The organism is Microlunatus spumicola (genome assembly GCF_039536445.1).
Lineage (GTDB): Bacteria > Actinomycetota > Actinomycetes > Propionibacteriales > Propionibacteriaceae > Microlunatus > Microlunatus spumicola.
Map to the genome: position 1 here is coordinate 529,380 of NZ_BAAAYR010000002.1, position 57,671 is coordinate 587,050.

Here is a 57,671-nt window from a genome sequence, read left to right on the forward strand (position 1 = left end):
CGGCCCGACGTCGTCAGGCGGTGGTGATCAGGTGTTGTCGTTGCTCTCGACGAACGTCCCGTTCAGACCGGACGGGTAGAACCCGCCCTTGCTGACCTTCTCGGGCGTGAGGTAGACGATGTTCAGCACGTCACCCGTGGTCCGGCCGTAGACGAGGCCGTTCTCGTCCGTCGGGACGATGTTGGCGGTCTTGTCGACGCGGACCTTCTGGTCGTCGTCGGACGAGCCGTCGACGGCGTCGCGGAGGTTGGAGATCTTGCGCGTCTCCGTCCACAGCTCCTTGCGGTAGAGCGCTGACCGGACGATGCCGGCGTGGTACGCCTCGACCGCGAGGATCCCGGCGGCCGCACCGAGGTAGGTCTTGTTGTTGATCAGCGGGGCCGCGCCCTTGTAGGCCGTGACGCCGACGTCCTCGAAGATGAACGCGGCGAGCAGGAAGTTGTTCTCGTTCGCGAACGGGTCGAACGTCTGCTTCGAGCTGATCAGGTCCGCCGCACGCGCGGCGTTGGTGAAGCTGGTCTTGAGGTCGATGTCGGGCATCGACACCTTGGCGCCGCCGAGCGCCGAGCGCAGGAACGTGACGTGGGCGATCTCGTCGTTCGCGATCTCCTCGGCGTAGTCCTTGATCGCGTCGGTCTTGAACTTGACCTTCTTGCCCCCGGTCACCTTGCCCTGGGGGGTCGTACCGTCCAACAGGCTGTTGTCGAGGCCCTTCCCGTAGTAGGCGTACGAGTAGAACTGCGCCTCGAGGTACTCCAGGTTGAGCGCGAAGTTGAGGACCGCGGCGTCGCTGATCTGCTCGTCGGTCGGGTCGCCCGGGGCGGCCGACGCGGACTGGACGTTGGCACCGGACAGGGCGACGGCCCCGACGGTCCCGAGGCCGGCGACGCCGGCGGCACGCAGGAACGAACGACGGTCCTGCTCGTTCTCGGCGCTGCGGCTGATCATGTCGGCCACGAGCTTCTTTCCGAACATCTTGCTCCTTCACCAGGGTGGTGCTCCGGGGGTCACCCCAGCGATGCCCTCCCGTCCGCGGAGCGCGGGTTCGGGTGGCCTCGGAGACGTTCGTCGACGCCCCCGTGCTCGCCGAACCGCGTACCGCTGAGATCGCGAGCAGGCCGGGCGCCGACCCGGGCGTTGCGCGTCGCCGGGTCGGTGGAGAAGACCGCTCACGACCTCTTCGCTGCGGCCCCTCCGACGGTTTGGGTCCCGGCCGAAGAATTTTGGGAGACGCAGGTCCGGCGACGAGCTCGCACTGACGCGGGGTCCGGGTCCCAGGAGTTTCACGTAAACGTGGGACTCCGGTACTGACCACGGCAGATCTGCCGTGCAGAGCACGGGTCTTTCACGTAAACGTGAAAGTCCTGAGGTTCCTGGGGCTCGCCGAGCGCTCGACCAGGAGGGCGTACGTGGTGCGGGAAGCAGGACGCGCCAGCCCCCGGGCCGCGCTGGAGAGCAGCGTGGTCGGGAGTCGGCGCGTTCGACGTGCGAGGCGGGCGGAACCGGTCCGGGTGACGCCGGGGCGTCAGGCCGGACCGGTCCCGGTCAGCCCGTCAAGGCAGGCGGAGCGATCAGCTGGCGCCGTTGTTGTTGTTGCTCGTGCGGATCGGGCCGTTGACGCCGGCCGGGAAGAACCCGCCCTTGCTCGTCTGGGCCGGGGTGAGGTAGACGACGTTCAGCACGTTGGCCGCGGAACGGCTGTACGCGATGCTGTTCGAGTCCGTCGGCACGATGTTGGCGTGCGAGCCGGACTTGATGCTCTGGTCGTCGTCGGAGGAGCCGTCGACCGCGTCGCGGACGTTGGAGATCTTCCGGACCTCGGTGAACAGACCCTTGCGGTAGAGCGCCGAACGGACGATGCCCGCGTGGTACGCCTCGACCGCGAGGATGCCGGCAGCGGCCTCCAGGTAGGTCTTGTTCGTGATCAGCGGAGCCGCGCCCTTGTAGGCCGTGACGCCGACGTCCTCGAAGATGAACGCCCCCAGCAGGAAGTTGTTCTCGTTCGCGAACGGGTCGAACGTCTGGTTGTTCTTGATCAGGCCGGCCGCACGCGCTGCCGCGGTGAAGCTGGTCTTGAGGTCGATCGCGGGCTGCGACACCTGCTTGCCGTCGAGCGCGCTACGCAGGAACTTCACGTGGTTGCGCTCGTCCATGGCGATCTCGCGGGCGTACTCCTTGATGGCCTTGGTCTTGAACTTGACCTTGCGGCCGCCCGTGACCTTGCCCTGCGTGCCGGAGCCCGTCAGGTCGCCGGAGTCGAGGCCCTCGCCCCAGTAGGCGTACGAGTAGAACTGCGCCTCGAGGTACTCCAGGTTGAGCGCGAAGTTCAGGACCGCGCGGTCCGTCGAGTCGCTGGTCTCGTCCGCGAACGCGGACTCGGTGCCGGCACCGGACAGGGCGACGGCCCCGACGGTCCCGAGGCCGGCGACGCCGGCGGCACGCAGGAACGAACGACGGTCGTGCTCGTTCTCCGCGCTGCGGCTGATCATGTCAGCCACGACTTTCTTTCCGAACATCATGCTCCTTCGCAGGTGGTGCTCCGAGAGTCACCTCAGCGATGCCCTCCCGCCCGCGGAGCGCGGTACGGGTGGCCACGGAGACGCACAACGGCCCTAGAGCCCCCGAGCACGTACCGCTGAAGTCACGAACGGGCTGGGCACCGACCGGGCGTTGCGCGACGCCGGGGTGATGGAGAGACCGCTCACAGGCCTCTTCGGCGCCGTGACCCCGAGGGTTTGGGCAGATCTCAGTGAATCTTCGGGGTGGTCCCCGGCGCGCGTCCGCCCTGGTCAGGAGCCGAATTACGGTGCTCTCCGGAACTTTGCCGGACCACGAGCTCGTACGTCGTCACGACCTCCTGGCCCGCCCCGTCGGGGTCGAGCATCCGGGCCGCCAGGGTGTCCAGGCAGCCCGTCGCGATCTGCTCCTTGTCGGGGGCGATCGTCGTCAGGGTCGGCACGCTGAACCGGCCGTCCTCGATGTCGTCGAAGCCGACGATCGCGACGTCCTCGGGCACCCGGAGGCCGCGGTCGGCGAGCGCGCGGATCGCCCCGAGCGCCAGCTCGTCGGTGAAGCAGAAGACCGCGTCGGGCACGACCGGCCGGTCGAGCAGCGACTCCATCGCGACGACGCCGTCGGCGCGGTGCAGCGCCCGGACCGCGACCTCCAGCCGCGGGTCCGGCGTACGCCCGGCCGCGCGCAGCGCCTGGTGGTAGCCCTCGAGCCGCTGCCGGCCCGTGTCGTTGGTGAGGTGCGGCTGCGTGCCCACGGCGGCGATCCGCTGCCGCCCGACGGCGACCAGGTGGGCCGTCGCGTCCCGGGCGGCGGCCACGTTGTCGAAGCCGACGTGGTCCAGGGCCGAGCGTCCGCTGCGCTCCCCGAGCAGGACCAGCGGCACCGTGTCCGTGCGGGCGAGCTCGGCCACGTCGAGCGACCAGGGGCTGACGATCATGCCGTCCACGCCGAAGGTCGAGCCGCCGAGCAGGCGCCGCTCGCGTTCCGGGTCGCCCTCGGTCTGGTCGATCAGCACGGTCAGGCCCCGGGTCTCGGCGAGCCGGACGATGACGGAGGCCAGCTGGCTGAAGTAGGGCGAGTGCACCTCCGGCACGACCAGCCCGATCGCGCCCGTACGCCCCCGACGCAGCTGACGGGCCGCCAGGTTCGGCCGGTAGCCGAGCTCGGCGATGGCCGCCTGCACCGCCGCGCGGGTCGCCGGCGCCACGTGCGGGAAGTCGTTGACCACGTTGGAGACGGTGCGCACCGAGACGCCCGCGCGGGCGGCGACGCTGCGCAGGCTGGCGGTCATGCCCCCACCTTTCCAGAACACGTCCGTCTCGGCTCTTGCAACGTTGCATGCAACGTGGCAACAATGAGGGCCCGAGCTGAACCGATCCCACCCGGAGGCCCACATGAGCACCGTCGCCCAGACCCCCACCGACCTCGACGTCGACCAGGCCGAGATCCGCCGCGCGATCTACGAGGAGGGCATCATCGGCCGGAAGGGCGCCTTCAGCCGGGAGTGGGTGGCGGCGCTGTCCGAGGACGTCGACGCCGCCTTCGACGAGGCGCTGTCGCGTCCGGGCGGTGCGGTCGGTCGCGGTCCCAACCGCTACTACGTCGAGATCCACCCGCAGGCGCTGCGCGGCTTCGTCGACATCGCCACCCACCCGTGGATCACCGCGGCGACCGAGGCCGTCCTCGGCCCGGACTACCTCATCACCGAGGTCGGCTTCGACGTCCCCGGCCACGGCGCGATGAACCAGCCCTGGCACCGCGACTTCCCGATGCCCGACGCCGCGCGCGGCGAGCACCGGCTGACCTCGCTGCACTTCAACATCACGGCCGTGGACACCGAGGACGACATGGGGCCGTTCGAGATCGCGCCCGGCACGCAGTGGGACGACGGCGAGGAGTTCCACCACGGGATGTTCCCGCCGAAGTCGCTCTACCCCCGCTACGAGGAGCGCGCGGTCCGCCGCTTCCCGCAGATGGGCGACATCTCCGCCCGTACGGCGCTGACGCTGCACCGCGGGACGAAGCACGCCTCGCTCAAGCGCCGCCCCGTGCTGGTGATCGGCATGGACGGCCCGGACGGCACCAACTTCGAGCGCCACGACATGGCCGTCACGAAGGACTTCTGGGCCGCGCTGCCCGAGTCCGTACGCCGCCACCTCGCCTGCCCGGTGGTCGACGAGCTGGCCCCGATCTACCAGAAGCACACCATCGAGGGCCTGGTGATGGGCGAGGCCTGAGCCTCACCCACCCGGGTCCCGCCCCGAGCGTGCCGAGCGCGCTCGTCCGGACCGCCCGCCCTCGTCTGACCTCCACCCCCCGCGAAGTCAGGCGGGGGCCGGGCTCGGCGCGGGCAACGCCTCGAGCGAGCGGGCGCCGGGCAGGACCATCGTGAACTCCGCCCCACCCTGCGCCGAGCGTCCCGCCCGGATCACGCCGCCGTGCTGGCGGACCACCTGGGCGACGATCGACAGCCCGAGCCCGGTGCCCGGCGTCGTCCGGGCGGTGTCGGCGCGGAAGAAGCGGTCGAACACGCGCGGCAGGTCCTCCTCGGCGATGCCGGGCCCCTCGTCGGCGACCCGCAGCCGGTTGCCCTCGAGCTGGACGCGGACCGTGCCGCCGGGCGGGCTCCACTTCACCGCGTTGTCGAGCAGGTTGGTGACGGCCCGCTCGAGGGCGTCGGGCACCCCGACCACGTAGAAGGGGTCGAGCTCGACGTCGAAGTCGAGCCCGGGGCCCCGGCGTCGGGCCCGCTCGAGCGCCGACGTGACCACGTGGCGGAAGTCGAGCGGCTCCGGCGTGGCCTCGCGGTCGTCGCGGGCGAGCTGGACCAGGTCGCCGATCAGCTTGGCGAACTCCGTCAGCTGACCCTGCACGTCGGTGAGGATCGTCAGCCGGTCGCCCTCGCGCAGCATGCCGCTCCGGGCGTCCATGAGCAGCAGGTCGATGTTCGTCCGGAGGCTGGTCAGCGGCGTCCGCAGCTCGTGGCCCGCGTCGGCGATCAGGCGGCGCTGGCGCTCACGGGAGGCGGCGAGCGAACCGACCATGTCGTTGAAGGACCGGGCCAGCGCGGCCACGTCGGCGGCGCCGGAGACGCGGACGGGGCGCAGGTCCTTGGTCACCGCGATCTGCTCGACGGCCCCCGACAGCTGCCGTACGGGGCGCAGGCTCGAGCGCGCCACGGCCGTGCCCGCCGCCGCGGCGATGGCGATGCCGACGAGGCCGATGATCCCGACCACGAGCAGCAGCGAGCCCAGCACCCCGTCGGTCGCCTGGAGCGGCCGGCCGACCACGAGGGCGACGCCGGGGAGGTTCGCGATGGGGACGGTGACGATCCGGAAGCGCGTGCCGTCGGTCGTCCGGCCCGAGCGGGCGGCGTGGCCGAAGTGCAGGCGGGCGGTCGCGAGCTCGTCGGGCCCGAGGACGAGGTGCTCGCGCTCGTCGGGGACGTAGTAGATCTTGCCGTCGGCCTGGATCGCCGCGACGCTGATGTTGCCGGCGCGCAGGGCGCGCTCGGTCAGGCCCCCGAGGTTGGTGATGTCCTGCGCGGCGGGCACGGACAGGCTGGTCGCGACGTCGACGAGCTCGCTGTCCAGGCTGGCGTAGAGGGACTCCCGCACGGTCATCCAGCCGGCCAGGCTCGACAGCGCCACGGCGAGCGCGACGGCCGCCGTGGTCAGGTAGCCGACCCGGCGCTGCAGCGGGAGCAGGCCGAGCCAGCTGCGGAGCCGCTCGGCCACCGACCCCCGACCGGTCCCGTCGGCCGCGTCCGACCCCGGGGCGGGACGGGCCTCCTGCGCGCGCACGGTCCGGTCTACGGGGGGGTCTCGCGCAGCACGTAGCCCACGCCGCGCACCGTGTGGATGAGCCGCGGCTCCCCGTCCACCTCGGTCTTGCGCCGCAGGTAGCCGATGTAGACCTCGAGCGAGTTCGCCGTGGTCGGGAAGTCGAAGCCCCAGACCTCGTTGAGCAGCCAGCTGCGCTCGAGCACCCGGCGCGGGTGCTGCATGAACGCCTCGAGCAGGGCGAACTCGGTGCGGGTCAGGCTGATCTGGCGGGCCCCGCGCAGCACCTCGCGGGTCTGGGTGTTGAGCACCAGGTCGCCGAAGCTCAGGCTCTGCGTGGAGGGGTCGTTCGAGTCCGCGGTGGTGCCGGAACGACGGACCAGCGCGCGCAGCCGGGCGAGCAGCTCGTCCAGCGCGAAGGGCTTGGCCATGTAGTCGTCGCCGCCGGCGTCCAGCCCGTCGACGCGGTCACCGACGGCGTCGCGGGCGGTCAGGACGAGGATCGGCACGTCGTTGCCGGCGGAGCGGAGCATGCGCGTGGTCTCGAGGCCGTCGAGCCGCGGCATCATCACGTCCATGATCACGGCGTCCGGGCGGTGGGCCGCCAGCTTGGCGAGGGCCTCGACGCCGTCCTCGGCCGTGCTGATCTCGTAGTCGTTGTACTCCAGGGAGCGCGCGAGCGAGTCGCGTACGGCTTGGTCGTCGTCGACGACGAGGATGTGCATAGCCAAAGTCTCTCAGAGTTCTTCGTCGCGGCGTGGAAGAACTCCCTCGCGCGGGCGTGTCAGATTCATGATCAGCGCGTGCATGGGCCCCGGGTCCATCCGGTCGGTGAACAGCGCGGTCTGCTGCATGTGGTCGTGGGCCGCCATCAGCAGGTCCAGCGCTAGCTCGAGCGGCACCGTGAACTCGAGCCCGGCTTACGTCAGGGCGTCGGTCACCAGCGCCTCGACCTGGGCGCGGCAGGCGTCGGCGAACGCCTGGTAGGGCTCGCGGAGGCCGGGCACGCGCGCGGCGTAGAGCAGCAGCTCGCGCTGGGCCAGGAGGTTCGTGCGGTCCGAGCGGCCGCCGCCGCTGAGCCGCCCCAGCACCTGGGAGACCGTGTCGGTCGCCAGCAGCCGGGCGCCGCGGGCCTTGAGCTCGGTGACCGCCTCCTCGGCGGCGGCGTACTCCTCCGCGATGCCCTGCTCGATGAGGGCGAGGACGAGCGCGTCCTTGTCGGCGAAGTTGGAGTAGAAGGCGCCGCGGGTGAAGCCGGCGGCCTCGCAGATCTCCTCGACGCTGGAGCCGATCACGCCACGTTCGGCGAACACGGCGACGGCGGCGGTCATCAGGCGGGTGCGGGTGCGGGTGCGGCGGGCCGAGAACGGGCCCGCGGGCAGGAGGGAGGTCGGCGTCGCTGCCGCCCCCACGGCAGGCCCGACCTCGCGGAGGGACGTCATGGACGTCACCTTAGCGCTTGTTGCATACAGGTCTGTATCGGATACAGTCATGTATCGAGATGTCGTCCTTCCTCTACGGTCTCGGTCGCTCCGCGTACCGCCACCGCCTCCGTGTCGTGCTGGCCTGGCTGGCTGTCCTCGTCGTCCTGGGCGCGGCCTCGGCGGCCGTCAGCAAGGGGTTCGACGAGAACTTCTCGCTCCCGGGCACCGAGTCGCAGACCGCGCTCGACTCCCTGAAGCGCACCTTCCCGCAGGCGGGCGGCACGACCGCCCAGGTCGTCGTCGTCCCCCGGGAGGGCGAGTCGGTCCGCTCGACCGAAGCGAAGAAGGCGATCAACGCCAGCGCGAAGCGGTTCGACAAGGTCCCGCAGGTCGACTCGGTCTCCGGGCCGTTCGACAAGTACGCCAAGGGCCAGGTCGCCGACGACCGCAGCGCCGCGATCATCACCGTGACCTTCGCGGTGCCGCAGGTCGACATCACGCCGGCCACCCTCGCCGAGATGCAGCAGCAGGGGGCCGAGCTCCAGGCCGCCCTGCCGGGGTCGCAGGTCTCCGTCGGCGGCGACGCGTACGGCGGCAGCACCCCCGGCGTCAGCCCGTCCGAGGGCGTGGGCGTGCTGGTGGCCCTGATCGTGCTCTGGCTGACCCTCGGCTCGCTCCGCGCCGCGGGCATGCCGCTGCTGACCGCGCTGCTCGGCGTCGGGCTCACGATCGCGCTGATCTTCGGCGCGACCGGCTTCGCGACCGTCTCGTCGACCACCCCGCTGCTCGCGCTCATGCTCGGCCTGGCCGTCGGCATCGACTACGCGCTGTTCATCACGTCGCGACATCGGGACCAGCTCGGCCAGGGCATGGACCCCGAGGAGTCGGTCGCGCGCGCGGTGGCGACCGCGGGTTCCGCGGTCGTCTTCGCCGGGATGACCGTCATGATCGCGCTGGTCGGCCTGTCGGTCGCCGGCATCCCCTTCCTGTCGATCATGGGCGTCGCCGCCGCGGTCGGCGTCGCCATCGCCGTCCTCATCGCGCTCACCCTGCTGCCCGCGCTGCTCGGGTTCTTCGGCGCCAAGCTGCGCCCGAAGCAGAAGGACGCGGCGAAGAAGGAGAAGAAGCACCAGCAGGTCGAGGGGGCCACGACGCCGGCCCGGGCTGCGCGTCAGCCCCGCGCGCCCCGGGTCGGTCTGGCCCGCCGGTGGGTCCGGCTCGTCACCAAGGTCCCGGTCCTCACCGTCGTGCTGGTCCTGGTGGCCCTGGGCACGATGGCCTACCCCGCCAAGGACCTACGCATCGCCCTGCCCAGCAACGCGACCGCGGCCCCGGGCTCGCCCGTGCGCGTGACGTACGACCTGGTGGCGGAGCACTTCGGGCAGGGCTACAACGGCCCGCTCATCGTCACGGCCACGATCGTCGGCTCCGACGACCCGCTCGGCGTGATGGACGGGATGGCCGACGAGCTCCGCGACCTGCCGGGCGTCGCCAGCGTGCCGCTGGCCACGCCGAACGAGGACGCCGACACCGGCATCATCCAGGTCATCCCCGACGGGGCGCCGGACAGCGAGGCCACCAAGCAGCTCGTCCTCGACATCCGGGCGCTCGAGCCGCACTTCCAGCAGGAGTACGGCGTGGCGACCGCCGTCACCGGCTTCACCGCGGTCGGGATCGACATCTCCGACCGTCTCGGAGCGGCGCTCGTCCCGTTCGGGATCCTCGTCGTCGGGCTGTCGCTGGTGCTGCTGACCATGGTGTTCCGCTCGGTCGCGGTCCCGGTCAAGGCGACCGTCGGCTTCCTGCTGAGCGTGGGGGCCGCGTTCGGAGCGACGGCGATGGTCTTCGAGTACGGCTGGCTCGGCTCGGTCTTCAACGTCGAGCAGACCGCCCCGGTGATCAGCTTCCTGCCGATCCTGCTGATGGGCATCCTCTTCGGCCTGGCCATGGACTACGAGGTCTTCCTCGTCTCGCGGATGCGCGAGGAGTACGTGCACCAGGTCGCGCGGGCCGGTTCCCCGTCGAAGGCGATCGCGCGGGCCGCGGTCGAGAACGGCTTCGTCGCCTCCTCCCGGGTCGTCGTGGCCGCCGCCGTGATCATGCTGTCGGTGTTCGGGGCGTTCGTGCCCGAGGGCGACGGACCGATCAAGACGATCGGCTTCGGGCTGGCGGTCGGCGTCTTCGTGGACGCGTTCGTCGTCCGGATGACGCTCGTCCCCGCGGTGCTCACCCTGCTGGGCACGAAGGCCTGGTGGCTGCCGCGCTGGATCGACCGGCGGCTGCCGTCCTTCGACGTGGAGGGCGAGGGCCTGGCCCACCAGGTCTCGCTCGAGCAGTGGCCGTCGCCGGACGACCCGCACCTGGTCGTCGCGGAGGGCCTGCGGGTCGGCGACTTCGCCGACGTCGCCCCGTCGGTGCTCCCGGGCGAGGTGCTCGTCGTCGAGGGGCCGACGGCCGCCGAGGCGACCGCGCTGCTGCTGATGCTGTCCGGGCGGATGCGGCTGCGCGAGCCCGCCGAGGGCGCGACGGTCCGGGCCCGCACAGCCGGCTTCGTGCTGCCCGAGCAGGCCGGACGGGTCCGTCGCCGGACGGCGTACGTGGACTGCTCCGCCTCGACCGACCTCTCCCGGGAGCTCGCCGAGGTGGCCCGCGCGAAGCCCGACGTGCTGTTCCTGGACCGGCTCGACGTGCTGACCGACCCGGGCGCGGACCCGGACGCCCGCGCGGCCCTGGCCCGCACGTTCGACGCGGTCGCCGCCGAGGGGACCGCGGCCGCCGTGGTGGCCGTCGCCGACCGCACCACCCTCGAGACCCTGCTGCGCGGCCCGAGCCGCGTCCTGGACCTGCGGCCGCGCTCCGCGCTCGCGCCGTCCCAGGCCTGAACCTCTCTGTGCTCGTACGACCTCTCCTGGAGGAGAACCCCGCATGATCACGCTCGAACGTGCCGACGGCAGCCGCCGGGTCGGTCTCTGGTCGCTGGTCGGGCTGCTGCTCGTCCCGCTGGTGCTGGCCGGCGGCTTCCTCGCGACCACGTGGAAGTCGACCGACCGCCTCGACCGCGTGCAGGCGGCCGTCGTCAACCTCGACGAGCCGGTCAAGATCGACAAGCAGACCGTCCCGCTCGGACGCCAGCTCGCCGGCGGCCTGGTGAACGGGGGGACTGCCGAGGACAAGAAGAGTGACGACAAGAGCACGACGAACTTCGCCTGGGTCCTCACCGACGCCGACGACGCGAGCAGCGGGCTCGGCTCGGGCCGCTACGCCGCCGTCGTCACCATCCCGAAGGACTTCTCCGCCAACGCGACCTCGTACAGCGACCAGAGCGGCGACACCGCCCAGCAGGCCGTGATCGACGTGCAGACCTCCGCGGTCAGCGGCGTCTCCGACCCGGTCGTCGGCCAGGCGATCACCGCCGCCGCGACCCGGGCGCTCAACAGCGAGCTCACCGAGCAGTTCGTCAAGAACGTCTTCGTCGGCTTCAACGACACCCAGAAGCAGTTCACCAAGGTCGCCGACGCCGCCGGCCAGCTCGACGACGGCACCCGCCAGCTCGCCGACGGCCTCGGCCAGACGTCCACCGGCACGAAGCAGCTCTCCGACGGGCTGGACCAGCTCGACGCCGGCGGGCCCCAGCTCGCCAGCGGGACCAAGGAGCTCGCCAAGGGGCTCGACCAGTACGCCGACGGCGTCGGCACCCTGGCCGACCAGACCTCGGCGCTGCCCAAGGGCGGACGGCAGATCGCGGACGGCGTCGCCGGGATCGAGACCGGGCTGAAGACCTACCAGAAGGCGCTGCGCCAGCAGGCCGACACGGTCGGCGCGGTGAAGCAGCCCACACCGCCCAGCCAGGAGTCGCTCGGCAAGGCCATCGCCGCGGCGACCCCGGCGGGCTCGCTGCCGACCTGTGCCCAGATCGACGACACCCTCTCCGAGGCCCAGTGCGCGAAGGTCGAGGCCGTCCTCTCGGCCACCGTCACCGCGACCGGCGAGCAGGCCACCACGACCGCGCTCACGGTCGCGGGCCAGCAGTTCGGGGACTACGCGAAGTCGCTCGCGACGTACGCGGGTTCGCAGGGTGCGGCCAGTGCGCTCGACGGTGCGGCCGCCGGGCTGAGCACGAAGGACAAGAAGACCGGGCAGAGCATCCTGTCCGGCACCGGTCAGCTCGCGGACGGCGCGGACCAGCTGGCCGACGGGCTCACGCCGCTGGCGGCGGGCATCAAGCAGCTGGACAAGGGCGCGTCCCAGCTGGCGTCCGGCGCGGGTGACCTCAGCACCGGGGTCACGCAGTACACCGGCGGGGTGCACGGCGTCGCCACCGGCGCCGAGCAGCTGAGCACCGGGCTGGTCCAGCTCTCGTCGGGCGCGGACAAGCTGGCGGACGGCACGAAGCAGCTCGCCGACGGGCTCGACAAGGGCGCGAAGGCGATCCCGACGTACGACAAGACGGCGCGCGAGCGGCTCTCGACCGTCGTGGCGACCCCGGTGACGACGCCCGAGGTGACCTCGGTCTTCTCGAACGTCGCGACGACCACGCTGCTGGCCGTGCTCGCGCTGTGGGTCGGCGGGCTGGCGAGCTTCCTCGTGCTGCGCGCGGTCTCGGCGAAGGCGCTCTCGTCCATGCGGTCGTCCGTGCGCCTGACGCTGGAGAGCCTGCTGCCGGCCGCCGTCGTGGCCGTCGTCCAGGCCGTGATCCTCACCGTCCTGCTGACCACGCTGCTCGACCTGGGTGGGGTCTCCACGGCCCGGATGCTCGGGCTCGCGCTGCTCGCCGGGCTCGTCTTCGCCGCGCTCAACCAGGCGCTGGTGGCGTGGTTCGGCGGGGTGGGGCGGTTCGTCTCCGTGGTGCTCGTCGTCCTGACCGCCGCGGCCGCCATCACCTCCGCGGTGCCCGAGGTGTTCGACTCGATCACGCCGCTGCTGCCGCTCACCCCGGCCCTCGAGGGCATGCGGGCCGTCGCCGCGGGCGCCGGGAGCGGGGGAGGCTCGGCCGCGCTGCTGGTCGCCTGGCTCGTCGTCGGCCTCGCGGCGGCCGTCCTGGCCACCGCCCGGAGGCGGATGGTCCACGCCCCCGCGCTCGTGGTGTCCCCGGCCCGCTAGGTCCTCGGCGGTACGCCCCCTGAGCCTGTCGAAGGGCCCCGGACGGGTTGGCGCTGCTCACGTACGCCGACCTCTTCGAGGCCCTTCGACAAGCTCAGGGAGCGTGCTCGGTCTTCCGCTCCCAGCTCAGCGCAGGGCGCGGACGCTCTCCTCGAGCTCGGCGAGCGCGTCGGCGAGGGTGACCTTGGGCGTCCAGCCCCAGGCGCGGGCGCGGTCGGTGCGGACCTGACCGGTCCAGGCCGGCCCGTCCTCCCAGACGGCCTCGACGCCGAGGGCGCGGGTGACGGTGCCGAGGTAGTCGCGGAGCGTCGCCGGCTCGCCGGCCACGTCGACCGCCGTGCAGCCGCCGCCCACCGGGCCCACCTCGGGGTCGGCGGCCAGGGGGACGTTCCCGAGGGCCAGGTCGGCCACGAGGCTCGCCAGGTCGTCGACGTGCACCCAGCGGAACGTGCGGCGCGCGACCTCGTGCCGCGCCTGCTCGTCGTCGCGGACGTCGGTCGGGCGCAGCGTGTTCCACACCGAGGTCTCGCCGGCCCCGAGGATCGCCGGCGGGCGCACCAGCACCCGCGTGATCCCGTCGACCTCGCCGAGCGCCGCGTCGGTGTCGCGCTTGGTGACGGCGTAGTCGCCCGCGTCGTCCCCGACCAGCGGCGAGGACTCGTCGATGTCGACCGCCCCGTCCGGCTGCCCGTAGACCGCGCAGGTCGACAGGTGGACGAAGCGCAGGACGCCCGCGTCCCGGGCCGCCCGGGCCAGCCGGCTCGTGTCCTCGACGCCGACCTTGTGCTGCGTCGCGAGGTCCGAGCCCATCGGGTGGACGGTCGTGACGACCGCCTCCGCCCCCTCGGTCACCCGGGCGGCGAGCGCCGGGTCGGCGAAGTCACCGACGTGCTCCTCGAGCCCGTCCAGCTGCGGGGCCGTCCCCGCGCGTCGGACCACCGCCCGTACGGCCGCGCCCTGCTCGGTCAGGACCTCGCAGACCCGCCTGCCGACGAGACCGTTCGCACCGGTGACCACGACCACGGGGCGCTGCCCCACCTCTGACGTCATGGTGGTCACCCTGCCACCCGCGTCCGGCGGGCTGCGGCGCCGGAGGACGCCGACCTCTGCGAGGCCCTTCGACAGGCTCAGGGAGCGTCAGCGGGAACGCCCCCTGAGCTTGTCGAAGGGCCCGGGACGGGTCGGCTCAGAGCTGGAGGCGCCGCACCTCCTCGAGGACGCCGGGCATGGCGGCCTCGACGGCGGCGAGGGTGTCCTCGAACCCCTCGGGCCCGCCGTACCAGGGGTCGGGCAGGCCGGACCCGTCCGGTGCGTCGGGGTCGTAGTCGCTGAGCAGGGTCAGGTTGTCCGCGTCCGGCGCCATCCGCAGCATCCTGTCGACGTGGATCGTCTCCGCAGCGATCACCAGGTCGGCGCCCTCGATCTCGTCGGGGGTGATCTGGTGCGCCGAGTGGTCGTCGGCCCGGTAGCCGTGCTCGGCGAGCACCCGGCGGGCCCGGGGGTCGATCGGCGCCCCGATCTCCTCGCGGCTCGTCGCCGCGCTGCTGAACTGCACGTCGGTGTACCCGGCGTCGGCGGCGTACTTCTCGGCGACCCGCTCGGCCATCGGCGAGCGGCAGATGTTGCCCCAGCAGACGAAGACGACCTTCACGGGCCGGACGTCCTGGCCCTGCCGGCTCGCAGGCGTCACGCGCGCGCGCCGCGGAGCCGACGCGGCGGCTGGTTGGGGTCGGGCAGGAACGCGTTGAGGACGAAGCTCACGACCGACACGATGACCGACCCCAGCAGCGCGGTCCAGAAGCCGTCGACGTACCAGCCGACCCCGATCCGCGTCGCGACCCACGACGTGAGCAGCAGCATCAGCGCGTTGATCACCAGCAGGAACAGCCCGAGCGTCAGCAGCACGATGCAGGCGGTCACCGCGGTGAAGACCGGCTTCACGACCGCGTTGACGATGCCGAAGATCAGCGCCACGACCAGCAGCACGAGGACCTTGTCGCCGGTGCCCGCCGCCGTCAGCTGGATGCCGGACAGGAGCCAGGTCGCGACCGCGAGGGCGGCCGCGTTCGCGACGAGGCGCAGAACGAATCTCATACCGCCAGTGTTCTCCTCCTCGCGCCCGCCGTACGCCTGACGCTCCGGTCTTCCTCCTCGGGACGGACGACGGAAGAACGTTGTCGCCCGTCCCTCGTCGTCCAGACCGGACCGGGCTCCCGGCTGCCCGACGCTCGGAGGGGGGTGGCAGGGTCGGGTGATGCACATCGTGGTCACGGGAGGTTCCGGCAAGCTCGGCGGGGCGGTGGTGGAGCGGCTGCTCGCCAGCGGCCACCAGGTCACCAACGTGGACCAGCGGCCCGCCCCCGGGTCGGGCGCGCGGTTCCTGCGGGTCGACCTCACCGACTACGGGCAGGTGGTCGAGGCCCTCACCGGGATCGACGACGCGTACGACGCGGTGGACGCCGTCGTGCACCTGGCGGCCGTGCCGGCGCCGGGGCTGATCCCCAACGCGGCGACGTTCGCGAACAACGTGCCGTCGACGTTCCACGTCTTCCAGGCCGCCAGGCTCGCGGGCATCCGGAAGGTCGTCTGGGCCTCGAGCGAGACGGTGCTGGGCCTGCCCTTCGAGCTGCCGCCGGCGTACGTGCCGGTCGACGAGGCGGTCGCCGAGCCGAACTCGACCTACTCGCTCGGCAAGCTCGTCGAGGAGACCATGGCGGCGCAGTTCTGCCGCTGGGACCCGGACCTGTCGATGGTCGGGCTGCGCTTCTCGAACGTGATGCTCGTCGAGGACTACGCCGACTTCGCGGCCTACACGGCCGACCAGCGGCGGTTCAACCTGTGGTCCTACATCGACGCCCGGGACGCCGCGCAGGCGGTCGAGCTCGCGCTGGCGTACGAGCCGCACGGGGTCGAGGTCTTCGTCATCGCCTCGCCCGACGTCGTGCCGCACGTCCCGGTGGAGCAGCTGCTGGCGGACCGTTTCGGCGAGGTGCGGCACACGCGCGAGCTCGGGGAGTTCGAGTCGCCGCTCAGCATCGACAAGGCCCGCGCGCTGCTCGGCTACGACCCGCAGCACAGCTGGCGCGACCACGTCTGAGCCCCGCCGTCCGCGCCTCCCCCGGACGGGCGCTCCGCGACCGCGCGGCCCCGTGGGGTAGGCAGGGGACATGGACTACGGACGACTCGGCACCACCGGCCTCGAGGTCTCACCCATCTGCCTCGGCCTGATGACCTACGGCGACCCCGCTCGCGGCAACCACAGCTGGACGCTCCCGGAGGACCAGGCGCGGCCGTTCTACGTCAAGGCGGTCGAGGCGGGCATCAACTTCTTCGACACGGCCGACGCGTACTCCGACGGGTCGAGCGAGGAGATCACCGGACGGGCGCTGCGCGAGCTGATCCCCCGCGAGGACCTGGTGCTGGCGACGAAGGTCTACAACCCGATGCGACCGGGGCGGCCCAACGGCCACGGTCTGTCGCGCAAGGCGATCATGACCGGCATCGACGCGTCGCTCACCCGCCTGGGGATGGACTACGTCGACCTCTACCAGATCCACCGCTGGGACTACGCCACCCCGATCGAGGAGACGATGGAGGCGCTGCACGACGTCGTCCGGTCGGGCAAGGTGCGGTACATCGGCGCGTCGTCGATGTACGCCTGGCAGTTCCAGAAGGCGCAGAACGTGGCCACGGCCCACGGGTGGACGCGCTTCGTGACGATGCAGGACCACTACAACCTCCTCGCCCGCGAGGAGGAGCGCGAGATGCTGCCCTACTGCGTGGACTCCGGCGTCGGGGTCATCCCGTGGAGCCCGCTCGCGCGCGGCAAGCTCACCCGACCCTGGGACTCGGAGACGAACCGTTCCGAGACCGACGAGTTCGGCAAGAGCCTCTACTCGGACGGCGACGCGGCGATCGTGCAGGCCGTCCTCGACGTGGCGTCCGAGCGCGGCGTGGCCCCGGCGAGCGTCGCCCTCGCCTGGGTGATGCGGCACCCCGCGGTGACGGCCCCGATCGTCGGTGCCTCGAAGCCCGGCCACCTCGACGACGCCCTCGCCGCCCTGGACGTCGTCCTCACCGACGACGAGGTCGCCCGCCTGGAGGCCCCCTACACCCCGCGCTCCAACACCGGCTTCGCCTGAGCGGCGGACGCCTCTCCCCGACGTCGCACCTCTTGTCGCTCGCTGCACCCGGCCTGCCCGGTGCATGGAGCGGCGGAGGGTGCGAGGTCCGGTTCCGAGGGTGAGCCGGCGGGCTCACGGCATCGGGCGTCCGTAGGCGAACGCGTTGCGGATCCGACGCTCCAGCGTGGCCGCGTCCTCGAGGTCGTCCCAGACCCACCGGACGACCAGCCAGCCCAGGCGCCGGAGCTGGTCCTCGCGCTGCTTCTCGGACCACAGCACGTCGACGGGGTCCCGGTCCTCGTCGGGATCGAGCGTGCGGCCGTACTTGACCCTGCCGTCGAACTCGCCGATCACGCCGAGCGAGGGCCAGGCGAAGTCGACCCGGGCGACGAACCCGCCGACCTCGTTGCGGATGACCAGCTGCGGTTCGGGTGCCGGTAGCCCGCGCTCGGCCATGACCACCCGGCTGACCGACTCGCCCGCGCTCTCGGCCCGCGCGTCCAGCAGCCTCAACGCACGTCGGGCGGCGCCGACACCGTGACGTCCCGCAGCGAGCCCGACCGCCTCCTGCAGCACCTCCAGGCTCACGCCGGAGCGGAGGATCGCGTCGCCCGCGGCCACGCTCGTCCGGGTCGGCAGGGTGCGGGCGAGGTCGACGAACGTCCGGGGAAGGGTCGTGACCGCGACGTCCTCGACGGTCGTCACCTCCTGCTCCAGCAGGCGTGCCCCGTGCACCTGGACCCACCGGCGCGTCCGGCCACCGCCCTCGCGGTCCCTCGTCAGGTGCACCTTCGACAGGTCGGCGTACGGGACGGGCAGGTCGTGCTGCACCGCCGCCGACACGTGGCTGACGACCGCACCGGGACCCGCCTGCGCGACGGTGGCCTCGACGAGGCGGCGGTGCGCCGTCGCCCGGTCAGGTCGGGCCCCGGCGGCGACGTACGCGCCGCGCCGCACCGGGACGATCGACCCGCTCCTGCTCAGGCGCCGGATCTCGTCCGCGGCGAAGCCTTCTCGTACGAGCTGGGCGTGCGTCCTGATCTCCGACATCCCGCCAGCCGATCACGGCCCAGCACCCCCTGAACCGGCCGCGAGTCCGATCTGTGGACAACTTCTTCGCCGCTCGACGGGTGCGCCTCGGCGTCCCCGGCTGCCGCCGCAGACCCCGGACCCCCTGTCGGCCTTCGCACCGTGTCGGCCCGGTGCGAGAACCACCAGGGGGTGCGAAGAGCGGCAGGGGGTGCGAGGGATCCCCGACGTACGGGCCGAGGTCGGGGTCCGCGTCAGACGAGAGCGGGCGCGAAGCGGGCCGGGGTGAACGGCGCCAGCAGCGCCGGCTGCTCCCCCGACAGGACCTGGCGGGCGAGCAGCTCGCCGAGGATCAGGCCGAGCGTCGCTCCGCTGTGGGTGAAGACGACGTGGGCGCCGGGGACGCCGGGGAGGGCGCCGACGACGGGTTCGCCGTCCGCCGGGATGGGCTTGTGGCCGATGCCCACGGACGCCGGCCGCAGGACGGGATGCCCGGCCAGCAGCCGTGAACCCTCCGCCAGCAGCTCGGCCACCACGTCGTCCGGTGCGCTCCAGCCGTCCGCCTCGTCGCCGACGATGCTGCTCGTCACCCAGTCGGCGTCGACGCAGAGGGTGCCGCCGGGGGCGGGCCGGACCGCCGCGCGCGGGGTGTTCAGCGCGGGGCGGAGCGCCGTCGCCACGGGCCCGGTCCGCACCAGCAGCGCGAGCGGCGTGGCCTCGGGGATGACCACGCCCAGCTCGGCCGCCGCCTGCGGGACGCCGGCGCCGGTGGCGAGGACGGCCGCGTCGACCGACCACCGCCGGTGCACCGTACGGACCCCCGTCACGCCGTCGTCGCCGACCTCCAACGTCGCGGCCCCGGCTCCGGTGACGACCTCGCCGCCGTACGCCCGCAGCTCCTCGACCAGCACGGCCACCAGCGAGGGCAGGTCGACCCAGCCCTCGCCCGGGTTCCAGATGGCGCCCTCCGGAGCCACGGCCGCCGCGTCGATGGCCGGGAAGCGTCCGGCCACCTGGGCCCGGGTGAGCAGGACGCTGTCGTAGCCGATGGCGCTCTCGTGGGCATGGGTCGCCAGGAGGGCCTCGCCCTCGCCCGGTGCGTTCCAGGTGACGCCGCCGTCGAAGCGGAGCCAGTCGGCGTCCCGGTGGTGCGTCGACAGGGTGCGGTAGCGGTCGATGCCCGCCATCCGCAGCCGGTGGTAGGCGTCGGAGCGTCGGCCGGAGGAGTTCAGCCAGGACAACGACCGGCCGGACGCGCTGCTGGTCAGCGGGCCGTCGCTGACCAGCACCACCGACGCCCCGGCCCGGGCCAGGTGCGTCGCGACTGAGACGCCCAGGACACCGCCGCCGACGACACCGACGCGCATCGCGGCGCTCACGCCCGGCCCCGCTCGAACTCCGCGGACGCACCGTCCGCCACGCCGGTCACGGCCCAGCGCTCGAACGCCGGGCGCGCCGAGGCGCCGGCCATCTCGACCCGGAGCCCCTCGACCTCGTGGTACGTGTAGCGGTAGCGGCCGTCCTCGTCCAGGCCGCCCGCGTGCGGCGGGTAGCCCGCCGCCGTGAGCCGCGCGCTCTCGCCCTCGACGTCGTCGACCCAGAAGCCGAGGTGGTGGAAGGCCATCGGCTGACCGTCGGAATGCCAGACCTTCGAGCCGGCCACGTTCTCGGTGACCTCGACGTACGGCGGGCCCTGCCGCGAGACCGTGAAGCGGCCCTCGCTGTGCTCGACCTCGTCGCCGTCGTCGAGGCGGACGTGGATGGGCCAGCCGGAGATCGGCTCGGCGAAGGTCAGGCCGAACAGCTCGTTCAGCACGCGGCAGGCCTGGTCGAGGTCCTCGACCTGGATGCCCAGGTGGGCGTCGCGGAGATCCATGCGGGGAGAAGGTCCTTGTCTCGTGGGGTGGGGAGCGCGGGGTGGTGCGGTCAAGCGGAGGGGTTCAGAGGACCTCGGCCAGGAAGGCCTGCAGCCGGGGGCTCTGCGGGTCGTCGAAGATCGCCTCGGGGCGACCCTGCTCGACGATCACGCCGCGGTCCATGAAGATCACCCGGTCGGCGACGCTGCGGGCGAACCCCATCTCGTGGGTGACGACGACCATGGTCATCCCGCGCCGGGCGAGGTCGGCCATCAGCCGCAGGACGCCCTTGACCAGCTCGGGGTCGAGCGCGCTGGTGGCCTCGTCGAACAGCATCGCCTCGGGCTGCATGGCCAGCGCCCGGGCGATGGCGACCCGCTGCTGCTGGCCGCCGGAGAGGCGTACGGGGCGGTAGTCGGCCTTGCCGGCCAGCCCCACCTGCTCGAGCCCGGCCATGGCCCGGGTCCGGGCCTCGTCCTTGCCCAGCCCGGCGACCTTGCGCAGCGGCAGGGTCATGTTCTCGACCACCGTCTTGTGCGGGAACAGGTTGAACTGCTGGAACACCATCCCCACGCGCTGGCGGAGGGTGTCGACCGACATGCTCAGCGTGCTCTCGCCGTCGAGCCGGATGTCGCCGCCGGTCGGCTCCTCGAGCCGGTTGATGCAGCGCAGGGCGGTCGACTTGCCCGAGCCGGACGGCCCGATCACGCAGACGACCTCGCCCGCGGCGACGGAGAAGCTGACGCCGTTGAGCACCTCGTTGCGGCCGAACGTCTTGCGCACGCCCTGCAGCTCGATGCTGCCGCCGGAGAACGTCGGGTCCGGGGCGTCAGCCGTCGGCGCGAGCGCGGTCGTCTCGGCCGTCGTGGCGACGGGCGTGGGGGTGGGGGTCTCGGTCATGGTCATCGTGTCCTCGCTCGTGGTCGTCGTGGCGGTGCTGCGTCGGCCGGTCGGGTCAGTGCCGGCCGAGCGGCAGCAGGTCGTCCGCGGTGGCCGCCGGGACAGGGGCGGGTCCGTCGGGCAGCGCGGCCGGCGGCTCCTCGAACGGGGTGCGGCCCTCGCGCAGACGCTTGTCGATCGCGTTCACGACGTGGGTGAGGGGCACCGTCAGCAGCAGGTAGACGAGCCCGGCGGCGACGAGCGGGGAGAGGTTCGCGTTGCTGACCGAGGCGTCCTGCCCGATCCGGAAGATCTCCCGCTCGCCGGCGACGAGGCCGAGCGTGTAGACGAGGCTGCTGTCCTTGATCACCGCGATGAACTGGTTGACCAGCGTCGGGATCACGCGGCGGATGCCCTGCGGCACCACCGCCAGCCGCATCGCGGCGCCGTAGCTCATGCCGAGCGCGCGGGCCGCCTCGAGCTGACCCTTCTCCACGCTCTGGATGCCGGCACGCAGGATCTCGCCGGTGTACGCGGCGGTGATCAGCCCGAGCGCCACGATGGCCAGCGGGAAGGGCGACGGCCCGAAGAGGCTCATGCCCAGCGGGGACAGGGCCTGCCCGAAGAGCAGGATCGTGAGGATCGCCGGCAGCCCCCGGAACACGTCGGTGAAGACGCGCGCCGGCCAGCGCAGGACCCGCCGGTGCGACAGCCCCATCAGGGCCAGCGGCAGGGCCACGACGAAGCCGACGACGGACGCCCCCAGCGCGAGCAGCAGCGTGTTCTTGATCCCGGTGGTCAGCAGGTCGGGCAGGACCTCCGAGATCAGGTCCCAGTCGAGGAACGTCTGCAGAAAGTTGTCCATCTCGGCCTCCTCGGGCCTCGTCGTGCGGGGGCAGCCGGTCCGGTCAGGCGGTGGGGAGCGCGTACGGGGGCAGGTCGGTCGGCTTGGGCGCCTTGGTGAAGTACTGCGTGTAGAGGCGCATCCAGGTGCCGTCCTGGACGAGCTCGCCGATGGCCTTGTCGACGCCCTCCTTGAGCGCCGTGTTGCCCTTCTTGATCGGGAACGCGGCGGGCTGGTCGAAGGCAGGGACCGCGATCGGCTGCACCAGGTCCGGGTGCTGGTCGATGTAGTCGGTGCCCACGACGAAGTCGAGGAAGTAGCCGTCGACGCGGCCGGTCTGCAGCGCGGCGACGCCGGCGTTGTTGTCCGGGAACATCACGAGCGTCGCGCCGGGCAGGAACTTCTTCGCGTACGCCTCCTGGATCGAGCCCTGCAGGAGGCCGAGGCGCTTGCCGTCGGTGCTGGCGTTCTGGTCGGTGATGCCCGAGGTCTTCGTGGTGAGGACGCCCAGGTAGCCGCCGAGGTAGCCCGCGCTGAAGTCGACGACCTTCTGCCGCTCGACCGTGCCGGCCGACGAGGCCGCGCCCATGTCGTAGCGGCCCTGCGCCACCGCCGGGAACATGGCCGGGAAGTCGATCGCCGCGAACTCGACGGCCAGGCCGAGCTTGGCGCCGACCGCCCGCGCGAGGTCGAGGTCGAAGCCCTTGAACTCGCCGTTCTCGATCCAGCAGTTCGGCTTGGCGTCGGACATCGTCGCCACCGACAGCACGCCGGCCTTGATCGTCTTGATGCCGCTGGCGCCGACCTCGGCGGCGGGCGCCGCGACGTCGTCGGAGCCGCAGGCGTACGTGGTGCCGACGAGGCCGGCCAGCACCGCGGCGGCCCCGCCGCGGAGCACCGTACGGCGGGAGAGGGAGGAGGGGATCATGTCGGGCCTGCTTTCGGGGCGACGGCGGGGTGCCGTTCGGTGGGGTGGACGGGTCGGCCGGGGGGCCGGGACGTGCCGTGCTGACCTGCTGGGGTTCAGAGGAAGCGGTCGGGGTCGGTGAAGGTGAAGTCGGTGTAGGTCGGCTCGCCGACGGCCATCTGGGCGAGCGCCTCGCCGAGCCCGGACGCGTGCTTGAAGGCGTGGCCGGAGTCGCCGCCGCCGACGAGCAGGCGGGGGTCGCCGTGCGGGCGGCCGAGGATGAACTGCATGTCGGGCGAGCGGGTGATCATGCAGGGGGCGGCCGAGGTGGGTTCCGGCTGCAGGCCCGGCAGGTAGCGCGACACGAGCTCGGAGACGAGCGTGTAGTCGGCGGGGGAGATGCTGCGGTCGACCTCGTCGGGGTTGACCAGCGTGTAGTGCGGGTCGTCCTCGGGGCCGATCTTGACCGCGTGGTCGGTGTCGGAGCCGTGGCCCCACATGCGGTTGCCGTCGGGCAGCTCCCGGATGAAGGTCGGGAACCGGCCGAGGTCGAACTCGGCCGCGTCCACCGCCGGCGTGAACCAGGTGAGCGGCGTACGGATCGGCTGGTAGGGCAGCGAGGGCAGCAGCTGGTACATCCAGGGGCCGGCCGTGACGATCACCTGGCGCACGGTGAAGTCGCGGGCCGCCGTCCTGATGATCACGCCGCCGTCGACGAGCTCGATCCCGCTGACGGCGACGCGCTCGACCAGCCGTCCGCCGGCGGCCTCGGCCGCGCGGGTCGCGGCGAGCACCGCGTTCTCCGGGCGCCCGACGCCGGCCTCGGGGTCGAGGATCGCGACGTCCTCGTCGTCGATGCCGGCGTGCTGCGGGAACTCCTTGCGGATCTCCGCGGCGGTCAGCGTGCGGACCTCGACGCCGTGCACCTCGGCCGCCTCACGGACCCCGTTGATGATCTCCGAGCCGGGTCGGCCGATCATGAGCCCGCCGGTGATCCGCACGATCGGGAGCCCGGTCTGCTCCTCGAGCTCGCGCCACAGGGCGAGCGAGCGGCGGGCGACGGGCACCAGGCCCGGGTGCTCGAGGCAGAGGGTGCGGAACAGCCGGGTCGAGCCGTGCGTGGAGCCCTGGTTGTGCCCGGGACGGAACTGCTCGAAGCCGAGGACGTCGGCGCCGCGGGCCGCGAGCCGCCAGAAGGCGTGCGACCCCATGGCGCCCAGACCGACGACGGCGTAGTCGGCGTCGTACGGCTGCGTGACGGGGCTCGAGGGCGAGGGGGAGGTCATGCCCAGTGATCCTGGCGGAAGAGTGATATCGATATCAAGACCTGAACGCCACCTTTCTCGAACGGATCCGGAAGTGGAACGTCCACGTAACATCAGCCGCGTGGTGGACGGGGTCGACCGCGTCGACGACCTCGTGGACCGTCGGCCACCCTCGGTGACGCTCACGGAGGTCGCCCAGCGCGCCGGCGTCTCGCGCGCGACGGCGGCCCGGGCGCTCGGCGGCTACGGTTCCGCGAGCGCGGCCGCCCGCGACCGGGTGCTCGCCGCGGCCGCCGCCCTCGGCTACCGGCCGAACCTGCCGGCGCGCAACACCCGGAACGGCACCACGACCACCGTCGGCGTCGTCGTCGCCGACATCGCCAGCCCGTTCTTCGGCCAGAGCACCCGCAGCATCAGCGACGCGGCGAAGGCGGCCGGGCTCGAGATCATGGTGCTGAACACCGACGAGGAGCTCGAGGCCGAGCGCGCCGCCGTGCACCTGCTGCTCGACCAGCGCGTCGCGGGGATGGTCGTCGCCGCGGCGTCACGGACCGACGGCCGCCACCTGGCGCAGGCGCAGGCGGAGGGGGTTCCGGTGGTGCTGCTCGACCGGCGCGTGATCGGGCTCGACGCCGACCGGGTCTACGCCGACAACGGCGCCGGCGCCGCCCTGGCCATGGCCGAGCTGATCGGGCAGGGTCACCGCCGCATCGGCTACGTCTCGTCCGCCGCCGGCCCGCACGGGCACCCGCCGGGCGCGCCCCTCGTCGTCGACGAGCTGGTCTCCAGCGGCGGCGACCGCATCCGGGCCTACCTCGCGGCGCTCGCCGAGGTCGTCGACGAGCCGACCCGCTACCTCGCGCTCTGCCCCTTCGGCGAGGAGGCGGCGTACGCGGCCACCCGCGAGCTGCTCGCCCGCCCCGACCGCCCGACCGCCGTGTTCGCGTCCGACAGCGTCATCGCGCTCGGCGTGCTGCGGGCCATCGCCGACGCCGGCTTCGCGGTCCCCGGCGACGTCGCCGTCGTCGCCGGCGACGAACCCGCCTGGTCCCGCGTCACCACCCCGCCCCTCTCGACCGTGACCCAGCCCGTCGCCGCCCTCGGCCGCGCCGCCCTCGAGCTCGTCACGAGGAGGCTCGCCGACCCGACGAGCCCCTGCACCGACGTCGTCCTCCCCACGACCTTCCAGGCCCGCGCCTCCACCGGCGGTTCCGTAGGCGCTTAGCCCATCCAGGCACCCGCCGCCGCAGCCCGGCGCTGGCGTAGCCCGGCTCTGTGTCTGCTCGCCTTTGTGTCGTCTGCGCGTGTTTGAACACGCGCAGACGACACAAGATCGAGCAGACGTACGCGGAGGTGGCGGCAGCCGCGCCGAGGGGGAAGCGATCAGACGGGCATGGCGTGGCCGCGCGCGAAAGCGCGCTCGAGCCGCGCGAACCAGGCCGCCGGGTCGTCGAGGTCGGCCCAGATCCACCGGACGACCTGCCAGCCCAGGTCCCGGATCAGGTCCTCGCGGACCTTCTCGCGCCAGAGGGCCTTCGTCGGGTCCTCGTCGGGCGCCAGGCTGCGGCCGTACTTCACCCGGCCGTCGAACTCCCCGACCACGCCGAGCTCGGGCCACGCGAAGTCGACGCGCGCCACGACCACGCCACGCTCGTCGCGGACGAGCAGTTGGGGTTCGGGTGCTGGAAGCCCGGCCTGGAGCATCAGGACCCGGCTGACGGACTCGCCGTAGCTCTCGCTGCGGCCGTCGAGCAGGCCGAGGGCCCGCCGAGCGGTCCCGACGCCCCGGCGTGCACCGAAGGTCGCTAGCACCTGCTCGAGGTCCCCAGGGGTGGTGGCCCCGAGACGCAGGGCCCCGTCTCCGACGGCGACCGCGTCCGGGAGCGGCAGGACGCAGGCGAGGTCGACGACGGTCCTCGGCAGCGTGGTGGTCGGGATCCCCCTGACCTCCGAGACGTGCTCGGGCGGCAAGGGATGACCGTGGACCTGGAGCCAGGCGCGGCGCTGCCCGCCGCCCTGCCGGTCTCGCGTGAGGTGCACGCGGTCGAGCGCGCTTCGGGGGACGCCGAGCGAGCGCAGCACCGCCGCGGAACCGTGGCTCACCACCGAGCGCGGGTGGCCCTGCTTGAGCGTCGCGACGATCTGCCGGCGGTGCAGCCGGGTCGGGTCGTCGTCGAGCTCAGCGACCTCGACGTACGCCCCGCGCCGCACCCGTCGCAGGGACCCGGTGCCGACCGCCGAACGGATGGCGACGGGGTTGAGCCCGCTCTGCACGAGCTCGCGGGCCAGTCGGATGTCCTCCACACGGACAGCCGACCACGGCCGGACACCCTCGAGACCAGTTGTGCACAGGCCACTTCTCCCAGGAACCCGCCGGCCACTGCCCTTGCTCGAACGCCCCTCCCGCCACCCCGGATGCGTCTGCTCGCCTTTGTGTCGTCTGCGCGTGTTTGAATACGCGCAGACGACACAAGATCGAGCAGACGTGGAACCGGGGCTGAGGGGGCGTGCTGAGCGGCCCCGGCGAACCCTGCGTCAGACGTTCGCGCGCTCGGCGCCGAGGGTGGTGTCGTCGCCGTGGCCGGTGTGGACGACGGTGTCGTCGGGGAGGGCGAACAGGCGTGCGCGGATCGAGGCGACGAGGGTGTCCTTGTCGCTGAACGACCGCCCGGTCGCTCCCGGGCCGCCGTTGAACAGTGTGTCCCCGGTGAACAGGACGCCGAGGTCGGGCGCGTAGAGGCAGACGCCGCCGGGGGAGTGCCCCGGCGTGGCGATGACCTGCAGCGTGGTGCCGGCCACGGTGAGGGTCTGGCCGTCGACGAGGTCGCCGTCGGGCGCCTGGTCGTGGGTCAGCGACCACACCTCGCGCTCGGCGGGGTTGAGCAGCACGGGGGCGCCGGTGACGTGGCCGAGGTCCGGCGCGAACCGGACGTGGTCGTCGTGGCCGTGCGTGCAGGCGATCGCGACGACGCGGCGCTTGCCGACGACGCCCAGAATCGCCTCGACGTCGTGCGGGGCGTCGATGACCAGGCACTCCTCGTCGTCGCCGACGACCCAGACGTTGTTGTCGACGTCGTACGTCTGCCCGTCCAGGCTGAACGTCCCCGAGGTGACCGTGTGGTCGACCCGGGCGCTCACGCGGTGACCTCGCCGGGCGCGGCGGAGTTCGACGTGCCGCCGAGCTCGACCGGCGACGTGGGGTCGAGGATGACGACCGAGCGCAGGATGTCGCCGGACTTCATGGCGGCGAAGCCCTCCTCGACGTCGTCGATGCCGATCTCCTCGGTGACGAAGGTGTCCAGCGGCAGCCGGCCCTGCAGGTAGAGGTCGACCAGCATCGGGAAGTCCCGGCTGGGCAGGCAGTCGCCGTACCAGCTCGACTTCAGCGAGCCGCCGCGCCCGAACACGTCGAGCAGCGGCAGCTCGAGCGTCATCTCCGGCGTGGGGACGCCGACCAGCACGACGGTGCCGGCGAGGTCGCGGCCGTAGAAGGCCTGGAGCCAGGTCTCGGGCCGCCCGACCGCGTCGATGACGACGTCCGGGCCGAACCCGCCGGTCAGGGCCTGCATCGCCTCGACCGGGTCCGCGTCGCGGGCGTTGACCGCCTCGGTCGCGCCGAGCGCGCGGGCGACGGCGAGCTTCCGGTCGTCCACGTCGATGGCGATGATCGTGCCCGCCCCGGCCAGCCGCGCCCCGGCGACCGCGGCCGCCCCGACGCCGCCGCAGCCGATGACCGCGACCGAGTCGCCGCGGGTGACGTTGCCGGTGTTGATCGCCGCGCCCAGGCCGGCCATCACGCCGCAGCCGAGCAGGCCCGCCGCGGCCGGACGCGCCTTCGGGTCGACCTTGGTGCACTGGCCGGCGGCGACGAGGGTCTTGTCGATGAACGCGCCGATGCCGAGCGCGGGGGACAGCTCGGTGCCGTCCTCGAGCGTCATCTTCTGCGTCGCGTTGAAGGTGTTGAAGCAGTACCAGGGCCGGCCGCGCTTGCAGGCACGGCAGGTGCCGCAGACGGCGCGCCAGTTGAGGATGACGTAGTCGCCGGGCTCGAGGTCGCGCACGTCGTCGCCGACCTGCTCGACGATCCCCGCGGCCTCGTGGCCGAGCAGGTAGGGGTAGTCGTCGCCGATCCCGCCCTCGCGGTAGTGCAGGTCGGTGTGGCACACGCCGCAGGTCAGGACCCTGACCACCGCCTCGCCCGGGCCCGCGTCCGGCACGTTGATCGTGACCTTCTCGACGGGTGCGCCCTTGCTCCGCGCGATGATCCCCTGCACCTGCTGAGGCACGTGACCTCTCCCTTCGTCCGTGACCGGCCCGGCCTGCCGCCCGGCGGTCGAGTCATCGTAGGGCGCTCGTACGCACCCCCGATCCTTTACCTTGGGGGCCGACGTCGCCCGAAGCAGGCCCGAGGAGGGGTGTGAGCACCGACCACCTGGTCGCGCGTGCCGGTTCGGCGCTCACCGGCGACGTGGTCATCCTCGTGCGCGACACCCTCACCGTCTTCGTCCGCCTCTTCCCCCAGATCATGGCCGTCTGGCTGCTCGGCTGGCTGGGGGACGCGATCGCCGTACGGGTCGCCGCGATCGTGGGCGACACCAGCGGCTGGGGCGCGGTGGTCGTCTTCTCCGCCAGCTTCCTCTTCAGCCTCGTGGCCATCGTCGTGATCCTGCGGCTGTGCGGCGAGGAGCTCGGCATCCGCGCCCTCGTCCCGCGCGAGGAGGGCACGGGGGTCGACGACGGGCGCGACAGCAGCCTGAGCCGGCTCGTGGCCGTGACGCTGCTGCCGTTCCTCGGCCTCTACTCCGCCTTCGGGCTGGTCGACCAGCAGGCCGGGCGGCTGGCCAACGACCAGCTCTTCCGCAACGGCGCGCTCTCCGGCGGCCCCTCGGTGCTGAGCGAGGTCCGCGGCCTGGCCGAGCAGCACCCCTGGGGCATGGTCGGCCTCCTGCTCGGGGTCTACCTCCTGCGGCGCCTGGTCGACCACCTGCACGAGCGGACCGGCGTCGGCCTGCTCGGCATCCTCACGGCCGTCGTCGAGTCGTTCTTCATCCTCGTCGTGATCTTCGGCGGGTTCGTCCTGCTGCGCCGCCCGAGGGAGTGGCTGGCCGACCGCGAGGTGTTCGCGTGGCTGGACGCCGTCGGCCGGACCGTCGAGCGCGGCCTCGCCGCGCTCCACCTGCAGCTGCCCGAGCTCCTGCACCGGTTCGCCGGCTTCCTCGCCGACCCGGTCTGGCCGATGTTCTGGACGGTGGTCTCGCAGCCGATCATCTGGCTCGCGGTCGCCGCGCTGGTCTACGGCTCGCAGGTGCTCTCGCTCGCCGACCTGTGGCGCCGCGGCCGGCCCGCCGCCGCCCGCGTGGTCGGGGCCTCGCGGTTCGACCGGCGCGGGGACAAGCGGGCGCTCCGTCCCGCGACCCCGCCCGGGGTCGCACGGGTCGGCAGCGAGGTGCGCGAGGCGTTCCTGGGCGACATCGACGACAAGTACCTGCCGACCTTCCACTCGCTCCGGCTCGTCCTCGGCGCCGGGGCGGGCTTCCTCGGGGCGTTCGTGCTCGTCTACACGGCGGTGATCGTCGCGCAGAACACCGTGCAGCGGCTCTACCTCGCCGTCCTCGGCGGCCACGACATCGACTTCTGGTACCGCGCCGGACCGCTGCTCGACCTGGTCGACGCCCTGCCCTGGGAACCGCTGCGGCTCTGCCTGCTCGCCGTCGCCTTCCGCCGCTGCCTCGAGCTGTTCCAGCAGCGCACGGCCGCCGGGGCCGAGGCGTCCGTCCTGCGTCGGCCGCCGCAGGCCGCCGCCGCCGAGGGCCCGGCCGGGGTCGTCGCGTGATCGCGCGGTCGCGGGTGGTGGCGGCCGTCCTGGCCACCCTGCTCGTCACGGTGGCGGCGATCGCCTACCGCCTCAGCGAACCGCCGAACGAGTACGAGCTGGTCCGGGTGCCGCTCGACCAGGTGACCGCGTACGGGTCGGGCCAGGTCCGCGTCAGCGACGTCCGGGTCGCGACGGAGGTGCGCGAGGGCGACGAGCGCTACCGCACGAACGGGCTCTTCGTGGTCGTGAACGTGGCGGTGCGGGCGACCGGGCGCGACCGGCTCGCGGCCGCCAGCAGCCACCTCCTCGCGCAGGGCGGGGTCACCTACCTGCCCGCCTTCAGCCTCGGGGCGTCCGTCCGCGCGGACCCCGGCTTCGAGACGGCCCGGGACCTCGTCTACGAGGTCGACCCCGCCCGGATCGACGACCTGACCCTCGAGCTGTGGGACCAGGGCCTGGTGTTCCGCTACTACCAGCGCACCCGGACCCCGCTCGGCATCACTTCGGCCAACGCCCGCTCCTGGGTGGAGGCGGGCACGGGACGGTCGGTGGTCGTGGTGCGCGACGACGTGACGAGGGCGCTGCCGTGAGCAGCCGTGTCCCACCGCCACCGCCACCGCCCGTCCCCGCGCCGGCCCCCGTGCGAAGGCGGACGCGGCTGCCCGAGGCCCGGGTGCGCGCCTGGTTGGCGGCCGCGATCGCCGCGCTGCTGGTGCTGGTCTACCTGGTCGTCGAGCTCACCTACTCCTCCACGCACCTCGACCCGCCGCGCTACGCCCCGGTCGAGCCGGGCGGGGTCGCGCACTCCCGGACGGCCGACTTCCGCCTGCTGTCGCTGCGCCAGACCGAGGGGTGGGGCCGCGAGATCGGCGGCGGGCCCGGTGCGGCCGAGCCGGGCGCCGTGTGGGTGGTCGCCCAGCTCGAGGTGACGCCGCGCGTGCGCGAGGACTACCTCCTCTGCACGATGAACCTGGTCTCCACCGACGGCCGCTCCTGGGAGCCCGAGGGCGTCGGGCCGACGCACGAGGGCGAGTCCTGCGCGCCCGACCCGGAGGACGTCGAGCTCGGCAGGACCTACCCCTTCGTGCTCGGCTACCAGGTGCCCGTCGAGGAGGCCGACGAGGTGGCCGGCCTCGCGCTCAACCAGTACAGCTGGCGCTCCTACCCGCTGCTGCGACCCCCGGCCTGAGCCCGGGTCCGCGGCTCAGTAGTCCGCGTCGGGCAGGGGCTCGAGCGCCACGGTCATGGTCGACGCGTCGCTGGTCGAGCGCCAGGACTTCTCGTCGCTGAAGAGGTACGGCGTCGTGTACTCCTGGTCGAAGACGGCCACGAAGACGCGGTTCCCGGGGTCCGCGGTGAAGCGGAACGTGACCGCCCACGGGACCGGGGGCAGGCCGGGCGTGAGGGTGTCCTGGGTCTGGCTGGCGGTGCTGTCGCCGAGCGTGATCCGCGTGCTCGCCTGCACCTCCCCGCCCTCCCCCCGCGCGTAGAGGAAGCCCGCGTCGCCGACCGGCGGGTCGATGCTCGTCGTGCCGGTGGTCCGCACCGTGCCGGAGGCGACGACCTCCCACTGCGCGGACGAGGTGCGGTGCTGGACCGTGGCCCGGGCGACGGTGACCTCGTACGGGCCGGTCGCGATCGTCGAGCCCGTCGGCACCGCGACCAGCCGGTCCGTGCGCTCCCGGAACCCGCCCAGCAGCGCGACGACCCCGACCACCAGCGCGAGCGCGCCGGCCACGACCGCGGTCACCAGCCGACCGCGGCGGAGGCGGAGCCGGGCCTCCTCGCGGGCCTGCTCGTCCGCCTGCTCGTTCGCCTGCTCGTCCGCGTCGCGGTCGGCGGTCGGAGCCGCCCCGGGGGCCGTCACGGCCGTCAGTCTAGGGACGCGAGGGGTCCGCGGGGCCGATCTCGGCGTCACGACGGCTCTGCGCGGCCGACCCGTTCCCCCGTACGGGGAGCCGGACCCGGGGGTCGAACGGCTCCTGACGGCCCTGCAGGGCCGTCAGAGCGGAATCGCGGTCCCTCCGGAGCGGGTTCGGCGCAGGGGACCGAGTAGACTGGACACGTTCACGACGGTGCCCGAGAGGTCCTGCAGTTCCCGACGGCCCGTCAGCCCGCGACCACGCGCATCCGACCGCCCCGACGGGTGGGCACGCGCGCGCCCGCGGCACCGCCTCCGACCCAGGGAGCCCATCGCCCGTGACGGACCTGCCCGACCTTCCCGCCGACCGTGACGACCAGGACGGCGCCGGCCCCGCCGAGGGCTACGCCCTGCCTCCCGAGGACGGCGCGCCCGTGGACGACGCCGGGCTGAGCGGTGACGAGCAGGGCATCACCGGCGTGCCGCACCCGGACCTCGAGGCCGACGACGCCCGCTCCGACTTCGACATCGCGCGGCTCAAGGCGTCCAACGTCGAGGCCGGCGTCTACGACTCCTCGTCGATCACCGTGCTCGAGGGCCTCGAGGCCGTCCGCAAGCGCCCCGGCATGTACATCGGGTCGACCGGCGAGCGTGGTCTGCACCACCTCGTCTACGAGGTCGTCGACAACTCCGTCGACGAGGCGCTCGCCGGCTACTGCGACACGATCGACGTGACGATCCTGCCCGAGGGCGGCATCCGCGTGATCGACAACGGTCGCGGCATCCCGGTCAAGGAGCACCCGACCGAGAAGATCCCCGCCGTCACCCTGGCGCTGACCGTGCTCCACGCGGGCGGCAAGTTCGGCACCGGCGGCTACAAGGTCTCGGGCGGCCTGCACGGCGTCGGCGTCTCTGTGGTCAACGCGCTGTCGTCGCACCTGACCGTCCAGGTGCGCCGCGACGGCTACCGCTGGAGCCAGTCCTTCTCGCTCGGCACGCCGGACGGGCCGCTGGAGCAGCACGAGGCGACCGACGAGACCGGCACCACGGTCACGTTCTACGCGAGCCCGGAGATCTTCGAGACCACGACGTACACGTACGACACGCTCGTCGCCCGGTTCCGCGAGATGGCCTTCCTCAACAAGGGCCTGACGATCACGATCAGCGACGAGCGGCCGGACCGCGTCGACGAGAACGGCAAGCCCTTCTCCGACACGTTCTGCTACCCCGACGGCCTGATCGACTACGTCAAGTACCTGACGGGCAGCAAGGAGACGCTCAACCCGTCGGTCATCGCCCTCGAGGCCGAGCGCGAGGCGCTGGGCATGAGCCTCGAGCTCGCCATGCAGTGGAACACCTCCTACCAGGAGTCGGTCCACACCTTCGCGAACACGATCAACACCCACGAGGGCGGCACCCACGAGGAGGGCTTCCGCACGGCGCTGACCAACACCGCCAACAAGTGGGGCGAGACCTGGGGCCTGATCAAGAAGCGCGAGGACCGCCTCTCCGGCGACGACATCCGCGAGGGCCTGACCGCGATCATCTCGGTCAAGCTGGCCGACCCGCAGTTCGAGGGCCAGACCAAGACCAAGCTCGGCAACACCCCGGTGCGCTCGTTCGTGGTCCAGGAGATGAACGACAAGCTCGGCGCGTGGTTCGAGGAGAACCCGACCGAGGGCAAGATCATCGTCCGCAAGGGCCAGGCTGCGGCCATCGCCCGCATCGCGGCCCGCAAGGCCCGCGACGCCGCCCGCGACCGCAAGGGCCTGCTCGGACGCAGCGGCCTGCCCGGCAAGCTGAGCGACTGCCAGTCGACGAACCCCGCCGAGTGCGAGGTCTTCATCGTCGAGGGCGACTCGGCCGGCGGTTCCGCCAAGGGTGGGCGCGACCCGCGCATCCAGGCGATCCTCCCGATCCGCGGCAAGATCCTGAACGTCGAGAAGGCGCGGATCGACCGGATCATGCAGAACAACGAGGTCCAGGCGATCATCTCCGCCCTCGGCACCGGCGTGCACGACGACTTCGACGTGGCCAAGCTGCGCTACCACAAGATTGTCATGATGGCCGACGCCGACGTCGACGGCGCCCACATCCGTACGCTCCTGCTGACGCTGATGTTCCGCTTCATGCGGCCCCTCATCGAGGGCGGCTACGTCTACCTCGCCCAGCCGCCGCTGTTCAAGATCAACTGGACGAACGCGACCCCGCAGCTGGCGTACGACGACGCCGAGCGGGACGCCCTGCTGCGCGCCGGCGAGGAAGCCGGCCACCGGCTGCCCAAGGAGAACAAGATCCAGCGCTACAAGGGTCTCGGCGAGATGAACCCGGACCAGCTGTGGGAGACCACGATGGACCCGGACAACCGGATCCTGCTCCAGGTGACGCTCGACGACGCCGCCCGCGCCGACGAGATGTTCTCGATCCTGATGGGCGAGGACGTCGACCAGCGCCGGCAGTTCATCCAGCGGAACGCCAAAGATGTCCGTTTCTTGGATATCTGAGCTCGGGGCGCTGGGCCTGCGTCCTGCGCCGTCGGGTCGTGGGGCCCCCGTCCCGCCCTCGCCGTCGTACTCCGCTAGCGCTCCGTCCGGCGGCAAACGCCCGACCCACCCGGACGGGGGCCCCACGACCCGACTTTTGGGCTCGTCCCGCTTGCTCTCCAACTCTGCTGCGGGCACGAGTGTGCACTTACGCACCCGACACTCCGGCGACCCGGTGCGCGAGTGCGCACTCGCGGGGCACCCCGCTCCGTTGCTGCGCTTTTCTCCTGCACCGCGCAGGACGCCGACCTCTTCGAGGCCCTTCGACAGGCTCAGGGAGCGTTCTTCGGGCGCCCCACGAACAGAACATCTCGTCCCGACCCCAGGAGCTAGCGAATGACCGAGACGCCCCAGGTGACCGACCGGCGGGAGCCGGTGGACCTGCAGGACGAGATCCAGAAGTCCTACCTCGACTACGCCATGAGCGTCATCGTCGGGCGGGCGCTGCCGGACGTGCGCGACGGGCTCAAGCCCGTGCACCGCCGGATCCTGTACGCGATGCACGACGGCGGCTACCGGCCCGACCGCGGGTGGAACAAGTGCGCCCGCGTCGTCGGCGAGGTGATGGGGCAGTACCACCCGCACGGTGACGGCGCGATCTACGACACCCTCGTGCGCCTCGCGCAGCCGTGGGTCATGCGCTACCCGCTGGTGAGCGGGCAGGGCAACTTCGGCTCGCCGGGCAACGACCCCGCGGCCGCCATGCGCTACACCGAGTGCAAGATGGCGCCGCTCGCGAACGAGATGGTCCGCGACATCGCGGAGAACACCGTCGACTTCAAGCCGAACTACGACGGCAAGGAGCAGGAGCCCGTCGTCCTGCCGGCCCGCTTCCCGAACCTGCTGGTCAACGGCAGCACGGGCATCGCCGTCGGCATGGCCACGAACATCCCCACGCACAACCTGCGCGAGGTCGCGTCGGCCGTGCAGTGGTCGCTCGAGCACCCCGAGGCCACCTCCGAGGAGCTGCTGGAGGCGGCGATCGAGCGGGTCAAGGGCCCGGACTTCCCGAACGGCGCCCTGATCGTCGGCCGTCGCGGGATCGAGGACGCCTACCGCACCGGTCGCGGTTCCGTGATCATGCGCGCGGTGGTCAACGTCGAGGAGGACCGCGGCGGGCGTACGCACCTGGTCGTCACCGAGCTGCCGCACATGGTCAACCCAGACAACCTCGCGCTCAAGATCGCCGAGCTGGTCAACACCGGCAAGCTGAACGGCATCGCGGACATCCGCGACAACACCTCGGCCCGTACGGGGCAGCAGCTCGTCATCGTGCTCAAGCGCGACGCGCAGCCGCGGGTCGTGCTGAACAACCTCTACAAGCACACGCAGCTGCAGGACACCTTCGGCTGCAACATGCTCGCGCTCGTCGACGACGTGCCGCGCACGCTGCGGCTCGACCAGTTCATCTCCTACTGGGTCGCCCACCAGATCGAGGTCATCCAGCGGCGTACGCAGCACCGCCTGGACGACGCCGAGGCGCGCGCCCACATCTACCGCGGTCTGGTCAAGGCGCTCGACGCCCTCGACGAGGTCATCGCCCTCATCCGGCGGAGCCCGAGCACCGACGAGGCGCGCGAGGGCCTGAAGACGCTGCTCGAGATCGACGACCTGCAGGCCAACGCGATCCTCGACATGCAGCTGCGCCGGCTGGCCCAGCTGGAGCGTCAGCGGATCGTCGACCAGCTGGCCGAGTTCGAGCGGATCATCGCCGACCTCGAGGACATCCTGGCCAAGCCGCAGCGCCAGCGCGACATCGTGCGCGACGAGCTGGCCGAGATCGTCGACCGCTACGGCGACGAGCGGCGTACGCAGATCATCGCGGCCGACGGCGACCTGTCCGACGAGGACCTCGTCCCCGACGTCCCGGTCGTCATCACGATCAGCCGCGGCGGCTACGCCAAGCGGACGACGACGGACCAGTACCGCGTGCAGAAGCGCGGCGGGACCGGCGTGCGCGGCGCGACGCTCCGGGCGGACGACGAGGTCGGCCACCTGTTCGTGACGTCGACGCACCACTGGATCCTGTTCTTCACCAACAAGGGCCGGGTCTACCGGGCGAAGGCGTGGATGCTGCCCGAGGCCGGGCGCGACGCCCGCGGCGGGCACGTGGCCGGGCTGCTGTCGTTCCTGCCGGACGAGCAGATCGCCCAGGTCCTCGCGGTACGCGACTACCAGGCGTCGGAGTACCTGCTGCTGGCCACGCGGCGCGGGCTGGTCAAGAAGACCGAGCTGAGCCTCTACGACTCGCCGCGCCAGGCCGGGATCATCGCGGTGAACTTCCGCGACGACGACGACGAGCTGATCGGCGCCGACCTGTGCGGGCCGACCGACGAGGTGCTGCTGATCTCGACCAAGGGCCAGGCCATCCGGTTCCCCGCGAACGACGAGGAGCTGCGCCCGATGGGCCGCGCGACCTCGGGTGTCACGGGGATGAAGTTCCGTGACGGCGACGAGCTGCTGTCGATGTCGATCATCCGCACGGGCGAGTCCGAGGACGACCGCTTCGTGTTCACCGTGACCGACGGCGGCTTCGCCAAGCGCACGGCGGTGTCGGAGTACCGGCAGCAGGGCCGCGGCGGCCTCGGCATCAAGGCGATGAAGCTCGCGGAGGACCGGGGCTCGATCGTCGGCGGCGTGGTCGTGAACGAGGCCGACGAGGTCATCGCGCTCAAGGCCAGCGGGCAGATCACCCGGAGCCCGGCCTCCGAGGTCCCGGTCAAGGGCCGCGACACGATGGGCGTGAAGTTCGTCGGCGTGCGCGACGGCGACTCCGTCGTGGCCATCGCGCTCTACCCCGAGGTCACCGAGGCCGAGGTCGAGGCGGTCGAGGCCGAGGTCGAGGCCGAGACCGGTGACCCGGACGTCGTGAGCGAGTCCGCCGAGTCCGGCGTCCCGGTCCAGGTGCTCGAGGCCGAGGTCAGCCCGGCCACGCACGGGGGCAGCGAGTCGGCGGAGGCCGAGGAGGAGAGCACGGACCCGGTCGAGGACGACTCGATCGACTGAGCCCGGGCTGAGCCGGCCCGCGCCGCGCTGTTTGGACCTGCTGGGGGTGTGCCCGACAATGGAGGGCGTCGGGCGCCCCAGCAGGGGTGCGCGGCAGGGTCGGGTGCCGCGCGGTGCCAGACCTCGGCCGCGCCGCCGTGCCACGATGGTGGGACAGCAGGAACCGGTCACCGCAGGCCTCATCTGAGGGGTCGACGGACCACGGACGACACGGACCTCGTACGACGCCGACGGGCGTGCGCGAGGCCCAGGAGGATGGTTCGCGTGAGCGAAGGCACGCCGGGACACGGTCCCGACGCCGACTCTCGTACGGAGAACGGCGACGGACAGGCCTCGACCAACGGTCGGCCCGCCGTCCCGCCGGTCCGCTACGGCCCACGCAACGGGGCCCCGGCCAACGGGAGCAACGGTCGCGGCGCGACCGGCCGCACCGCTGCCGGCCCGAGCACCCCTCAGCAGTACCGCACGCCCCAGGCGCCGCGGACCCCGCCGAAGACCGGCGCGGACGCGCCCGCGCCCAACGGCGCCGGTGCCGCCACCCCCAACGGCAGCGGCGCCAACGGCGGCACCAACGGCAACGGCTCCAACGGGTCTCACGTCGCCGGTCCCAGCTCCTACACGCGACCGCGCCCCAGCGGCAGCGCGCCGCGGCCCGAGCCGTCCCAGCAGGAGCGTCAGGTCGCCGACGCCCGCATCGCCGCCGCGGCCCGCAACGCCAGCGCCTCCAAGGTGCGCGGGGGTTCGGCCCTCTCCGGCCGTACGGCCGCGACGCCGGACCGCGGGTCCGCCGACCGCGGGACGACCGCGACGCCCGCCGACGACACCGCGGTGATCCCGGCCGTGCCGGCCCCGACCGAGGCGCCTGCCGCCCCGGCCGAGGAGACCAGCACCCCCGACAAGGGCCGGACGGTCTTCGGCCGTCGCCGGAGCCGTGGTGGGGCCAAGGGACCCGAGGAGGCCCCGCAGCCGGGCGCCGCCCAGGAGGTCGCCGTCCCGAAGGACGCCACCACGAAGGACGCCACCGCCACCACGGTCGAGAGCCCGAAGGCGGGTTCCGCGGTCGCCGCGGCGGGTGCTGCTGCCGTCACGAGCGAGACGAAGCCGACGGACGAGGCGACCGGGTCCGAGAGCCGCACCGAGTCCGCGACGAATGCCCCGGCCACCGAGGAGTCCGCCCCGCAGGAGCGCACGCTGACCTGGCGTGACCGCCTCGGCCTCGCGCCCAAGGAGCCCAAGCCCCAGCCCGTGCAGGTCCCGGAGACGGGCCCCGGCATCCCGACGGGTGCGGCGGCCGCCGCCGTCGCGGCTAGCGTCGCCGCCGGCACGGCTCCGCCCGAGACGAAGGCGTCCCCGACCGGGCCGACCACCGCGCCGCAGCCGGTCAGCCCCTACAGCCGGGTCACGCCGTCCTCGCCCGTGCCGGCGGTCAGCCCGGACACCGAGATCATCCCGGCCGTCGAGGCCGGTGCGGTCAGCCCCGCGGCTCCGGCCGCGGCCGCGACCACCCAGGCGCTCGTGACCGCCAAGCCGAAGGTCGGGGCGGCGCGCCGCACGCGCAAGGCCCGGCTCCGCCTGTCCCGCGTCGACCCGTGGTCGGTCATGAAGACCGCGCTGCTGTTCTCGATCGCGGCCGGCATCATCCTGGTCGTCGCGACGTACGGCGTGTGGTCCGTGCTGAACGCGTCCGGCCTCTTCGACGCGGTCAACGACATGGTCAAGAGCGTCGTCTCGACACCGGGCGACACCACGCCGTTCCGGATCGAGGAGTACGTCAACACCCAGAAGATCATCGGCGTCGCCGCCCTGATCGCCGTGGTCGACGTGCTGATCTTCACCGCGCTCGCGACGCTCGGCTCGTTCCTCTACAACCTCGCCGCCACCGTGCTCGGTGGCCTCGAGGTCACGCTCGCCGAGGACTGATCCCGTGGGCGCGGCCGGAGTTGGGCCGCGCCGCGAGATCGGCTAACGTTGTCCCTCGTGCGCGGCTCGCCGCGGCACGTCTCGGGCCTATAGCTCAGTCGGTTAGAGCGCTGCCCTGATAAGGCAGAGGTCAGTGGTTCAAGTCCACTTAGGCCCACCCTCCCGAGAGCCCCCGCCTCCCCGTCGTGGGAAGTGGCGCGGCGCCGCCGACTGATCGCGAGCAAGGCCTCTGGCGCGTCCGCAGCGTCCCAGCGCTGCCAGCACGGGCCGCCGGAAGGCACTCTCCTCGGCACCGACGACGGGTCCGCCGGCGGTCGTTACCAAACCGAGATCTGTGGCACACTGCTGCCGCCGCTGAGGGGTCAGCGGCGCCGGATCGAGCGCACGCTCCGTCCTCGTCCCGACGGATGGAGTCGCCATGTCCTCCCTGCACACCACGTGGCGCGCGGGCACGCCGCGCCCGGTCCTCGTGGCCCTCCTGGCCGCCGTGGCGCTCGTCGCCGGGCTGCTGGGGGCAGCGCCCGCCGCCGCAGCCGCGGACACCCGGGCTCCCGTGATCAGCAGCGTGGTGGCCCGCGCCACCAGCGCGACGAGCGCGGCGGTCTCCTGGAGGACGGACGAGGCCTCCACGTCGCAGGTCCGCTACGGCACGACCACGTCGTACGGGAGCAGCACGAGCCGGAGCACGACGCTCAGCCTCGGCCACAACCGCACGTTCAGCGGGCTGCGGGCCGGCACCAGCTACCACCTGCAGGTCCGGGCGGTCGACGCCGCCGGCAACACCGCGGCCTCGGCGGACGTCGTGATCAGGACGCCGACGGCCACGACCTTCAACCCGGGCAACCCGTCCGGCACCGCCTCCGTGCCCTCCGGCATGGGCCTCGAGGACGTCAGTCGGCCGGACCGGGTGGTCGGGACCGGCACCGCGGCCAGCTGCACGTCGGCCGCCGTCCTCGCCGCCGCGAACGCGGGCGGCGTGGTCACGTTCAGGTGCGGCTCGAGCCCGGTGACGATCACGCTGAGCCAGACCATCAAGGTGCGGAACAGCACGGCGAAGCTGGTGCTCGACGGTGGCGGCCTGGTCACGCTCTCCGGGGGCGGCACGAAGCGGATCCTCTACACCGACACCTGCGACACGTCCCTCGGCAGCGTGTCCGGCAACTGCCTCTACGCGCCGCAGGGCCCGCGGGTCACGGTCCAGAACCTCACCCTCGCCGACGGCAACGCCACGAGCGCGACGTACGTGTCGCCCGGCGACAGCGGCCAGGGCTCGAACGGCGGCGGGGCAATCTTCCAGCTCGGCGGCCGGCTCAAGGTCGTCCGCTCCGTCTTCGTCCGCAACGTCTGCGCGACCAACGGGCCCGACCTCGGCGGCGGCGCGATCCGCGTGCTCGCCCAGCACTCGTCGACGCCGAACGACCTCGACGCGTCCTACGCGGCGCGCAACCAGGACCCCGTCGCCATCGTGCAGAGCACCTTCGGCGGCACGAGCGGCCAGGGCAACCGGTGCTCGAACGGCGGCGCCATCAGCGGGTTGCGGACCCCGATCACCGTCGTCAACAGCCGGATCAGCGACAACAGCGCCGTCGGCTGCTGCGCCAACCCGGCGCACTCCGGGACCCCCGGCGGCGGCAGCGGGGGCGCCGTCTACACCGACGGCACCAGTTACGACCTCAAGATCTCGGGCACCACGATCGAGCGCAACAGCGCCAAGGCCGGTGGCAGCGCGATCTTCTACGTCAGCAACGACCGCACCGGCCACCTCTCCGTGCAGTCGTCGGTGAGCCGGAACAACACGTACGCGGCCAGCGGCTACTCCCCGAGCGACCAGCACTTCCAGAACTACCCCGGCATCTTCTTCCTGGGCAGCGGCAGCCCCAGCTTCACCGGTTCCACGATCCAGTAGGGACCTGGGCGGGCCTCCGGACCTACTGAATCCCGCCGCGGACCGCGGTGATGCGCTGCGTGTTGAACCCCAGCCAGTGCATGCGGCCGATGAACCGCGCGTGCTCGACCTTGATGCACCGGTCCATGATCACGCTCACGCCGGCGTCGGTCGCCTTCCGGGCCGCCTCGACGTTGATCACGCCGAACTGGCACCACAGCGCCTTCGCACCGATCGCGATCGTCTCGTCGACGATCCCCGGCAGGGCCGCGGGCGCACGGAACACGTTGACGACGTCGACGGGCTCCGGGATGTCCGCGAGGCTGGCGTAGCTCTGCTGCCCGAGGATCTCGTTCTCGCGCGGGTTGACCGGGATCATCCGGTAGCCGTGCCGCTGCAGGTAGTAGCCGACGAAGTGGCTGGCGCGCAGCTCGTTCGCCGACAGGCCGACGACCGCGATCGTCTTCGCCTGGTGCAGCACCCGCTGGATCTCGGTGGGGTCCTGGTACGGCTTCAGGTCGAGCTCGGAGGGAGCGGGGGAGACCGTCGTCATCGCGCCACCGCCGGGGCTGCGTGGCCGGCCGCGACGAGCGCGAACGCCTGCTCGAGGTCCCAGATGAGGTCGTCGACCGACTCGAGGCCGACGGAGAGCCGGACGGTCCCCGCCCCGACCCCGCCGGCCCGCAGCTCGTCGTCGCTCAGCTGACGGTGCGTGGTGCTGGCCGGATGGATGACCAGGCTCTTCGCGTCGCCCACGTTGGCCAGGTGCGACCAGAGCGTCAGCGCCCGAATGAGGTCCTGGCCGCCCTCGCGCCCGCCGGCGCAGTCGAACGAGAACACCGCCCCGGCCCCGCGCGGCAGGTACTTGTCGACGAGCGGCCGGTACGGGCTGCCGTGCAGCGCCGGGTGCCGGACGTTGCTCGCCAGCTCGTGGCCCTCGAGGAACTCGGCGACGGCCAGCGCGTTCGCGACGTGCCGGTCCATCCGCAGCGAGAGGGTCTCGAGGCCCTGGAGGAAGAGGAAGGCGTTGAACGGCGTCATCGCGGCGCCGAGGTCGCGCAGCGTCTCCGCACGCAGCTTCATCAGGTAGCCGTACGTCCCGAACGTCTCGTGGAACTGCAGCCCGTGGTACGCCGGCGAGGGGTCGGCGACGACCGGGAAGCGGCCGTTGGACCAGTCGAAGGTCCCGGCCTCGACGACGACGCCGCCGAGCGAGGTGCCGTGCCCGCCGATGAACTTGGTCGCGGAATGCACGACGATGTCGGCGCCCCACTCGATCGGGCGGACGAGGTACGGCGTGGTGAAGGTGCTGTCGACCATCAGCGGGAGCTCGTGCTCGTGCGCGATCGCCGCCACGGCCTCGATGTCGAGGACGTTGCCGCCGGGGTTGCCCACGGTCTCGCCGTAGAAGACCTTCGTGGTCGGCTGCACGGCCGCCCGCCAGGCGTCGAGGTCGTCGGGGTCGACCCAGGTCACGCCGACGTTCATCTTGCGGAGCACGTGCTTGAACTGGTTCACCGAACCGCCGTAGAGCGCGGAGGACGCGACGACGTGGTCGCCCGGCTCCAGCAGCGTGAACAGCGCGGCGTGCTGGGCGGCGATCCCGCTGGCGAAGGCCACCGCCCCGGCGCCGCCCTCGAGGTTCGCGACGCGCTCCTCGAAGACCGCGACCGTCGGGTTCATGATCCGCGAGTACGTGTTGCCGTACTCCTGCAGGTTGAAGTAGGCCGCCGCCGACTCCGGGTCCTCGAACACGTAGCTCGTCGTCTGGAAGATCGGCACCGCTCGGGCGCCGGTGTTCGGGTCGGGCCGCTGGCCGGCGTGGAGCTGCCGGGTGTCGAAGCCGAACGCGTGCTCGGCCTCGATCCGGTCCTGGCCGTCTGTGCTCATGCTGTCCCCTCTTCCTCTGTCGTGAGGGGGGACGACCCCCCTCGCCCCCCGGTGGGTTCCACTCGCTGGCGCTCGCGGAACCCGTCTGTCGTGAGGGGGGACGACCCCCCTCGCCCCCCGGTGGGTTCCACTCGCTGGCGCTCACGGAACCCGTCTGTCGTGAGGGGGGACGACCCCCCTCGCCCCCCGGTGGGTTCCACCCGCTGGCGCTCGCGGAACCCGTCTGTCGTGAGGGGGGACGACCCCCCTCGCCCCCCGCTGGGTTCCACCCGCTGGCGCTCGCGGAACCCGCCCAGGAAGTCGCGGATGATCGGCGTCTGCCGGGCCTCCTCCAGGAGGAAGCAGTCGTGCCCGTACGGCGCGTCGATCACGTGGAGCTCGCTCGGCCTGCCGTCGGCGAGGAGGGCCTCGTGGATCTCCCTCGACGCGTCCGGCGGGTAGAGCCAGTCGGAGCTGAACGCGATCAGCAGCGTACGTCCGGTCACCGACGCCAGCGCCCGCCGCAGGTCGCCGTCGCCGTGGTCCCGCGCGAGGTCGAAGTAGGTCAGCGCGCGGGACGTGTAGAGGTAGGTGTTCGCGTCGAAGCGGCGGACGAACGAGTCGGCCTGGTGGCGCAGGTAGCTCTCCACCTCGTACTCGGGCTCGGTGACCGTGTAGCGCACCTCGGTCCCGGTCTGCAGCCGCCGGCCGAACTTGTCGCCCAGGGCCGGCGCCGACAGGTAGGTCACGTGCCCGACCATCCGGGCGACGCCCATGCCGGCGTCGGGGGCGCGGCCGGTGCCGTGGTAGTGCCCGCCCTGCCAGTCGGGGTCGCGCAGGATCGACTCGCGGGCGATCGCGTTCCAGGCCATGCCCTGCGGCGCGAGCGCGTGCGTGCTGGCGATCGCGATGACCGCGTCCACCTGGTCGGGGTGGGTCACGCCCCACTCGAGCGCCTGCATCCCGCCGAGCGAGCCGCCGGCGACCGCGGCGAGGCGCTCGATGCCGAGGACGTCGAGGAACGCGCGCTGCGTACGGACCATGTCGGCGACGGTCACGACCGGGAAGTCCGACCCGTACGCCCGCCCCGTCGCCGGGTCGGTCGACGAGGGTCCGGTGGTGCCCTTGCAGCCGCCCAGGAGGTTCGTGGAGACGACGAAGAAGCGGTCGGTGTCGAAGGCCTTGCCGGGCCCGATCATGCCGTCCCACCAGCCCAGCGACTTGCCGCGGGCGCCGTCGCGCTCCTCGGCCGCGAACCCGTCCCGGGTGCCCTCGACCGCACCCGCCGGGGCCTCGCCGGCCGCGTGGGCGTCACCGCTCAGGGCGTGGCAGACGAGGATCACGTTGTCCCGGGCCGGGGCGAGGGTCCCGTAGGTCTCGTACGCGACGCGCACCCCCGTGAGGGTCCGCCCGCAGTCGAGGGGCAGGGGGTCCGGCAGCTCGAGCTGCTGCGTCTCGACGGTGCCGACGTTCCCCGCCGTGCTGACGGCACGCTTCGACGCCATTCCGGGAGCGTATCCGCTCCGGACGGCGGTATTGTCGACCATCCCGCTGGGGAATGTGCGGGCTCACATCGAGGGGGAACCATGACGGTGACGGACGAGAGCAGGACGGCCGACAACGGCGTCAACGTAGAGGCGCTGCTCGGGGCGCGCGAGGTGCTCAAGGGTGCGCCCGAGGCGGCGCAGTTCACCTGGCGCGCGACGTCGACCTGGACGCACGGGGTGCACAGCACGTCGAGCATCGAGAACTACTTCGGGCTCGGCCAGGAGCAGCACCACAAGACGAAGACGACGTTCGACATCGACCACCCGGAGGTCTTCGCGGCCCCGGACAACGGCATCACGCCGATCGAGTTCCTGCTCGTCGGCCTGGCCGGCTGCCTCACCGCCGGCGTCGCCTCCGTCGCGCAGAACCGCGGGATCCAGCTGCGCTCGGTCGAGGCGACCGTCGAGGGCGAGCACGACATCCGCGGGATCCTCGGCGCCGACCCGGACGTCCGCAACGGCTTCAACGACGTCAAGGTCACCTTCCACATCGACGCCGACGCGTCGAAGCAGGAGATCGAGGCCCTCGTCGCCCAGTCGCAGAAGCGCTCGGCCGTCTTCGACGCGCTGACCAACCCGACCAACGTGACCGTCGAGGTCGCCTGACCATCGAGAAGACCGAAGCGCTCGTCGTCGGCGCTGGCCACGCCGGCCTGGCGGCGAGCCACCACCTCAGCGCGCGCTCGATCGACCACGTGGTCCTCGAGCGCGGCGACGTCGGCCAGTCCTGGCGCACCGAGCGCTGGGACTCGCTGCGCCTGCTCACGCCCAACTGGCTGAACCGGCTGCCCGGGCTGCCGTACGACGGTCCGGACCCGGACGGCTACCTCGCCATGAGCGAGGTGGTCGACCTCGTCGAGCGGTTCGCGAAGGTGTCCGAGGCCCCCGTCCGGACACAGACCGCGGTCACCTCGGTCCGGCGCACGGACGCGGGTTACCGGGTGGCGACGAGCGACGGGGAGATCGACGCGCGCACCGTCGTCGTGGCGAGCGGCGCGTTCAACCGCCCCGCCGTGCCGGCCGTCAGCGCGGGCGTGCCGTCGTCGGTGCACCAGGCCACGGCGTTCGGCTACCGGAACCCGGCCTCCCTGCCCGAGGGCGGCGTCCTCGTCGTCGGCGCCTCGGCCTCGGGCGTGCAGCTCGCGGCCGAGCTGGTCCGGTCCGGACGGCCGGTGACGCTGGCGGTGGGCGAGCACGTCCGGATGCCGCGGACCTACCGCGGGCGCGACGTGCTGTGGTGGATGGACGCGAGCGGCGTGTGGGACGAGCGCTACGACTCCTTCGACGACCTCGACCGGGCCCGTCGGCTCCCGTCACCGCAGCTCGTGGGCACGGCGGCCCGCGCGACGCTCGACCTCAACGCCCTCTCCGAGCTCGGGGTCGAGCTGGTCGGGCGCCTGGCGATGGTGCGGGACGGGAAGGCCCTCTTCTCGGGCGGGCTGAAGAACGTCTTCTCCCTCGCCGACCTCAAGCTCGAGCGGCTGCTCGACTCCTTCGACGCGTACGCGACGGCCTCCGGTCGGGACGCGGAGGTCGGCCAGCCGGAGCGCTTCCCGCCGACCCGCGTGCCCGGCACCCCGCGCTGGCAGCTCGACCTGGGCAGCGGCGAGATCAGCACGGTCCTGTGGGCCACGGGCGGGCGCGCCGACTACTCCTGGCTCGACGTCGACGTCCTCGACGGCAAGGGCCGCCTCCGCCACGACGGCGGGGTCGTGGACAGCCCGGGGTTGTACGCCCTCGGCCTGCCGGTCCTGCGGCGTCGCCGTTCGACCTTCCTGCACGGCGTCGACGACGACGCCCGTGCGGTGGTCGAGCACCTCGCCGGGCACCTGTCGGCCCCGCGCTGACGGTTCCGGAGGGCCCTCGGCGGACGTCCCGTCGCCACGTAACGGGCAAGTTTCGAATTACGTAAGAATTGCGGCGAGCGAACCCGGACGCCTAGCATCCGTGTTCGGTGCCGCGATCGGTCGGCCGGCGCCCGTCACCCTGTCTGCTGCGTCCCCGCCTGGAGCCCCCGCCCATGACGTCACGCGCCCCGTCACGCCCTGGACCGCGCCGCCGCGCGGGTCTCGGCCTGGTCGTGCTCTCGCTGCTCGCCACCTGGACGGTGGCCCTGGACGCCCGGGCCGCCGCGCCCGCGGTCACCAGCCTGACCTCGGAGGGCTTCACCGGCCGCACGACCGCGGAGAACACCTGGTTCCTCCCACCCGCGTCGGGGAAGCCGAACGGCGCGTGCCTCACGGCCGGCACCGACACCACCCAGGCCCCCGTCCGGGCCTGCCGGGCGCGCGCCGTCGACAGCGGGCCGGGCACGCTCAGGCTCACGGCGAACGACCTCAACGTCGTCGGCACCGTCTACAACACGACGAGCCTCCCGACGAGCCAGGGGCTGGACGTCCGCTTCGCCAGCTACCAGTGGGCCTCCGCGCACCCCCCGGGCGCCGACGGGATCGGGTTCGTCCTCGCCGCGACCGACCCGAGCAACCCGTCACCCCCGGCGACCACCGGACCGGTCGGGGGCTCCCTCGGCTACAGCGCGGCCGCGGCCAAGGGCGCGACGCCCGCCCAGCCGGGCGTGGCGAACGGCTACCTCGGCTTCGGCCTGGACGTCTACGGCAACTTCCGCAGCTCGTCCTACGGGGGCACCGGTTGCGCGACGTCGACGTCGGCGCCGCAGAACGTCACCGTCCGCGGACCGGGCAACGGCACGTCCGGCTACTGCATCGCCGGCACCCAGCAGGTCACGGCGGGCACGCTCGACGCGCGGAGCGCGACGTCCCGCCCGGCGCCCGTGCCCGTGGAGATCGCGCTCAACCCGGCCGCCGACCCCACCACCTCGCTCGGCGGCGTGGCCGTGCCCGCGCGCAGCTGGATGATCGCCTTCACCCCGGTCGGCGGGTCCCAGCAGACGATGACCGGGGCCCTGCCGACGGCCGCCGCGCTGCAGAGCTTCGGCTATCCCGCCTCCTACTACGACCCGGACACCGGCCTGCCCTACCAGCTGACCTTCGGCTGGTCCGCCTCCACCGGCGGCAACGACGAGATCCACGAGATCAACAACCTGGTCTCCTCCACGCTGAACGGCCAGCTGCCGGACCTCGACGTCGGCCTCAGCGACAACCAGGGCGGCGCGCTGCTCGCCGACAGCCCGGCGGTCCTCACCGTGACGCCCACCCTCGACCCGACGCAGGGCCCCGAGAACCGCCCGGTGACCGTCACCACGACCTTCCCGGCGGGACTGACCCCGACCACCCCGACGAGCGCCGGCTACGCGTGCTCGACCGCCGGCCAGGTCGTCACCTGCACCCACACGCCGACGTCGCCGATCGAGCCCGGCCAGGCGCTGCCGGTGCTGGACGTGCCCGTGCAGGTCGGGTCCGTCACCACGTCGGGGCTGAGCGTCAAGGCGCTGGTCTCGTCCACCGACGCTAACCCGGCGCAGGCCACGCGCGGGGTGTCGGTCGTCGGCTTCGGCGCCCGGGCGACGCCCGCCCGGACCGCGTACGGGTCCCCGGCCACGCTCTGGGCGACGGGCCTGCCTCAGGACGCTACGGGGGTGCTGACCTTCGCCTCGGGCGGCACGACCTGGTGCACCACCGAGCTGCCGACCACCTCGTGCGACGCGCCCGCGCTGCTGGAGCCGGGGACCTACCCGGTGCTGGTCACGTACGGCGGGGACGCCGCCTACACGTCCCGGAGCGCGTCCACCTCCCTCGAGGTGACGCGGGCGGCGCCCGGGCTGACGGCCGGCGTCAGCGCCGAGCGCGTCGCGTACGGGACGCCCGTCGTGCTCTCCTACGGCGGCCTGCCCGCGGCGGCCACCGGCTCGGTCACCTTCACCGCGGGCGGGACGACGCTGTGCGTCGTCGACGACGTCACGACGGCCTCGAGCTGCGGCACCTCCTCCGGCCTCGACGTCGGGTCCTACCCGGTCACGGCGCGCTACTCCGGGGACGCGCGCTTCGCCGCGACCACGGCGACCACGTCCTTCTCGGTCGCGCTGGCGCCCGTCGACCTGCACGCGGCAGTCAGCCAGGAGACGGTCCCGTACGGCGCCGGCGACACCCTGTCCGTCGCCGGGCTGCCGGCCGACGCCACCGGCACGGTGCGCTTCGTCGACGCCGAGGGTGCTCTGCTCTGCGGGATCGACGACGTCGCCGTCACGGGCAGCTGCCAGATCCCGACGGGCACCGACACCGGCACGTACGCGGTCACCGCGCGCTACTTCGGCGACGCCCGTCATGCGCCGGCCGAGGCCGGCACGACCTTCACGGTCGTGCGGGCGGCGACGGCGCTGGTCGCCGCGGTCAGCGACCCCTCGGTGCCGTTCGGCACGACCAGCACCCTCTCCTTCAGCGGGCTGCCCGCCGCCGCGACCGGGACCGTGACCTTCACCTCCGGCGCGCGGACCCTCTGCGTGGTCGACGTCGACGAGGCCGCCAGCTGCGCGTCCCCCGACGACCTGGGCCGCGGCGAGCACCCGGTCACCGCGGCGTACGGCGGCGACCGTCACCACGAGCCGTCGAGCGCCACCACCGCGCTGACGGTGACGGCGGCCGGTTCGCCGAGCTTCGCGGCCGCGGTCTCCGACCCCACCCCGACGTACGGGACGCCGGACACGCTGTCGTTCAGCGGGCTCGTGCCCGGCGCGACCGGGTCGGTCCGGTTCACCGCGGGCGGTCGGACCCTGTGCGAGGTCGCCGACGTCACCGCGGCCAGCAGCTGCACGACCGCCGCGGACCTGGACGCGGCCGGCTACGACGTGACCGCCGCCTACTCCGGCGACGACGACCACGACGCGGCCTCGGCCGCCGTGGCCTTCGAGGTCCGGCCCGCCGCCACCACGCTGTGGGCCGCGGTCGCCGCCGACCCGCTCGACCACGGCCTGGCCCAGACGCTGTCGTTCGGCGGGCTCCCCGGGGCCGCGACCGGCCCGGTCAGGTTCACCGACGCGTCCGGCGCCGTGCTCTGCCGGGTGCCCGACGTCACCGCCGCGAGCAGCTGCTCGACGTCGGCGACGCTGCGCAGCGGTGCGTACGCGGTGACGGCCCGCTACCCCGGCGACCCGAACCACCGGGGCTCGAGCGCGGACGCGGCGTTCGTCGTGCGGAAGGCCGCCACCGCGCTGACGGCCGGGACCAGCGCGGCCGAGGTGCCGTACGGGACGGCGGAGACGCTGAGCCACGGCGGCCTGCCCGCGGCGGCCACGGGGGCCGTGACCTTCTCGGCGGGGGACCGGGTCCTCTGCACGGTCGAGGACGTGACCGCGGCCGACAGCTGCTCGGCCCCGGGCGGCCTGCCGGTCGGACCGTACGAGGTGACCGCGACCTACGCCGGCGACGCCGAGCACGAGGGGTCGACCGCGACCACGCGCTTCGTCGTGACCCTCGCGCCGACGGACCTCTCGGCGTCGGTGGGACGGCCGACCGTCCCCTGGGGGAGCGCCGAGACGCTGGGGTTCGGTGGGCTGCCGGTCGGCGCCACGGGCCGCGTGACCTTCGCCGCGGACGGCGTCACGCTCTGCACCGTGGAGGACGTGACGGCGGCGTCGACCTGCACGGGCGCCGCCGGGCTCGCGACCGGCCGCTACGCCGTGACCGCGACGTACGGCGGCGACGAGCGCTTCGCCGGGTCCACGGCGACGACGTCCTTCACCGTCGAGCGGTCCCAGCCGGCGCTCGACCTCACCACCAGCACGGCCGGCGTCCGCTACGGCACCGCCGCGACGCTGACGTTCGGCGGGCTGCCGCCGACGGCGACGGGGAGCGTGGTCTTCACGTCGCGCGGTCGCACGCTGTGCACGGTGCCCGACGTGACGCTCACCCGGGCCTGCGCGACGGCCGACGACCTCGCCGTCGGCGTCTACCCGGTGCTCGCGACGTACGGCGGCGACGAGCGCTTCGCGCCGGTCACGGCCTCGACGGGGTTCAGCGTCGTGCCGGTGGCCACCTCCCTGGTGGTGAGCCCGCGGACACCCCAGGTCACCCACGGCTCCGCGCAGGCGCTGCTCGTCTCCGGCCTGCCCGCGGGCGCGGGCGGCACGGTCACCTTCACGTCGGGCGACCGGGCCCTCTGCGAGGTGCGTCTGGGCGGGCCCGCCGGAACGGACCGGTGCGAGACGGGTTCCGACCTCCCGGTCGGCACCTACCCCGTGCGTGCCGTCTACTCCGGCGACGCGAGCCACGAGGCCAGCGAGGCGTCGACCACGTTCGACGTCGTCCGCAGCACCGTCGCGGGCTTCACGGCGACGGTCGAGCCGGGCCGGACCACGTACGGCGTACCCGTGACCCTCGCGTACGCCGGCCTGCCGCCCGGCGCCGGCGGGACGGTCCGCTTCACGGTCGACGACGCGGACGGGGCGCTGCTGTGCTCCGTCGTGGTCGGCGACGACGACCGCTGCCGCACCCCCGCGTCGCTGGAGCCGGGCGGCTACGCCGTGCTCGCCACCTACTCCGGCGACGCCGGGCACGAGCCGGCCGCCGTCCCGCTCGAGCTCACCGTGGCGAAGGCCCCGACCCAGGTCGAGGGCGACCACGAGGGCGACGCCGTCGCCGGCTCGGACGTGGTCCTGGTCGTCGGGTCCCTGCCGGACGGCGCGACCGGGACCGTCGTGCTCAGCAGCGGCGGCACCGCGCTCTGCACGGTCGCCCTGCCCGCGACGCGCTGCACGACCACCGCGCTGACGGCGGGCACGCAGACCGTCCGGGCGGACTACTCCGGCGACGACCGCTACGAGGCGTCGACCGCCACGTTCGACGTCGAGGTCGCCGCTCCGGGGGAAGACGACAGCCCGGGCGGGGACGATCCCGGCGGGGACGGTTCGGGTAGCGGTGCCGGTTCGGGCGGCACGGACCCGGTCAGCGACGGACCGGGCAGCACCGACCACCACGGCTCCCTGGCCTCCACGGGTGGACCGGCCGCCGCCCTGCTCGTGGGCGGGCTGCTGCTGCTGGCCGCCGGTTCCGGCACGCTGTCACTCGGCCGGCGGCGGTCTCCCCGTCGGTGAGGCCCGCACGTCCCCCCGACAGCGATGAGGATCGCGCACCGATGCCGGTGGACGATCCTCATCGTTGACGGACCCGACCTCAGAGCGGGGTGACGTACGCCCCGCTGATGCCGCCGTCGACGAGGAACGTGCTCGCGGTGACGAAGCTCGACTCGTCGGAGGCGAGCCAGAGGACGGCGTTCGCGATCTCCTCGGGTTCCGCGAACCGGCCCATGGGCACGTGCACGAGCCGGCGGGCGGCCCGCTCGGGGTCGGAGGCGAAGAGCTCCTGCAGGAGCGGGGTGTTCACCGGGCCGGGGCACAGCGCGTTGACGCGGATGCCCTGGCGGGCGAACTCGACGCCCAGCTCGCGGCTCATCGAGAGCACGCCGCCCTTGGAGGCGGAGTAGGAGATCTGCGACGTCGCCGCGCCCATGACCGCGACGAACGACGCGGTGTTGATGATCGACCCGCGGCCCTGCTCGATCATGTGCGGCAGCGCGGCCTTGCAGCAGAGGTAGACCGACGTCAGGTTCACCTCCTGCACGCGACGCCACGCGTCGAGGCCCGTGACCAGGATCGAGTCGTCGTCGGGCGGGGAGATGCCCGCGTTGTTGAACGCCACGTCGACCGAGCCGTACGTGTCCTTGGCCGCCGCGAACAGCGCCTCGACCCCCTCGGGGTCGGTCACGTCGGTCCGGACGAAGATCCCGCCGAGCTCGGCGGCCACCTCGGGCCCACGCCGCTCGTCGAGGTCACCGACGACCACGTGCGCGCCCTCGCTCGCGAGCCGGCGCGCCGACGCCAGGCCGATGCCGGAGCACCCTCCGGTGACGACCGCCGTACGGCCCTCGACGCGGCCCTCTCGTTCCACCACTGCTCTCCCTGCCTCTCGTTGATGACTCGTTGCTGACGTCTACGCACCCGCCTCCGGCACGAGGCGTACCTTGCCCGACCGCGCGCACCCTGCAGGGTGCGCCTCGACGAACAAGGTGCGCCTCGTGGTCGAGGCGGGCGGGATGACGCGTCAGGACTGGCTGAAGAAGACGTTCTTGGTCTCGGTGAACGCGTCGGGCGCGTCCGGTCCGAGCTCGCGGCCGAGGCCCGACTGCTTGTAGCCGCCGAACGGCGTCCAGTAGCGGACCGAGGAGTGCGAGTTCACGCTGAGGTTGCCCGACTCGACCGCCCGGGCGACGCGCAGCGCGCGGCCGACGTCGCGGGTGAAGATCGACCCGGACAGGCCGTAGTCGCTGTCGTTCGCGAGCGCGACGGCCTCGGCCTCGTCCTCGAACCCGAGCACGGCGACCACCGGGCCGAACACCTCCTCGCGCCACACCGGCTGCTGCGTCGACGAGGCGAGGACGACGGTCGGCGGCACCCAGAAGCCGGGCCCGTCCGGCGTCGTGCCGGCGAAGGCGACGTCGACGCCGTCGAGGTAGCCGCGTACGCGGTCGCGCTGGCCCGCCGAGATCAGCGGCCCCATCTGCGCGTCCTCGAAGGTCGGGTCGTCGACGACGAACGAGGCGAGCGCGGCCTGGAACCGTTCGAGGAACTCGTCGCGCACCGAGTTCTGCACGAGGATCCGCGACCGCGCGCAGCAGTCCTGCCCGGCGTTGTCGAAGACGCCGCCCGGCGCCGCGGCGGCCGCGGCGGCCACGTCCGCGTCGGCGAAGACGATGTTCGCGCTCTTGCCGCCGAGCTCGAGGGTGCAGCGCTTGACCTGCTCGGCGCAGCCGCGGAGCACCTGCTTGCCGACCTTCGTGGAGCCCGTGAACGCGACCTTGCGGACCAGCGGGTGCGTGACGAACCGCTCGCCGACGACCGGCCCGCGTCCGGGCAGCACGGTGAACACACCCTCCGGCAGCCCGGCCTCGAGCGCGAGCTCGGCGAGCCGCATCGCCGACAGCGGCGTCAGCTCGGCCGGCTTGAGGACGACCGTGCAGCCCGCGGCCAGGGCGGGCGCGAAGCCCCACGAGGCGATGAGCATCGGGAAGTTCCACGGCACGATCAGCCCGACGACGCCGAGCGGCTCGTGGAACGTCACGTCGATCCCGCCGGGCACGGGGATCTGCCGTCCGAACTGCCGCTCCGGCGCGCCCGCGTAGTACTCGAGGACCCGGGCGACCTGGTCGGCCTCCCAACGGGCGTTGCCGACGACGTGCCCGGCGTTGCGGACCTCGAGGTCGGCCAGCTCGTCGACGTGCGCCTCGACCGTGCGGGCGAACGACCGCAGCAGCCGGGCGCGGTCGCTCGGGGCGACGTCGCGCCAGGCGGGGAACGCCTCGGCCGCACGCTCGATCGCGGCGTCGGTCTCCGCGAGCGAGGTCAGGGCGACGGTGGTGATGACCTGCTCGGTCGCCGGATTGACGACGTCCCAGGTGTCGGGGGTGTCCAGGGTGGTGCTCACAGCGGTGTCTTCGTCCTCACATGCGTTCGAAGCTGCGGCGCAGCTCCCAGTCGGTCACGGCGGCGTCGAAGGCGGTCAGCTCGACCTCGGCCATCCGCGTGTAGTGGTCGACGACCTCGTCGCCGAAGCAGGCGCGCGCGACCGCCGAGGAGCTGAACGCGTCGCGGGCGTCGCGCAGCGTCTGCGGCACCTTCGGGTGGTCGGACTCGTACGCGTTCCCGACCAGCGCCGGCCCGAGCTCGAGGCCCTCGTCGATGCCGTGCAGCCCGCCGGCGATCATGGCCGCGATCGCCAGGTAGGGGTTCACGTCGCCGCCCGGGACCCGGTTCTCGAGCCGGGCGCCCTTGCCGTGGCCCACGAGGCGTACGGCGCAGGTGCGGTTGTCCTCGCCCCAGGCGATCGTCGTCGGCGCGAACGACCCGGCGGCGAAGCGCTTGTAGGAGTTGACGTTCGGCGCGTAGAGCAGCGTGAAGTCGGCCATGGTGGCCAGCAGCCCGGCGATGAAGGCCTCGTACTCCTTCGTCCGCCTGCCCTCGGACCAGAACGTCGTCGACCCGTCCGCCCCGCGCAGCGAGAGGTGCACGTGGCACGACGAACCCTCGCGCTCGTTGTACTTGGCCATGAAGGTCAGCGACTGGCCGCGGTTGGCGGCGATCTGCTTGGCCGCGGTCTTGTAGACGGCGTGGTTGTCGGCGGTGGTGAGCGCGTCGGCGTAGAGGAAGCCGATCTCGTGCTGACCGAGGTTGCACTCGCCCTTGGCCGACTCGACGTCCATCCCCGCGGCGTACATGGCGTTGCGGATCTCGCGGAGCAGCGGCTCCGCGCGACCGCCACCGAGGATCGAGTAGTCGACGTTGTACTGGTTCACCGCGACGAGGTCGCGGTAGCCCGAGCTCCAGGCGTCCTCGTACGACGTCTGGAAGGCGATGAACTCCAGCTCGGTCCCGGCCAGGGCGACCAGGCCGCGCTCGGCCAGCCGGTCGAGCTGCGTGGTCAGCATCGTGCGCGGCGACTGCGGCACGGGGGAGTGGTCGAGCTGCACGAGGTCGCACTGGACCATCGCGGCGCCGGGCTCGTACGGCAGCCGGCGCAGCGTCGCGAGGTCGAGGGCGAACTCGAGGTCGCCGTAGCCCGACTCCCACGAGGTGAGCGCGTAGCCGGGGACCGTGTTCATGTCGACGTCCACGGCGAGCAGGTAGTTGCAGCCCTCGGTGCCCTGCCCGAGGACGTGCTCGAGGAAGTACGCCGCGTGCATGCGCTTGCCCTGCAGGCGGCCCTGCATGTCGGTCAGCGCGACGACGACGGTGTCGATGTCGCCGCGCGCGACCTCCGCACGCAGGGCGTCGACGCTGAGGTAGCGGTCGTTGGGCGGCTGGCGGGTCGCGGTGCTCACGGTGTCGTCCTCGTCCGGGTCGTCGTCGTGCGGATCATGGGTGACGTCCTCATCTCAGCAACCCTCGCAGCAGGGCGGCGGTGTCGTCGCAGTGCTCCTCCATCGCGCGGCGAGCCCGTTCCGGCTCGCGGGCCTCGACCGCGGCCACGATCTCCGCGTGCTGCGCGCTCGAGTGCTCGATGTTCACGGGGAGGACGGGGATCGCCAGCAGCATCTCGTGCACCGCGGCCTGGACCTGCGTGACGGCGTCGACGAGGTAGGCCGAGCCGGTCAGCGCGGCGATGGCCAGGTGCAGCCGGGAGTCGGCCTGGCGGTGCTCGGCCGGGTTCTGCGCGGACCGCACCCGCTCGTGCGCGGCCCGGAGCTCCTCGAGGTCGGTCGCCGAGCGACCCACCGTGGAGGCCACGAAGCACGCGCCCGGCTCGACCACCCGACGGAACACGAGGGCGTCGAGCAGCTCGGGTCGCCGCAGCGCCGAGGCTCCGGTCGGGTCGCCCGGCTCGCTGCCCGGCGTCGGCGGCTCGTGGTCCACCACGCTCCCGCCCCCGCGGCCGCGGGTGGTGCGCACCATCCCGGCCTCGCGCAGCGCCGCGATCGCCTCGCGCACGGTGGCGCGGGAGACGCCGAGGAGGCCGGCGAGCTCGCGTTCCGGGGGCAGCGTGCTGCCGTACGGGTAGACGCCGAGGCGGATGGCCGTGGCCAGGCGCTCGACGCAGCTCTCGAACGTCGGCCGCCCGCCCGGGGCCTGCTCGCCGCCCGACCGGCCCCGCGACGCCGTCAGGACGTCGTGGGCCAGCTGGTCGCGATCGCTCACCCGGCGTCCGGGGTCGTGACGGCCTCGTCCCGACGGGCGGCGTCCTGGGCGGGGCCGTTCATGAAGGTCTTCTTGCCCTTGACGTGCCAGCTGACGAACGCGAACGCCAGCACCACGAGCACCGCGACCGGCGCGTAGTTGAACGTGCTGACGTCCACCGGGGAGACCGGCGGCAGGACGAAGAGGATGCAGATGATCACGACCCAGACGACCGCGACCCAGCCGATCAGCGCGCTCCAGCGGCCGAGGTTCCAGGGGCCGGGGACGAAGTCGGAGTTGAGCCGGCGCAGCAGGACCGGGATGACGTACGCGATGTAGAGCCCGATGACCGCGATCGAGGTGACCGCGAAGTACGCCGTCGAGCTGACCAGGGCGGGCGAGGCCAGGATGATCGACAGGACCACGCAGAGCCAGATCGAGTTGGTCGGGGTGCCGGTGCGCGGGTTGACCTTGGCCCAGAGGCGCGAGCCCGGCAGCGCGTTGTCGCGGGAGAACGCGTACGACATGCGCGAGTTCGCGGTGACCGAGGCCATGCCGCAGAAGAACTGGGCGACGCAGACGATGAACAGCAGGAACTTGGCCACGCCGGGGCTGTTCAGGGAGTCGAGGAAGATCTGCGCGGGCGGCAGGCCGGTGGACGACTCGGACAGCTTGGCCAGGCCCTCCTCGCTGCGGTCCGTGATCGCGGCGGTGATCGAGTAGAGCAGGACGAAGCCGCCGATCACCGAGACGAGCACGCTCGTGACGATGCCGCGCGGGGCGGCCTTGGCGGCGTTCTTGGTCTCCTCCGCCACGTGGGCCGAGGCGTCGTAGCCCGTGTAGGTGTACTGCGCCATCAGCAGGCCGAGGAGGAAGACGTACGGGGTGAAGCTCCAGCCCGTCTCGTTGTGGAAGCCCGTCAGGGTCCACGACACCGACTGGTGCTTCTCGGGCAGGATCCACAGCGCGCCGACGATGATCAGCACGCCGCCGACGTGCCACCAGGCGGAGACGCTGGACAGCAGGCTGACGAGGTTGACGCCGAAGACGTTCAGCAGCGCGTGGACCACGATGATGATCACGAACAGCCCGAACGTCAGCGGGGCGGTGGCCTCGACGCCCCAGACCAGGTTCATGAACGCCATCCACGTGGTGGCGCAGCCGAAGTCGATCGCCGCGGTGACCGCGACCTCCCCCAGGAAGTTGAACCAGCCGGTGAACCAGGCCCACTCGCGGCGGTTCTTCTTCGCGAGCCGTCCGGCCCAGAAGTAGAGGCCGCCCGCGGTCGGGTAGCGCGAGCACACCTCGGCCATCGCGGCGGCGACGGCGAGCACGAGGACGCCGACGATCAGCCAGCCCAGCACGAGCGTGGACGGACCGCCGGAGCGGAGCGCGATCCCGTACGAGGTGATGCACCCGGCGAGGATCGAGATGATCGAGAACGAGACGGCGAAGTTCGAGAACCCCGACATCCCGCGGTGGAGCTCCTGGGTGTAGCCCAGCTCGGCGAGGGCTCTGGCGTCCTCGTCGAGGGCGGCGTCCACGGGGTCGACCTGCTTGGGCGTGCTCGTCATCGGCGGTTCCGTCTCGGGCGGCGGGATGGTGCCGATGATCTTGTCGGAGTCCGAGCGCCGCCGTCAATGGTCAGACCTCAGACCTTTTGGCGCCTTGGAGTCAGGAGGGTTCCCCGCGGTAGGTGCCGAAGGACCAGAAGTTGCCCTCGGGGTCGGTCATCACGAACTCGTGGCTGCCGTAGCCGGTGTCGGAGGGCGGACGCGTGATCGTGACGCCCGGGGCGTCCCGCACCCGGTCGTGCACCTCGTCCACGTGGTCGGTGACGACGTAGATGCTGGCGATCCCAGGGGCGACGCCGGAGGTCTCGCGGCGGCTGCCGAGCATCACGCCGCCGCCCTCGGGCCAGTC

Annotated in this window: 45 protein-coding genes, 1 tRNA gene and 1 pseudogene (1 of these 47 only partly in view); 17 read left to right on the forward strand and 30 right to left on the reverse strand. The window is 72.7% G+C overall.

Annotated elements, in window-relative coordinates; all coding sequences use genetic code 11:
* Window positions 1–27: 27 nt before the first annotated feature.
* The 3 genes from ABD665_RS11455 to ABD665_RS11465 all read right to left on the reverse strand — a co-directional run bounded on the left by ABD665_RS11455 (window position 28) and on the right by ABD665_RS11465 (window position 3,805).
* A complete protein-coding gene (locus ABD665_RS11455) occupies window positions 28–975 on the reverse strand; it encodes a ferritin-like domain-containing protein (protein ID WP_204910547.1) in 948 nt (315 codons plus the stop codon).
* Window positions 976–1,571: 596 nt separating this feature from the next.
* Window positions 1,572–2,489, reverse strand: coding sequence for a ferritin-like domain-containing protein (locus ABD665_RS11460; RefSeq protein WP_344742419.1), 918 nt, complete (start codon window positions 2,487–2,489; stop codon window positions 1,572–1,574).
* A 257-nt stretch (window positions 2,490–2,746) separates the two neighbouring features.
* Entirely contained in the window at window positions 2,747–3,805 is a 1,059-nt protein-coding gene (locus tag ABD665_RS11465) for a substrate-binding domain-containing protein (RefSeq protein ID WP_204910545.1), read from the reverse strand.
* A gap of 103 nt (window positions 3,806–3,908) precedes the next feature.
* On the opposite strand from ABD665_RS11465, the gene ABD665_RS11470 reads away from it, so the two are divergent.
* A complete protein-coding gene (locus ABD665_RS11470; protein ID WP_204910544.1) occupies window positions 3,909–4,751 on the forward strand; it encodes a phytanoyl-CoA dioxygenase family protein in 843 nt (280 codons plus the stop codon).
* Between the two features lie 87 nt (window positions 4,752–4,838).
* On the opposite strand, the gene ABD665_RS11475 is transcribed toward ABD665_RS11470, so the two are convergent.
* The 4 genes and pseudogenes from ABD665_RS11475 to ABD665_RS21680 all read right to left on the reverse strand — a co-directional run.
* On the reverse strand, window positions 4,839–6,221 hold the full coding sequence (locus tag ABD665_RS11475) for a sensor histidine kinase (protein WP_344742420.1): 1,383 nt from the start codon (window positions 6,219–6,221) through the stop codon (window positions 4,839–4,841).
* Window positions 6,222–6,325: 104 nt separating this feature from the next.
* Entirely contained in the window at window positions 6,326–7,021 is a 696-nt protein-coding gene (locus ABD665_RS11480; RefSeq protein WP_183342504.1) for a response regulator transcription factor, read from the reverse strand.
* Window positions 7,022–7,033: 12 nt separating this feature from the next.
* The gene (locus tag ABD665_RS11485) at window positions 7,034–7,198 is read right to left on the reverse strand and encodes a hypothetical protein (RefSeq protein WP_204910542.1); all 165 of its coding nucleotides are present in this window, start codon (window positions 7,196–7,198) and stop codon (window positions 7,034–7,036) included.
* Between the two features lie 302 nt (window positions 7,199–7,500).
* Window positions 7,501–7,738 (reverse strand): annotated as a pseudogene (locus tag ABD665_RS21680) (TetR/AcrR family transcriptional regulator); the annotation flags it as partial.
* A 59-nt stretch (window positions 7,739–7,797) separates the two neighbouring features.
* Between ABD665_RS21680 and ABD665_RS11495 the strand changes: the two are divergent.
* Entirely contained in the window at window positions 7,798–10,602 is a 2,805-nt protein-coding gene (locus ABD665_RS11495; RefSeq protein WP_204910540.1) for an MMPL family transporter, read from the forward strand.
* A gap of 43 nt (window positions 10,603–10,645) precedes the next feature.
* On the forward strand, window positions 10,646–12,820 hold the full coding sequence (locus tag ABD665_RS11500) for a YhgE/Pip family protein (RefSeq protein WP_204910539.1): 2,175 nt from the start codon (window positions 10,646–10,648) through the stop codon (window positions 12,818–12,820).
* A gap of 126 nt (window positions 12,821–12,946) precedes the next feature.
* Here the strand turns inward: ABD665_RS11500 and ABD665_RS11505 are convergent, their stop codons facing one another.
* The 3 genes from ABD665_RS11505 to ABD665_RS11515 form a co-directional block, all read right to left on the reverse strand.
* Window positions 12,947–13,870: an NAD-dependent epimerase/dehydratase family protein gene (locus ABD665_RS11505; RefSeq protein ID WP_204910538.1), complete on the reverse strand. Its 924-nt coding sequence runs from the start codon at window positions 13,868–13,870 to the stop codon at window positions 12,947–12,949.
* A 136-nt stretch (window positions 13,871–14,006) separates the two neighbouring features.
* On the reverse strand, window positions 14,007–14,510 hold the full coding sequence (locus ABD665_RS11510) for a low molecular weight protein-tyrosine-phosphatase (protein ID WP_486348145.1): 504 nt from the start codon (window positions 14,508–14,510) through the stop codon (window positions 14,007–14,009).
* Window positions 14,507–14,914, reverse strand: a complete 408-nt coding sequence (locus tag ABD665_RS11515) for a phage holin family protein (protein WP_204910537.1) — start codon at window positions 14,912–14,914, stop codon at window positions 14,507–14,509. Before ABD665_RS11515 ends, ABD665_RS11510 begins: the two co-directional genes overlap by 4 nt.
* Window positions 14,915–15,074: 160 nt before the next feature.
* Between ABD665_RS11515 and ABD665_RS11520 the strand changes: the two genes are divergently transcribed.
* Window positions 15,075–15,917 (forward strand): SDR family NAD(P)-dependent oxidoreductase, encoded by an 843-nt coding sequence (locus ABD665_RS11520; RefSeq protein WP_204910536.1) that lies wholly within the window; start codon window positions 15,075–15,077, stop codon window positions 15,915–15,917.
* A 70-nt stretch (window positions 15,918–15,987) separates the two neighbouring features.
* On the forward strand, window positions 15,988–16,962 hold the full coding sequence (locus ABD665_RS11525) for an aldo/keto reductase (protein ID WP_204910535.1): 975 nt from the start codon (window positions 15,988–15,990) through the stop codon (window positions 16,960–16,962).
* Window positions 16,963–17,076: 114 nt separating this feature from the next.
* On the opposite strand, the gene ABD665_RS11530 is transcribed toward ABD665_RS11525, so the two are convergent.
* The 7 genes from ABD665_RS11530 to solA form a co-directional block, all read right to left on the reverse strand.
* Window positions 17,077–17,994 (reverse strand): hypothetical protein, encoded by a 918-nt coding sequence (locus ABD665_RS11530; protein WP_204910534.1) that lies wholly within the window; start codon window positions 17,992–17,994, stop codon window positions 17,077–17,079.
* Window positions 17,995–18,227: 233 nt separating this feature from the next.
* A complete protein-coding gene (locus tag ABD665_RS11535) occupies window positions 18,228–19,352 on the reverse strand; it encodes an FAD-dependent oxidoreductase (protein ID WP_204910533.1) in 1,125 nt (374 codons plus the stop codon).
* Window positions 19,349–19,849: a VOC family protein gene (locus tag ABD665_RS11540; RefSeq protein ID WP_204910532.1), complete on the reverse strand. Its 501-nt coding sequence runs from the start codon at window positions 19,847–19,849 to the stop codon at window positions 19,349–19,351. The genes ABD665_RS11535 and ABD665_RS11540 overlap by 4 nt, the downstream gene beginning before the upstream one ends.
* Window positions 19,850–19,913: 64 nt before the next feature.
* Complete coding sequence (locus ABD665_RS11545) at window positions 19,914–20,729, reverse strand: amino acid ABC transporter ATP-binding protein (RefSeq protein ID WP_425562144.1); 816 nt, start codon at window positions 20,727–20,729, stop codon at window positions 19,914–19,916.
* A gap of 55 nt (window positions 20,730–20,784) precedes the next feature.
* The gene (locus ABD665_RS11550) at window positions 20,785–21,573 is read right to left on the reverse strand and encodes an ABC transporter permease subunit (protein ID WP_204910530.1); all 789 of its coding nucleotides are present in this window, start codon (window positions 21,571–21,573) and stop codon (window positions 20,785–20,787) included.
* A gap of 43 nt (window positions 21,574–21,616) precedes the next feature.
* Window positions 21,617–22,480: a transporter substrate-binding domain-containing protein gene (locus ABD665_RS11555; protein WP_204910529.1), complete on the reverse strand. Its 864-nt coding sequence runs from the start codon at window positions 22,478–22,480 to the stop codon at window positions 21,617–21,619.
* A gap of 95 nt (window positions 22,481–22,575) precedes the next feature.
* Window positions 22,576–23,745 carry an N-methyl-L-tryptophan oxidase gene (solA, locus tag ABD665_RS11560; RefSeq protein ID WP_204910528.1) on the reverse strand — a complete coding sequence of 390 codons (1,170 nt, stop codon included), beginning with the start codon at window positions 23,743–23,745 and terminating at the stop codon, window positions 22,576–22,578.
* Between the two features lie 100 nt (window positions 23,746–23,845).
* Here solA and ABD665_RS11565 point away from each other — a divergent pair, with 100 nt between their 5' ends.
* Window positions 23,846–24,949 carry a substrate-binding domain-containing protein gene (locus ABD665_RS11565; RefSeq protein ID WP_204910527.1) on the forward strand — a complete coding sequence of 368 codons (1,104 nt, stop codon included), beginning with the start codon at window positions 23,846–23,848 and terminating at the stop codon, window positions 24,947–24,949.
* Between the two features lie 158 nt (window positions 24,950–25,107).
* Here the strand turns inward: ABD665_RS11565 and ABD665_RS11570 are convergent, their stop codons facing one another.
* The 3 genes from ABD665_RS11570 to ABD665_RS11580 form a co-directional block, all read right to left on the reverse strand.
* A complete protein-coding gene (locus ABD665_RS11570; protein WP_204910526.1) occupies window positions 25,108–26,028 on the reverse strand; it encodes a hypothetical protein in 921 nt (306 codons plus the stop codon).
* Between the two features lie 231 nt (window positions 26,029–26,259).
* Window positions 26,260–26,862 carry an MBL fold metallo-hydrolase gene (locus tag ABD665_RS11575; protein WP_204910525.1) on the reverse strand — a complete coding sequence of 201 codons (603 nt, stop codon included), beginning with the start codon at window positions 26,860–26,862 and terminating at the stop codon, window positions 26,260–26,262.
* Window positions 26,859–28,010, reverse strand: a complete 1,152-nt coding sequence (locus tag ABD665_RS11580; RefSeq protein ID WP_204910524.1) for an S-(hydroxymethyl)mycothiol dehydrogenase — start codon at window positions 28,008–28,010, stop codon at window positions 26,859–26,861. The genes ABD665_RS11575 and ABD665_RS11580 overlap by 4 nt, the downstream gene beginning before the upstream one ends.
* A 131-nt stretch (window positions 28,011–28,141) precedes the next feature.
* On the opposite strand from ABD665_RS11580, the gene ABD665_RS11585 reads away from it, so the two are divergent.
* The 3 genes from ABD665_RS11585 to ABD665_RS11595 all read left to right on the forward strand — a co-directional run bounded on the left by ABD665_RS11585 (window position 28,142) and on the right by ABD665_RS11595 (window position 30,728).
* Window positions 28,142–29,557, forward strand: coding sequence for a hypothetical protein (locus ABD665_RS11585; protein WP_204910523.1), 1,416 nt, complete (start codon window positions 28,142–28,144; stop codon window positions 29,555–29,557).
* Window positions 29,554–30,129, forward strand: a complete 576-nt coding sequence (locus tag ABD665_RS11590) for a DUF4352 domain-containing protein (protein WP_204910522.1) — start codon at window positions 29,554–29,556, stop codon at window positions 30,127–30,129. Before ABD665_RS11585 ends, ABD665_RS11590 begins: the two co-directional genes overlap by 4 nt.
* Before the next feature lie 83 nt (window positions 30,130–30,212).
* Window positions 30,213–30,728 carry a hypothetical protein gene (locus ABD665_RS11595; protein ID WP_344742389.1) on the forward strand — a complete coding sequence of 172 codons (516 nt, stop codon included), beginning with the start codon at window positions 30,213–30,215 and terminating at the stop codon, window positions 30,726–30,728.
* A gap of 15 nt (window positions 30,729–30,743) precedes the next feature.
* Here the strand turns inward: ABD665_RS11595 and ABD665_RS11600 are convergent, their stop codons facing one another.
* Window positions 30,744–31,406 (reverse strand): hypothetical protein, encoded by a 663-nt coding sequence (locus ABD665_RS11600; protein ID WP_204910520.1) that lies wholly within the window; start codon window positions 31,404–31,406, stop codon window positions 30,744–30,746.
* 521 nt (window positions 31,407–31,927) lie between these two features.
* Here ABD665_RS11600 and gyrB point away from each other — a divergent pair.
* The 5 genes from gyrB to ABD665_RS11625 all read left to right on the forward strand — a co-directional run bounded on the left by gyrB (window position 31,928) and on the right by ABD665_RS11625 (window position 40,775).
* Window positions 31,928–33,904 (forward strand): DNA topoisomerase (ATP-hydrolyzing) subunit B, encoded by a 1,977-nt coding sequence (gyrB, locus tag ABD665_RS11605; RefSeq protein WP_204913702.1) that lies wholly within the window; start codon window positions 31,928–31,930, stop codon window positions 33,902–33,904.
* A 375-nt stretch (window positions 33,905–34,279) separates the two neighbouring features.
* A complete protein-coding gene (gene gyrA, locus ABD665_RS11610; protein ID WP_204910519.1) occupies window positions 34,280–36,949 on the forward strand; it encodes a DNA gyrase subunit A in 2,670 nt (889 codons plus the stop codon).
* Between the two features lie 264 nt (window positions 36,950–37,213).
* Window positions 37,214–38,869, forward strand: coding sequence for a DUF3566 domain-containing protein (locus ABD665_RS11615; RefSeq protein ID WP_204910518.1), 1,656 nt, complete (start codon window positions 37,214–37,216; stop codon window positions 38,867–38,869).
* Window positions 38,870–38,952: 83 nt separating this feature from the next.
* A tRNA-Ile gene (locus tag ABD665_RS11620) sits at window positions 38,953–39,026 on the forward strand.
* Window positions 39,027–39,287: 261 nt separating this feature from the next.
* Window positions 39,288–40,775 carry a fibronectin type III domain-containing protein gene (locus ABD665_RS11625; RefSeq protein WP_204910517.1) on the forward strand — a complete coding sequence of 496 codons (1,488 nt, stop codon included), beginning with the start codon at window positions 39,288–39,290 and terminating at the stop codon, window positions 40,773–40,775.
* A gap of 22 nt (window positions 40,776–40,797) precedes the next feature.
* On the opposite strand, the gene ABD665_RS11630 is transcribed toward ABD665_RS11625, so the two are convergent.
* Genes ABD665_RS11630 through metX form a run of 3 tightly spaced genes read right to left on the reverse strand, consistent with a single transcriptional unit; the run spans window position 40,798 to window position 44,128 of the window.
* Window positions 40,798–41,307 (reverse strand): CoA-binding protein, encoded by a 510-nt coding sequence (locus ABD665_RS11630; RefSeq protein ID WP_204910516.1) that lies wholly within the window; start codon window positions 41,305–41,307, stop codon window positions 40,798–40,800.
* The gene (locus ABD665_RS11635; protein WP_204910515.1) at window positions 41,304–42,644 is read right to left on the reverse strand and encodes an aminotransferase class I/II-fold pyridoxal phosphate-dependent enzyme; all 1,341 of its coding nucleotides are present in this window, start codon (window positions 42,642–42,644) and stop codon (window positions 41,304–41,306) included. Before ABD665_RS11635 ends, ABD665_RS11630 begins: the two co-directional genes overlap by 4 nt.
* The gene (metX, locus tag ABD665_RS11640; RefSeq protein WP_344742390.1) at window positions 42,641–44,128 is read right to left on the reverse strand and encodes a homoserine O-acetyltransferase MetX; all 1,488 of its coding nucleotides are present in this window, start codon (window positions 44,126–44,128) and stop codon (window positions 42,641–42,643) included. The genes ABD665_RS11635 and metX overlap by 4 nt, the downstream gene beginning before the upstream one ends.
* 81 nt (window positions 44,129–44,209) lie before the next feature.
* On the opposite strand from metX, the gene ABD665_RS11645 reads away from it, so the two are divergent.
* The 3 genes from ABD665_RS11645 to ABD665_RS11655 all read left to right on the forward strand — a co-directional run bounded on the left by ABD665_RS11645 (window position 44,210) and on the right by ABD665_RS11655 (window position 51,176).
* Window positions 44,210–44,776: an OsmC family protein gene (locus ABD665_RS11645; protein ID WP_204910513.1), complete on the forward strand. Its 567-nt coding sequence runs from the start codon at window positions 44,210–44,212 to the stop codon at window positions 44,774–44,776.
* Window positions 44,777–44,778: 2 nt separating this feature from the next.
* Window positions 44,779–46,017, forward strand: coding sequence for an NAD(P)-binding domain-containing protein (locus ABD665_RS11650; RefSeq protein WP_344742422.1), 1,239 nt, complete (start codon window positions 44,779–44,781; stop codon window positions 46,015–46,017).
* A gap of 173 nt (window positions 46,018–46,190) precedes the next feature.
* A complete protein-coding gene (locus ABD665_RS11655) occupies window positions 46,191–51,176 on the forward strand; it encodes an Ig-like domain repeat protein (RefSeq protein ID WP_204910512.1) in 4,986 nt (1,661 codons plus the stop codon).
* A 79-nt stretch (window positions 51,177–51,255) separates the two neighbouring features.
* On the opposite strand, the gene ABD665_RS11660 is transcribed toward ABD665_RS11655, so the two are convergent.
* The 6 genes from ABD665_RS11660 to ABD665_RS11685 form a co-directional block, all read right to left on the reverse strand.
* A complete protein-coding gene (locus ABD665_RS11660) occupies window positions 51,256–52,032 on the reverse strand; it encodes a 3-oxoacyl-ACP reductase (RefSeq protein WP_344742391.1) in 777 nt (258 codons plus the stop codon).
* 150 nt (window positions 52,033–52,182) lie between these two features.
* Window positions 52,183–53,562 (reverse strand): aldehyde dehydrogenase family protein, encoded by a 1,380-nt coding sequence (locus ABD665_RS11665; RefSeq protein ID WP_344742392.1) that lies wholly within the window; start codon window positions 53,560–53,562, stop codon window positions 52,183–52,185.
* Window positions 53,563–53,578: 16 nt separating this feature from the next.
* A complete protein-coding gene (locus tag ABD665_RS11670) occupies window positions 53,579–54,955 on the reverse strand; it encodes a glutamine synthetase family protein (RefSeq protein WP_344742393.1) in 1,377 nt (458 codons plus the stop codon).
* 49 nt (window positions 54,956–55,004) lie between these two features.
* Window positions 55,005–55,769, reverse strand: a complete 765-nt coding sequence (locus ABD665_RS11675) for an FCD domain-containing protein (RefSeq protein ID WP_204910511.1) — start codon at window positions 55,767–55,769, stop codon at window positions 55,005–55,007.
* A complete protein-coding gene (locus tag ABD665_RS11680) occupies window positions 55,766–57,322 on the reverse strand; it encodes an amino acid permease (RefSeq protein ID WP_204910510.1) in 1,557 nt (518 codons plus the stop codon). The genes ABD665_RS11675 and ABD665_RS11680 overlap by 4 nt, the downstream gene beginning before the upstream one ends.
* 100 nt (window positions 57,323–57,422) lie before the next feature.
* On the reverse strand, window positions 57,423–57,671 hold the 3' portion of the coding sequence (locus tag ABD665_RS11685) for a VOC family protein (protein ID WP_204910509.1). It continues 168 nt past the right edge of the window; 249 of the gene's 417 nt are visible here — the last part of the coding sequence; the start codon falls outside the window, past its right edge — the gene reads right to left on this strand; the stop codon is at window positions 57,423–57,425.

Coding starts and splice junctions, on each gene's coding strand:
- ABD665_RS11530 (WP_204910534.1), bottom strand. CDS start 17,994: ATGTCGGAGATCAGGACGCACGCCCAGCTCGTACGAGAAGGCTTCGCC.
- ABD665_RS11515 (WP_204910537.1), bottom strand. CDS start 14,914: ATGAGATTCGTTCTGCGCCTCGTCGCGAACGCGGCCGCCCTCGCGGTC.
- ABD665_RS11520 (WP_204910536.1), top strand. CDS start 15,075: ATGCACATCGTGGTCACGGGAGGTTCCGGCAAGCTCGGCGGGGCGGTG.
- ABD665_RS11480 (WP_183342504.1), bottom strand. CDS start 7,021: ATGCACATCCTCGTCGTCGACGACGACCAAGCCGTACGCGACTCGCTC.
- ABD665_RS11550 (WP_204910530.1), bottom strand. CDS start 21,573: ATGGACAACTTTCTGCAGACGTTCCTCGACTGGGACCTGATCTCGGAG.
- ABD665_RS11455 (WP_204910547.1), bottom strand. CDS start 975: ATGTTCGGAAAGAAGCTCGTGGCCGACATGATCAGCCGCAGCGCCGAG.
- gyrA (WP_204910519.1), top strand. CDS start 34,280: ATGACCGAGACGCCCCAGGTGACCGACCGGCGGGAGCCGGTGGACCTG.
- ABD665_RS11630 (WP_204910516.1), bottom strand. CDS start 41,307: ATGACGACGGTCTCCCCCGCTCCCTCCGAGCTCGACCTGAAGCCGTAC.
- ABD665_RS11555 (WP_204910529.1), bottom strand. CDS start 22,480: ATGATCCCCTCCTCCCTCTCCCGCCGTACGGTGCTCCGCGGCGGGGCC.
- ABD665_RS11525 (WP_204910535.1), top strand. CDS start 15,988: ATGGACTACGGACGACTCGGCACCACCGGCCTCGAGGTCTCACCCATC.
- ABD665_RS11635 (WP_204910515.1), bottom strand. CDS start 42,644: ATGAGCACAGACGGCCAGGACCGGATCGAGGCCGAGCACGCGTTCGGC.
- ABD665_RS11505 (WP_204910538.1), bottom strand. CDS start 13,870: ATGACGTCAGAGGTGGGGCAGCGCCCCGTGGTCGTGGTCACCGGTGCG.
- metX (WP_344742390.1), bottom strand. CDS start 44,128: ATGGCGTCGAAGCGTGCCGTCAGCACGGCGGGGAACGTCGGCACCGTC.
- ABD665_RS11680 (WP_204910510.1), bottom strand. CDS start 57,322: ATGACGAGCACGCCCAAGCAGGTCGACCCCGTGGACGCCGCCCTCGAC.
- ABD665_RS11645 (WP_204910513.1), top strand. CDS start 44,210: ATGACGGTGACGGACGAGAGCAGGACGGCCGACAACGGCGTCAACGTA.
- solA (WP_204910528.1), bottom strand. CDS start 23,745: ATGACCTCCCCCTCGCCCTCGAGCCCCGTCACGCAGCCGTACGACGCC.
- ABD665_RS11625 (WP_204910517.1), top strand. CDS start 39,288: ATGTCCTCCCTGCACACCACGTGGCGCGCGGGCACGCCGCGCCCGGTC.
- ABD665_RS11460 (WP_344742419.1), bottom strand. CDS start 2,489: ATGATCAGCCGCAGCGCGGAGAACGAGCACGACCGTCGTTCGTTCCTG.
- ABD665_RS11495 (WP_204910540.1), top strand. CDS start 7,798: ATGTCGTCCTTCCTCTACGGTCTCGGTCGCTCCGCGTACCGCCACCGC.
- ABD665_RS11465 (WP_204910545.1), bottom strand. CDS start 3,805: ATGACCGCCAGCCTGCGCAGCGTCGCCGCCCGCGCGGGCGTCTCGGTG.
- ABD665_RS11545 (WP_425562144.1), bottom strand. CDS start 20,729: ATGACCGAGACCCCCACCCCCACGCCCGTCGCCACGACGGCCGAGACG.
- ABD665_RS11540 (WP_204910532.1), bottom strand. CDS start 19,849: ATGGATCTCCGCGACGCCCACCTGGGCATCCAGGTCGAGGACCTCGAC.
- ABD665_RS11500 (WP_204910539.1), top strand. CDS start 10,646: ATGATCACGCTCGAACGTGCCGACGGCAGCCGCCGGGTCGGTCTCTGG.
- ABD665_RS11655 (WP_204910512.1), top strand. CDS start 46,191: ATGACGTCACGCGCCCCGTCACGCCCTGGACCGCGCCGCCGCGCGGGT.
- ABD665_RS11470 (WP_204910544.1), top strand. CDS start 3,909: ATGAGCACCGTCGCCCAGACCCCCACCGACCTCGACGTCGACCAGGCC.